The organism is Neobacillus sp. SRL179, assembly GCF_984799095.1.
Genome location: NZ_OZ481792.1, coordinates 1,330,413 through 1,387,790, shown reverse-complemented (window position 1 = coordinate 1,387,790; position 57,378 = coordinate 1,330,413). Strand labels below are relative to the sequence as shown.

The following is a 57,378-nucleotide window of genomic DNA, read 5'->3' as shown; positions in this document are numbered from 1 at the left end:
TGAGTTTCAAGTAGTATATAGTTTTTTCGATAATAACTAAAATTATGACTGATTTAATTTACTTACATGTGGATAAAAAAAAAACTGCCAGATATACTAGCAGTTTTGCCTATTACTTGGATGTTTTTTTACCACAGCCACAGCCTTTTTTCTTTTTAGTGGTTGTTGTTTTCATGGTTTGCGATGTTTGCTTTGCTTGTTTTTTATTATTCATCTCTCTCCCTCCTTTTAGATCTGTTCCCTCTGTTACTTGTAGAATATGTGCCAATAATGAATCTTGTCTCAGCTAAACCATTAATTTTGTATAAAATGCTGCACAAATAATTCTAATAAAGAAGCAAAGCCTGCTACAGCGAGTATAAGAATTAATGGAGTAAAAATAAATAAATTTAGGTAGGCTAGCATGACTATACAGGCAGAAGCCCAAATCCCTGTGCACCAATAACAGCTTAGAAGTTCCCCGATAAATTTCTTTATCCCCGTTTGCTTCGGAATATAATATATCTCCGTTTCTCCCACTTCATTTATTTCGTTAATTTCCTCAAAAAAGGGTTCGCGGATAAATTCAGTTATCTTGTCAAACACCAATAATCTTGTCAGTCTAAAGCTCGCTAAAGATAATATCATCAAGTTTAAAAAGGTGATTTCCATAGACTAATATCCTTTCTACAGCCAAATAGATAATTGACCAGCCTAATTTTTCCAAACAAGGCGTTTGTCCGTTACCCAAAATAGGTCTGTGAAATATGTTAGTAATGTAAGATATATCACGGATTAAGGAGGAAAAATAATGGGTTGTGGAAAAAATCATAATGAATTTGGCAGTGAAAACTGTGTATGTGAAGTAGTTCGTGCGATTAAGGATATTCAAGACAACGCTGTAGTAGAAGCAGAAGAATGTACTGAATGTACCAGTTGTTTTACTGAACCATTAGGAGCGATGGTGTCACCAACAAGGAGAGATCCAGTTGATACACGTGTATTTGTTTTAAGCACAGCTGATGGAACTCCCTTTCATGCGTTCTTAACAGATGAGTGTGATGCTTGTGTATCGATCTATTTCCGCGTTGAGGATGTTTTTGATAACTGCTGCGCGACACTTCGAGTGTTAGTGCCAGGACACCGCGATCACGATGGGCATTTCGCGCCAATCAACCTGGTCTCAGGCGGAGACAAATGTTGTATTGACCTTAAAAAGGTTTGCAAAGTTGACAGATTCCGCGCAAGCAGAGACTGTATCACCGTTGACTTAAGCTGCTTCTGTGCAGTGCAATGTATTGCAGACGTGAACCTTGGACTTTGTAACTAAGAAAAGCATGGCTGCATCCTAAGACATTTTGAATGACCAGCCAGCCGTAAATTCGGCTGGCTTTTTTATTCGGTAAGAAAGGATAAACTTTAACATTGAGAAACGTCCAGTCCCAGTGCTTTAACAGCTAGTGTCCTTTGCTCTCCGCCATTCACCTTTTTATTCCAATCATCAAGATGTTTTTGAGTTCATGAAGAGGAATGGTTTTATTGGTTTGATCGTAAAGTTTAATGGTGATTTGTTGGTCATCGTATTCAGATAAATACCCTTGGTAATTGTTTTGATCAGTATAAAAGACACACGGTACTGGCGGGAGAACTTTTGGAAAATTGATTAAGTAATCTAAACGCTCTTGTATGTCCATTTCTTTAAAGGGTTTTACTCGATTCATTGCAGTACGCTTTTTTTCTTGCTGGTGACCTGATTGTTTGCTTTTTAGCTTTTCTTGTTTAATCTCCGCCTGTTCAGGAAACATATCCTGTTTATTAACCGCCTTTTCAGGTAGGAGTCCAATTTCCTCACCTAAACCCTTAATTGCTTCGGTTATTTGTTCAAGCTCCAATTCATCTTCAAGGGGTTCTTGTTTTGGCCGGTCCGTAAATACCTCCTGCATATTTTTATTTAAAGGAGTTCTTACAAATGGCTGATGGATAAAAAGCAGCGGCCCCTGACCCTTCTTGGTCACATCGGCACCTCCTCATAACGTAATCTCCATAGTATATATATGCAAAATGCCTATCCTCGTTCATAGCAATTAACAAGGGGTATAAAAAAAGCCTGCTTTTGCAGGCTTTTTGGTGGTTTTAAAGAATATGGTATCCAGAATCAACATGAATGTTTTCACCGGTAATACCACGAGAAAGGTCACTGAATAAGAATACGGCAGTATCCCCTACTTCCTCTGGAGTAGTGGTTCTACGTAATGGGGCTTTTTCTTCAATTTCATTTAAAATCGAATTAAATTCTCCTATTGCTTTAGCTGATAAGGTGCGGATAGGTCCTGCTGAAATAGAATTGACACGAATACCATATTTTCCTAAGTCAGCTGCTAAATAACGGACGCTCGCATCCAAGGAAGCTTTTGCAACACCCATAACGTTATAGTTTGGAATGGCGCGTTCTCCCCCTAAGTAGGTTAAGGTTACAATACTGCCGCCTTCTGACATCAGACCGCGAGCCTCTTTCGCAATCGCGGTTAGCGAGAAGGAACTGATATTTTGTGCCAGCAAAAATCCATCTCTTGATGTATTCACAAATTCACCTTTTAACTCCTCTGTTTTTGCAAAAGCGATGCAATGTGCTAACCCATGAATGGTTCCAACTGTCTGCTTAATTTCTGCAAAGCAATTGGCAATCGCTTCATCACTAGTTACATCACAGGGAAGTACAAGCGTTCCGTCTGCTTCTAAGGAATTAGCTAATTCACGGACACTGCTTTCTAATCGTTCACCTGCATACGTAAAAATTAATCTCGCTCCTGCATTGTGCAATGACCGGGCTATTCCCCAAGCAATACTTCGTTTATTGGCTACGCCCATGACAACATATGTTTTTCCAGCTAATGAAAGATTCATTTTAAGTAGATCCTCCTAGTATAATTACAAGTTATTAGTACTTGGTACTAATATTACACTAATTTGTCACAAATGAAAAGATATTCTGTTTCGAGAGAATTAACACGTTTCACAATATTCCAGTTCTCTCTTTAATTCATCGACATACTCTTTAGAGCCTGTTACAATCAGACGATCATCTAACTGTAACTCCGTATCACCATGGGGTACAATCGAATCTTTACCTCTAAAAATTCGAACAAAAATGACATCACCCGTAAACGGAAATCTCCGAAGTGGCATTTCATCAAATTGCCTGTTCTTCATAACAATTTCATATAGACCAGTGTCTTGATTTGTTAAAATGTTTATAACTGTAGGTGATTCAATTAATGACCGCAGTAATGTCTTCGTCGACAACAAAGAAGAAAATACTTCTACATCCTGCTCGCGAAGTCCTTGTTCTAATTCAGTACTTTCAATTCGAGCAATAACCCTTGAAACATTATTCTCTTTGGCAGTTTTTGACAAGGTTGCATTTAATTTTTCATCACCCGTTAAAAGGACAACCAGGTCAGATTGATATATGTTCGTTTTTGCCAAGGTCTCAATTGAATAATCAGGGATTTCAATAATCTCAAAAAGTGAATCAGCAATTTGCTTATCTGATTTTTCCATAACCGTGTGATATAAAATAGGGTCATAATGGTCAGACTTTAACTCCCTGGATAAAGAAAGACTAACTTGATTCGCCCCTACAAATGCAACACTGACTTTTCTATTCTCTGCTGCTTCTTTTGGAAATAACTTTTTAAACACGATTGGAGTAAAAATCGAAGTTATGACGGCAACCAATATTAATGTACCACTCATTTGTGGTGTGATAATTTCCAGCCTTTCACCAATCGTAGCTGCAGCTATTACAAGCGATAGTGTTGACGTGAGTAAGAATCCAGAAGAAATGACTGTTTTTGTATCATACCAAAGTTTTAACAGGTAAACTGGAACAAGCTTTGAAAGTAAGAGCCCGATTAATAAGAGCGGAATCAACAGCAAAAGCTTCTTTTCACTAAATAATGACCAAACGTCTAGGTTTACTCCGACCATTACGAAAAAAATTGGTATTAAAAATCCGTAGCCAAATGAGTCAAGTTTATGAATCAGTTCCTGGTTGGGAGACAAAAGCGATACTAAAACTCCCGCTAAGAAGGCGCCGAGGATGTTTTCAGCCCCCACGGTTTCGGATAGACCGACTAATACAATAATAAGCGTAAAGACGGCTCTCGTCCCAATTTGGACTGTTCCAGTTGACAAGGTCTCGATAATGGTTCGATTTTTAAACCTTTTACCAACAAAATAAAGAACAATGCCGGCTGCAAACAGAATTAAAAGTAACCAAGTACTCCCATGTCCCTTCTCATTAAGTGATACAAATACAGCTAGTAAAATCATTGTTACTAAATCAGCAATAACAGCAATGAGAAGAATAATTTGGCCAATGGCTGTTTTCATAAGGTGTGCTTCTTTTAATGTTGGCACGACGACGCCTAAAGATATTGTTGAAATAATCAAGGTCATTAAAAAGGCATTCTCAATAAACCCTGCAAATACAAATAAGAACGAAAGACCAAGAGAGAAAATAAATATTCCAATAAAAATCAACGATGCTACGGCAAACGTATTTGGTTCTTTTTTACCATTTGGTAGTATGTCCCTCTTGTTCCTTCCAGTAAACGCGGAAAAGTCTATTTCCAGCCCGCTCAAGAACATGAGAAAAATGAATCCGAGTGTTGACAGAGTGGACAACCACACATCTTCATGAACAACATTAAAGCCACTTTTTCCAATAATCAAACCCATGATTATTTCAGCGACAACAACAGGGATAAAATTCAATTTAAATCTATGAAGAATAATGGGTGTTAAAAATGCCATCGTCACCACAATAAGCAGTGAAATGACTGATATATGCTGTTCCATTTTTCAGCCGCCTTTCTAAACCTAGTGTTTCATAGTTGATAAAATTCATCTTATTAACAAAAAATAAAGCAAACAGGAGGTGCATCTAGTGAAAATAGATATTATTGGTGATATACACGGATGTTTTAGTGAATTTAAACTTCTTACCGAAATGCTTGGCTACCAATGGGAGAATGGCCTGCCTATTCATCCTGAAAACAGAATGCTGGGTTTTGTAGGCGACTTAACTGATCGGGGACCTGCCTCGTTAAAGGTGATTGAGATTGTTTGGCAGCTCGTGATTAAAGACAAGATGGCCTATTATACCCCCGGAAATCATTGCAATAAATTATACCGCTACTTCCTTGGGAATAAGGTGCAAGTTACTCATGGCCTTGAAACAACTGTGGCTGAATATGAATCATTATATAAAAAAGATCAAGCGGCCATTCGTAAAAAATTTATCCAGCTTTATGAATATGCTCCTCTTTATTTAGTATTAGATAAGCAAAAGCTAATTATCGCGCATGCTGGAATTAAAGAGGAATATATCGGGCAAACACATGGAAAAGTTAAGGAATTTGTTCTTTACGGGGATATCACCGGTAAAAAGAACCCTGACGGCACACCAGTCAGAAGAGATTGGGCGAAAACCTATAAGGGCGAAGCCTGTATTGTTTATGGACATACTCCTGTAAAAGAACCACGTATTGTTAACAATACATATAACATTGATACGGGTGCAGTCTTTGGCGGTAAGCTCACTGCATTAAGATACCCAGAAATAGAACTAATTTCTGTTCCCTCTACTATGCCATATATAGAGGAAAAATTTAAACAATTTGACTGAAAACATCTATTTTAGTTTTTTAATTACCCCTAACCCCATCTGTGTATCGGTAAGTGTTACAATTGAACAAATAAGGCTGACCCTAAACATACGGGTCAGCCTTTAATATTTCCTTTAGATCCCGAGGTAATGGCGCAGTAAAGGTCATTTCCTCTCTTAGGAAGGGGTGGATAAATGTAATTTGTTTACAATGAAGAGCCTGTCTGTGGATTAACGAAGTATCTCCTCCGTATAGATCGTCTCCTAACAATGGATGTCCCAAATAGGACATATGGACTCTAATCTGATGGGTCCGGCCCGTTTCGAGCCGCAGCTCAAGATGAGTAAATCCATTATGCCATTTAATCACATGATAATGGGTACAAGCATATTGTCCATCATCCCTGACTTCCCTTTCAATAATACTATCAGTTTTCCGTCCAATTGGTTGGACAATGGTTCCGCTATTCGGTTTAAGTGAGCCCCCTGCAAAGGCTTCATATGTCCTTTTGACCTGCCCATTTTGCTGCCTTTTACTAAAAAGGTGATGAGTGTGACGTTGTTTGGCAATCAACACTAATCCTGATGTATCACGGTCAAGTCGCGTAACAATATGAGAGGTAGCTTGAAGACCAGCCTGCTGATAATAACCAACAAGGGCATTAGCGAGGCTGCCAGCCGGGTGTTCACGAGATGGAATCGTATTCATGCCAGCAGGCTTATTTATAACAAGAAGAAACTCGTCTTCATATAAAATGGTTAACGGAACATTTTCACCAGTCACCCCTTCACTAGGTATCTCTGGTGGAAAAATAACCGTTAATACATCACCCGTTTGCAATTTATATCTTACATTTACTTCTTCCTGATTTACTAGAATGCTTCCCCCTTTAAACTTTATATCTGTAAGTGCTGTATGGGAGATTTCTTCTTTTTTTAAAAACTCTTTTATTAGTTCACCACTAGTATCTTCGTTAATAACCCAGTTTAATTGAAAACGGGAATCCATTCAAAGTTCCTCCATTTAATCTGAAATAAACGAATCATGGACTCTTTTCCAAAACGGAAATGGGCGGAACCGAGCAAAACGGATTTTTTCTTCAGGTACCCTAAATTGGATTGATTTAACATCTTTATGCAGCAGTGTTAAATGATCGATGGTTACCTGAAAATCAGAGCGGTTAACAGGTTTTAACATACAGGTATGATGTGCCGGAAGGATAAGCGGTGAGCCCACCGTTCTAAATACCTTGTTATTAATCGATGCCATTTCTGCTACTTGAATAGCTGAAATAGACGGATGAATAATCGCACCGCCAAGCGCTTTATTGTAGGCAGTACTGCCAGAAGGAGTAGAAACGCACAAACCATCACCACGAAAACGTTCAAATTGCTGTCCACGAATTTCCACATCCATGACAAGTGTGCCCTCAACACTTTTTACAGTCGATTCATTTAGTGCTAAATACCGAGATTCCTTTCCGGCATGTGAGTAACGAATAATGACCTCTAGCAAAGGATATTCCACCACTTGGTATGGGGTTTTAGCTATCGCAATCACTAGCTTTTCAATTTCATCAGGAATCCAGTCGGCATAGAACCCAAGATGCCCTGTATGAATCCCGACGAAAGCCGTTTTACTTAAACGGCTGCTATAACGATGAAAGGCATACAGCAGTGTCCCATCGCCTCCAATAGAAACAACAATATCCGGTTGTTCTTCATCATAAATAAGATCAAAATCAAGTAAATAAGTTCGCATTTTATGCATCAAAATATTGGATTTTTGATCTCCCTTTGAGGTAATCGCAAATTTCATTTTTTTACTCCTTGAATAAATTGACTTAACCTAGAGCATTTATCCCATCAGCCTTTTTCTTCTTGCTTCAATTCTTTCTTTCTTGTAAAAAAGGCCTGAGCTTCCTGAATTTCACCACGGATTAATGACATTTCCTCGTCAAGCCGAAACGCAGCCTCTGCAGCTCGTTGGAGCCTCATTTGAATATCTTTTGGAAAAACACCTTTATATTTATAATTGAGCGAATGTTCAATCGTCGCCCAAAAATTCATTGCCAATGTTCTGATTTGAATTTCGGCTAGAATTTTCTTTTCACCGTGTATGGTTTGAACAGGATAGCGTATAACCACATGGTAGGAGCGGTAACCACTTGTCTTTTTATGAGAAATATAATCTCTTTCCTCTACAATTTCTAAATCATTGCGGTTTCTTAATAAATTGACAACGGTATGAATATCATCAACAAATTGACACATGATCCGCATTCCTGCGATATCTTGCATTTCTTCTTCCAATTTCTCAAGCGGAATCCCCTTTTGATTAGCTTTATCTAGAATACTTGCGATTGGTTTTACCCGTCCTGTAACGAATTCAACCGGAGAATGAGTAGAATCTAGTTCAAACTGCCCTCTCAAACCCTTTAGCTTAACTTTAAGCTCTGATATAGCCTGTTTATATGGGGCTAAAAATTGATCCCAATGTTTCATGATTCCACCTCAATGACAAACAATAATGTTAGAAAATCGCTTCTACTTTTGTAACCATCTCACTGCCATAGTTACTATTACCCTTAATATTACTAATGATATACTCTAATTCGTCTTGAAAATTTACTAACTCGATTTGTTCATCCTTAAATAAAACGAACACAGGAAGTTTTTGCTCTATTGCAGTCCTTAAAAAAGACCAGATTTTTTCTGGGAAACTAATATATGTATAATCATCCTGATCTTCCATCAAATAAATAAAAGAGCATTGGTCAGAATCTACAAGAATTTGTTCGCCTGGGACTAACCCATGAATAGATTCATTTGTTTCTAATAAAAGCCTCTTCTCTTCTATGACTGCTTTACCTATAGATATTTTTTTCTTCATTCTTTTACCTCCATCTTTCACCACCTTATTTTAGCATATTTCCTCTATCCTCCCAAGGATGAAGATAAAATGCTGCGAGAAAACTAAGATGACTTTACATCAATAAAAATATATAGGTATTATTAAAATATCAAACGGTGAGAAAGGATGTTTACTTTTGTCACAAAATATTGAAATCGAATTTAAGAATATGATTACCAAGGAAGAATATAAAAGGCTTATAGCGGCATTTAACATTGCTAATGAACAAATCTTTACACAAGAAAACTTTTATTTTGATACCCCGGATTTTGCATTAAAAAATTTAGGGTCAGCGTTACGCATTCGTAAAAAAGACAAAACGTATGAGATGACTCTAAAACAACCTGCTGATATAGGGCTTCTTGAGACCAATCAAACCATTAATGCAGACGATACCTCCGCAGCTCTGGACAATTCTGGGCTTCCCTATGGAAAAGTTCAACAATGTATAGAAGAAAAAAATATCCCATTTTCTAAGTTGAAGTATTTGGGATCACTGAAAACGAATCGTGTTGAATTTGAATACATGAATGGTTTACTCGTTCTTGACCATAGTACATATTTAAATACAGAGGATTATGAAGTAGAATATGAAGTCAAAGACTATCAAGAGGGACAGGAAATATTTAGAACTTTCCTTTCTCAATTTAATATACCGGAAAGGAAAACTAAAAATAAAATACACCGTTTGTATAGTCAACTAAAGAAGAAGTAACACCCTCTTTATTCTTATACTAAGTTGGTAACTTTTCCTTCCGTCAATTTCATTTTTTTTAACTAAATTAACGGACCATTGTACACATTAAAATAAGGTCTAAATTAAAAAAAAGCTCATTTTCAAAGCAATTCATTTGAGATATGAAATAGGCATTGTTAAAATATGAATACAAAAGATATTTAAGGAGTTGTCAACATGATTGAAAACAAGATTACACCTTATGATTCAATTGGTGAAGAAACGTTACACCGTCTTGTCGACACTTTTTATGGACTTGTTGCACAACATCCTGACCTTGCTCCCATATTTCCAAATGAATTAACAGAAACTGCACGGAAACAAAAACAATTTTTGACACAATTTTTAGGTGGTCCACCTAAGTATACTATGGAGCATGGCCATCCAATGTTGCGGGCACGTCATTTGCCATTCCCAGTTACTCCGGTCCGTGCAAAAGCGTGGTTATCTTGTATGCAACAAGCAATGGATAAAATTGAATTTCACGGTCCACTAAGGGATGAACTTTTTAGCCGACTGCATTTCACGGCTCAACATATGATTAATACGCCAGACGAAGGCGAGATCTCAGGTGAAAATTTGTGAGTAATCCAAAAGCACCTAGTTCAAAGAAACGTTGCAGAGGCAGTGACAAAAAACCGCTGGAAATATATATGTTCATTGACCCTTTATGTCCAGAATGTTGGGCACTCGAGCCGATTCTAAAAAAACTACAAATTGAGTACGGCCAATATTTTGCTATTAAGCATGTATTAAGTGGACGGTTGGCCGATTTAAATACGAGTAAGAAAAAGAATTACGAAAATATCGCTCAAGTTTGGGAAAAGACAGCAAGCAGGTCAGGAATGTCTTGCGACGGCAGCCTTTGGCTAGAGAATCCAGTCGATAATCCCTATATCGTTTCAATTGCCCTAAAAGCAGCTGAATTACAAGGGAGAAGAGCAGGTCTTCGTTTTTTTCGGCGGATTCAAGAAATGTTGTTTTTAGAAAAGCAAAATACATCTAACCTTGAAGTATTAAAGGAATGTGCACAAAGTTCTGGTTTGGACGTAGAAGAATTCATGAAGGATATTCACTCAGATAGCGCGGCTAAAGCATTCCAATGTGATTTAAAAATCACCTCTGAAATGGATGTTTATGAAATTCCAACTCTGGTGTTTTTTAATGAAAATGCTAACGATGAAGGAATCAAAATAACTGGTTCTTATCCATATGAGATTTACGTCCAAATTTTAGAAGAAATGCTTTCCGAAAAGCCGATTAAATCTTCCCCACCGCCACTGGAAACATTTATGAAGTTTTTTAAGTTTGTTGCCTCGAAGGAAATTGCTGTAGTTTATAATATGTCGATTTCGCAAATTGAACGAGAAATGAAAAAGTTGCTGTTAAAACAAATAGTAGAACAAATTCCCGCCAAATACGGCACGTTTTGGAGATATATTGAAGAGTAGACAAATGTCAGCCTAGATGGTCGCAGACATTTGTCTTTTTAATTTGAAGGCAATGTTACCGCTATTATAGTTTAATTTTTGAAAAACGAAAATGCCTTGCAGCTGACTGCAAGGCATTTTTCTATTAATACGAACAAAGGGGATGGGAGAAATTTTTCACGGTTCAAACAAAGGGGTATATGTTTGTTGTGATCAACTTCACGCATTTAATATACCATGTATATAAGTCGTATGACAATGAGTATGTGTCTTCTTTCACATAATTGTCAAAAAGTCATATATTCACGAATTGGACAATAGACATAATAGTAAGTATCCCAAAGAAGGTGAAATTCTACTGTGGGTAAATTTCCGTTTATAATGATGATTCTTTTCATAGTAATTGCCTTTTTTCTTAATTTGCTTGCCTTACTAAAGATTTTCCCTATTTTACTCAGTGCACCGATTCTATTTATTTCTATCTTTATCTTTGTCTTATATCTTAACGATCGCAAGCGATTCAGAGGGTTTTAAATAATACCGCTATATTAAATCGAATGATTGGTTTAATTGAAAAGGGATGCCAGCTCATTAATAGCCGACATCCCTTTTTCTTTATGACAAAAGCTGTTCCAATTCATTTAGTTTTTCTTCAAATACTTTGCAGGCATCTTTAATTGGATCTGCACTTGTCATATCAACACCGGCCTTTTTCAAGACCTCAATCGGATAGTCTGAGCTTCCTGCACTAAGGAATTCTCCAATATAGCGCTTCACCGCCGGCTCGCCTTCCTCTAGAATTTGCTTGCTTAATGCTGTGGCAGCACTAAAGCCAGTTGCATATTGGTATACATAATAATTGTAATAAAAATGTGGAATTCTAGCCCACTCTAAACCAATTTCTTCATCAATCACAATATCCTCTTCACCGAAATACTTCTTATTTAGTTCATAGTAAGCTTCTGTTAATGCATCAGCCGTTAACGCTTCATTATTTTGTATCTTTTGATGAATGAGATGTTCAAACTCAGCGAACATCGTTTGACGGAATACAGTACCCCTAAAGCCTTCCAAATAATGATTTAACAAATAAATACGTTTTTGTTCGTCATCGATTGTTTTCAATAAATAATCATTAAGTAATGCCTCATTGCATGTTGAGGCTACTTCAGCAACAAAAATTGAATAATTGCCATATGGATACGGCTGCGATTTGCGTGTATAGTAACTATGCACGGAGTGCCCAAATTCATGGGCTAGGGTAAATAGATTATTTACATTGTCCTGCCAATTCATCAGGATATAGGGATGTGTTCCATATGCACCGGAAGAATAAGCACCGCTGCGTTTCCCCTTATTTTCATGAACGTCGACCCAGCGATTATCAAAGCCTTCCTTCAAAATATTAGTATACTCCTCACCCAATGGAGCTAAGCCTTTGATAACCAAATCTTTTGCTTCCTCGTACTTGATTTCCATTTTCACATCTTTTACAAGCGGTGTATATAGGTCATACATATGAAGCTCATCAAGCCCTAATACTTTTTTCCGCAGCTTCACATAACGATGTAATAAATGAAGGTTATCATTTACGGTATTTACCAAATTATCGTAAACACTTTCAGGAATGTTGTTCGCAGATAATGCTGCGTGTCTAGCGGAATCGTATTTCCTAATTCTCGCATAAAAATTATCCTTTTTCACATTACCGCTGAGGGTACTTGCGAATGTGTTTTTAAATGAACCATATGTTTTATAAACGGCTTTGAAAGCATCACGTCTAACACGTTGGTCGCCACTTTCTAAGAAGCGTGTATAACGCCCATGAGTAACTTCAACTTCTTCGCCATTTTCATCTTTTATAGTTGGAAATTCCAGATCCGCATTATTCAGCATTCCAAATGTATTGCTAGAAGCATCCATAACCTCGCTTGCTTCCGCTAATAATGCTTCTTGTTCTGCATCTAGCACATGCGGTCGCTGTTCATTTATTTCTTCGAGAGCATGTTCATAAAGTTTTAAATCTGACTTTTCATTTAGAAAACTTGTCACTTTACTTTCATCAATGGAGAGAATTTCCGGAACAATAAAAGCTAATTGACTAGCAGCTTGAGAATAAAGATTTTTCATCCTGTCATCTAAACCCTGATAAAAGGAATTCGTTGTATCTTGGTCATAGCGCATATGGGAGTATGTATAAAGCTTACCAATCCGTTCTAATAGTTGATCTTGGAATTGAAGAGCTTTATAAAGCGTTTCTGCATCTTCTCCTAATTTCCCCTCAAATGCCTTTATTCCAGGGATTAGCTTTTTAATCTCTTGAAACTCCTTTTCCCATTCTTGATCATTCGCAAAAATATCTTCCAATTTCCATGTATCTTCTACTGCAATTTCACTTCTTGCAGGCAGCTGCTTGATTGCAGTTTCATTAGCCATAATTTCATCCTCCATTCTAATTTTTAAATACTAAAAAAGAATCTACCTTAACTATATTCTCCTCATTTTACTAATTTCCTTTAAAAAAGCATAAGAAATGACACTATCACTATAAGTATACCCATTTGAACTTTTTCATTTCGCAGCTCCCAAACAATTTATCCTTGTCTATCCAAACCGTCTAATTTACTGTTATCTCATAAAGTTTAACTATTTAAAATAAAGCATTTATTTTTTTGATAAAACTGTTTTCTCATTTCCTCCCGTGCACTATTAGATTTAGGGATGGTTATTTTCTTTTGTAATTGGTACACACTCTCATCCATTTGCTTTAAAATTCCTAGGTACTCTAATAATTGCATGTATTCGATTATGGGAATAATAGGATGTAAGTGGTCTAATTGTGGTAAATTACGTATAATTATATGTTTCCTGCATTTTCGATTATTAAAATGATGATTTACTTCGGTTAGATTTATTAAGTCATTGGGGTTTTTATCCCCTAAAACATCAAGATAGAAATAAGTTTGCCAAATGACAGCAGGTGTTTCTATAAGGATAGAATGGGAAACAGGAAGGCCGATTTCTGGAGGTAATAAGAAAAGATTTAATCCTTGGGAATAGATTTCCTGAAAAAATGAATGATGTCCTGGTTGTGGATGAATGGACCAATTTAGAATAACCCTTTCGATCTCAGTATTCCAGCTTAGCAGGGTAAAGGCAGCTGTTTTCTCTGGGTCCAACAAGGCCGCTAGCTCAATTTTTTGAAGTGGATAATAGGAATGATTTGCAAAGGCATTTTTGATTGAGAATGAAGTAATAGCATCTACTAACTGAAAAAGTTGTTTTTCGGGGCTATACGCGGGTAGGTAAAGCTTTCCAGACTCTGAACTTCGTATAAATAAATATTGAAAATTCGATAATGAGATACGGCCATTCCCCTTTTGATGTATGTGCTTCCCAGACATAATCCACAATGGGATATAATTGTTCTTTAGATAGGTTTTTGTTCTTTTACGAAAAACATCCTCGGGTAATGTTGAGCATTGATACTCTAAAGCATATTTCTTTCCGCTATACTTGAACATTATATCAGGACGTTGTTGAATCTCCCGATCGTAGTACTCTAAAACAGCAGGGATTTTTTGTCCTACTAGCCATTGGAAAAGCTGCCGTTTTCCATCCATGTGTTCAAGCGTTTCATTCTCATAAACATCACGGCAATTGCTCCCCGGTTTATGTGCAAAATGAAAGATTCTTTGACTTCCCAGTTTTAACAAAACCTTTTCTCCGCAAACTGGACAAAAAAATTCTTCTTTTTTACGCAGGGTTAATAGCGTTTCTTTTTTGTAATCATATCCAAGGCAAATTTGTATACCCGTCTTTGTTTGTGCAGTTAACAATTTACACTCCTCCTCCTTTCTTACCTATATAATTCGCCCTATTTCAAAAAAGTCCTTGTAAATAAAAAGAAAACTCGACTTTTTTCGACGAGTTTTCTTTTTTTCTTTTTAAAGAAGCGGGGAAAGTAATCTTGCTGTAGATTCAAGTATCCTAAAACCAATATGTCTCTTTTGGAAGATTTCTAATTCAAGCTGCCTGGCAAATTTTAAATCATTAGTATATTCCTCAACAAGCTTTTGTGTACTTTTAGTTCGAAATAAAAATGCATTGACTTCAAAATTTAAATGAAAACTCCTCATATCCATATTGGAGGTCCCAATGGATGCTAGTTCTTCATCTACGATTACAATTTTACTATGCATAAAACCACGTTCATATTCATATACCTTCACACCTGCTTCGAGAAGTTCTGGAAAATATGATCTCGATGCGTGAAAGACAATTCGCTTATCGGGACGGTTAGGAACAAGGAGCCTTACATCAATCCCGCTAAGTGCAGCAATTTTAATGGCCGAAAAAATATCTTCATCTGGAATAAAGTACGGAGAAGCAATCCAAACTGATTTTTCTGCTGAAGCAATCATCGAGAAAAAAATATTCTTAATAACGCTCCATTCGTTATCCGGTCCTCCGGCAATTAGCTGAACTCCGCCATGCCTCTTTTCATCTATTTGGGGTGATAAATATTCAGCTGTCAAAAAGCTATGATTAGTCATATAATACCAATCTTGTAAAAAAATCAGTTGAAGGGTACGGACGGCTTCACCCTTTAGCATTAAGTGTGTATCACGCCAATAACCAATATCTTTATTTCTTCCTAGATATTCATCACCAATGTTAAGGCCACCAACAAAACCAATTGTCCCATCTATCACAATTATCTTTCGGTGGTTTCGAAAATTAAATTTATTATTTAAAAAGGGCAATTTTACTGGACCGAATGGAACAGTCTCAATGCCAGCATTTCTTAATTCATGAATATATTTCTTTGATAATTGCCAGGAGCCAACCGCATCGAACAAGAATCGAATTTTAACTCCTTCATTAGCTTTTCTTATTAAGATCTCTTTAATCTCGTTTCCAATATGGTCATGGCGTACAATATAATATTCAAGGTGAATATGATGTCTCGCACGCTTTAATTGTTCAATAATGTGCTGAAAGGTTTCATTTCCATTGGTTAAGATCCTGGTTGACGTATCAAAAGAAATTGGACTATTCCCCAATTTTTGAGCGAGATTAAACAATTTCCCTTGATGTTCTCTCATTAAGCTAAGCTTCTCTTCACTTCTTGGGTCATCTTCCCCCTCAACAGTTAAAAAGGCTTGTTTATCTAGGAAATATTTTTTACGGAACATCTTCTCTTTTCGATAATTCCGTCCAAATAATAAGTAAAAAATAAAGCCAACTAGTGGAAAGCTGCCAAGCACCACTAGCCATGTAATTGTTTGTGTAGGGTGACGATTTTCAAGAAATATAACAAATCCGATAAAAATGACAGACAATGTAATTAAAACGCTTAAGAATCCAAAAATGCCACTTTCCAACCGATCCTTAAATAAATAAAATACTCCTGATAACACTGCTAAAAATAGGATGACCCTTACCGTGTTTTTCAGCGTACTCACCTGCCAAAAATTTCATTTTAAAGAAATGATAAAGAAAACTCGCAGATTGGCGAGCCGTTAAGCGGCTCATGAGGCGTATTTGCACTTATGTATGATTGGAAATTTACACTTTCCTATCATGCTAAAAATACCGATTTCAATAATGAAATCGGTATTTTATTTAGTTAAAGTATTTACGTAACTCTTTAAAAACATCTTTAGAGATAATTTCTTTCCCATATTCTTGGATTCGATGAATGGTTAATTGGGTTTCATACCCGTATTCCAGTAAAATACTGAGAATGTCATCTATCTCGTCTTCTTCAAATACTTCTTCCGGAAATTCTGTATATAAGTAATATTTTCCTTCAAAATGAAAGAGCTTTGTTACTAATACATCTAAACCATTTCGTTTAGACAAACTCAATACATCCTCAAAATCCTTAAAGGCTAGAAGGAATTCTAATGTTTCTTCCTCAAGGAGCATGTCATCTTCATCAGTTAGATGGGGATGAAAATGTTGGTCTAAAAGTTCTTCTATTTTATCATCAACAGGTATATCTTTTATTTTATCATTCGGAATAGGGAGCTCAAACTTCTGTCCGTCTTTTGAAAGCTGCGCTTTCGTGACAAGAATTTCTAAACCTTTATCAAGTGCTTGGACTTGAATCCAAAGTGGTCCTTCAATGGCAAAATCTTCCTCACCATGAACCTCATCCATCATTTCCCAAAAAAGCTCTTCACTGCGTTCCCGATTGTACCATATTTCCTCACGATCAAAACCTCTTTCTTCAATATCGCCATAGGAAATGTAGAATTTAACGGTATTTTCATTTATGCGTTCAATCTCCATCATAACCTCTCCCTTCCATTTTCCATATTGAAGGGACTAAATACCCCCAAGCAGATAATACAACTAACAATAACTAAAAAGGTAATTACTCTAGTACTTTTATTTTATGATAAAAGTACTCATAAGGGAAATAAAAAAGGCTAAATTACAAAAAACCATGATAATGCCTATCTTTGGACTTAATAAAGATATTCTTTTTATTGTACCAAAATGAATCCAAAACGACAAATTTTCTGATATAGAAAAAAAGACCTCCATTTGCGAAGGTCTTATTGTTTAGTTTACCATGCGCTGCGCTTCACGCAATTGAAATGTTCTAACTCTCCTTGGTAAGAAGCGCCGAATTTCATCTTCATTATAGCCTACCTGTAAACGTTTTTCATCAATGATGATTGGACGTCGCAACAGGCCGGGATTATCCTTAATTAATTTAAATAAATCTTGTAATGGCATTGCATCTAAGTTTACATCTAATTTTTGAAATGTTTTAGATCTTGTTGAAATAATTTCATCAGTACCATCTTCTGTCATACGAAGAATTTCTTTAATTTCCTCCATTGTTAAGGGTTCAGAGAAAATATTTCTTTCTGTGTATGGAATTTCATGTTCTTCTAGCCATGATTTAGCTTTTCTACATGATGTACAACTTGGTGAAGTGTATAGTGTTACCATCCTTCTTCACACTCCTCTTTTATTTACAAACCGTTTAAACCAAAAACCTCTATAGTAAGATAAGCATTTTTAAAGTGGATAATAATCATTACTAATTAAAATTATTATAAATAAGTAATTTATATCATAAATTATACACCACTGCCTTAAAAAAAGGTATAAGTTTTTTAAAAATTCTTGAACGCTGTTATATAATATGCTTACAATTCGTCTATTATATTAGACGAATAATAATCTTAAAAGTTTCATAAATTTTTGGCTTTTTTATCAACAAAAAGAAAGTAATTCTTTGTTTACTCCTAAAATGTTCGTTCTTAACGTAATTCCTTTTGTGGGTAGAAAAAGGATTATTTGCATTGCCTTCTAACATTGTTCATTTTACAGGTATTAGCTTAACAAATTATTAATTTTAATTCTCAATAAAGTCTCCGAAATGAAAACGTATACATCCTTAAATTAGATGAAGAGGGTTTATTTTTTTTTTCTCTTTAAATATGCTGCTAGTTCTTTTAAAATATAGATGAGGGAATATATTATTCAACATCACGATTTTCTAATAATGGAGGGGTCTTATAAATGGGTGCTTACATAATTGATTTAACTATTGTAGCAATACTGATTATCGGTATTACTGCTATAATGGGCGTCATATCCAACACCATAGGAGAAAAAGTCTTTGGCGGTAAACGTAGAACAGAATTTGTAGATGAAAGTGCTAAATATCGGACAGGATGGAAATCAGTTGGTGGAAATAAATAAATTTAACCTATTATAAAAAATCTAGACAGTAAAAAAACGATCTCAATATAATCGAGATCGTTTTTTTTTATTGTTTAGATTGAGCCTTATATTGCTTAAACTCTTTCTCAGAGCAGAGGACGAAATGCCCTGGGGTAACTTCTCTAAACTCAATTAATTCATTATCATCATAATTATGACTAGCAGGGTCATAGGATTTACGTCTGCGTGTCCGTTCACTTATTGGATCTGGAGCTGGAATTGCGGATAGAAGTGATTGGGTATAGGGATGTAACGGGTTTTTATATAACTCATCCGCAGGTGCAAGTTCCACCATTTTACCAAAGTACATAACACCAATACGATCACTAATATATTTTACCATTGATAAATCATGGGCAATGAAAAGATAGGTTAGCTCTTTTTCTTTTTGCAATTGTTTCATTAGGTTAACAACTTGGGCTTGGATCGAAACATCCAATGCTGAGATCGGTTCATCCGCAATAATAAATTCAGGTTGAACTGCAAGTGCACGAGCAATTCCAATCCTCTGGCGCTGTCCACCACTAAACTCATGTGGGTAACGATTTGCATGTTCTCTATTTAACCCAACTGTTTCCAAAAGTTCATAAACTTGTTCCATACGTTCTTGCTTGTTCTTTGCTAAACCGTGTATATCAATTCCCTCGGCAATAACATCAGCAATTTTTAATCTAGGATTTAAAGATGCATATGGATCTTGGAAAATCATTTGCATTTTACGATTAAAATCTTTTAATTGCTTTTTTGATTTCTTTCCATGAACATTAACGCCGTCATATATTACTTCTCCGCCTGTGGCATCATATAAACGAATAATGGTTCTTCCAGTTGTAGATTTACCACAGCCAGACTCACCTACGAGCCCCATAACTTCCCCTTTATAAATATCAAAGGAAACATTATCAACGGCTTTTACTTCATTAGGCTTTCCAGTGTTAAAATACTGTTTTAGATTTTTAATCTCAAGTAATTTCTTTCTTTCTGCCATTTACTTTCCCTCCTTTTTACCAGGGAACTTATCTTTTTCCAGACGAGCAGAACCACTTGCTGTGCCATTGTATTGATTTTGCCGTCTCTTCACAGCCTCCGGCGGCTCAACTTTAGGCGCATCTGGATGTAATAACCACGTAGCAGCATAATGTGTATCCGATACTTTAAAGAATGGAGGCTCTTGCTCCAAATCAATTTTCAATACAAATGGGTTACGTGGTGCAAATGCATCGCCCTTTGGTGGATCCAATAAATCCGGGGGAGTACCTGGGATAGAGAATAACTCTTCATCTTCAGTATCCATATCTGGCATTGAACTAATTAATCCCCATGTATATGGATGCTGCGGATTATAGAAAATTTCGTCGGCAGTTCCAATTTCAACAATTTTACCGCCATACATAACAGCAACCCGGTCAGCAACATTGGCTACAACACCAAGGTCATGGGTAATAAAAATAATTGATGTATCAATTTTCTTCTGCAGATCCTTCATCAATTCAAGTATTTGTGCTTGAATGGTAACATCAAGTGCTGTGGTTGGCTCATCTGCAATTAGAATTTTGGGATTACAAGCCAAAGCAATTGCTATGACAACCCGCTGTCTCATCCCACCTGAAAATTGATGTGGATATTGGTCAACCCGAAGTTCGGGTTTAGGAATACCCACAAGCTTTAACAAATCAACAGCTCTTTCCCTTGCAGCATGTCGACTCATATTTTGATGTTTTATTAGCGGCTCCATAATTTGGTTGCCAATTTTCATCGTTGGGTTCAAAGAGGTCATAGGATCCTGGAAAATCATTGAAATATCTTTTCCGCGAATTTTTTGCATTTCTTTATCTTTAAGCTTTGTTAAATCCTTTCCTTCAAAAAGAATTTCTCCGCTTTTAATTTCGGAATTATGTTCAGGGAGCAGCCGCATAATTGATTTGGTAGTAACAGATTTCCCCGAACCTGATTCACCAACAATTGCCAGCGTTTCTCCATTATATAAGTCAAAACTTACGCCGCGTATTGCTTGTACTTCCCCCGAAAATGTATGAAAGGAAATGTTTAAATCCTTTACTTGTAATATTTTATCCATCTATATCCACCTGCCTTCTAATCACGCATTTTTGGATCCAATGCATCGCGTAATCCGTCTGCAACAAGGTTAAAACATACCATAATAACAGCAATCATTATGGATGGAATAATCATCTGATACGGAAAAGCAATCATTGATTTAAATCCGGAATTTACTAGTGTACCTAAAGAAGCATGAGGTTCTTGTAATCCTAATCCGATAAAACTCAGAAAAGCTTCAAAGAAAATAGCATTAGGGATAGAAAACATCGTATTTATAATAATGACACCAAACATATTTGGAATCATATGTTTAAAAATAATAGAGGAATTGGAAGCCCCTAGAGTTTTCGCTGCTAAAACAAATTCTTGACCTTTGAATTTTAATACTTGTGCTCGAACAACCCTTGCCATACTAGTCCAGCCAGTGATAGTCAAGGCAATAATTATTGGAATAATACCTGGCTTTAACACGAGTATCATCAAAACTACTACAATCAAGTTAGGAATACCCACTATTACTTCAATAATACGCTGCATGACACTATCAGTACGTCCGCCCAGATAACCTGATATAGCACCATAAGCAACACCAATGAGCATGTCAACTAACGCTGCCATAAAGGCAATAAATAAAGAGACTTGTGTTCCTTTCCACACACGTGCAAATTGATCACGGCCTAAATTATCAGTTCCGAACCAATAGTAGGCATCAACCTTCCGCACTTCATATGCGTTATATTCTGTACCGTCTCTTCTTTGCAAGGTACCATCAAATGGCAGCCAATGCACATTCTCCAAACCTTGAATACGCGGAGGCAGGTTATTATGTTTAGTAGTTTGCGTGTCATAGTCATAAGGAGTAATCAGTGGACCAACAAATGACATAATGATCATAATTACTAAGATGACTAAACTAACTACAGCCCCTTTGTTTTTGCGCACACGCAGCCATGAATCCTGCCAAAAGTTTAAGCTTGGTTTAGAAATTTTTTCACTATTTGATGGATCAATGTGGGCAGGTGCAAACATATCCTTTGAGATTGTTACGTCTTTGTTGCTCATTTAGATCCTCCCCCCGATACACGAATACGTGGGTCGATGATTCCATACAGAATATCAACTATCAAAATAACGACTACAAATAATACTGCAAATAAAATGTTTGTTCCCATTATAACTGGGTAATCATTCATGTTAATTGATTTAACAAACTGTTCCCCTAGTCCAGGAATTCCAAAGATTTGCTCAATAACTAGTGATCCTGTCATTAAACCAACTGCTAAGGGTCCCAAAACTGTAACAACAGGAATTAATGCATTTCGAAGCGCATGTTTGATACTAATTTGCCAGCGGCTTGCACCCTTAGCACGAGCTAATGTAATATAATCTGCCCCTAATACCTCAATCATTTCAGTACGCATAAATCGCGCTGCAATAGAAATTGGGAACATGGCCAAGGCGATCGTAGGAAGAATTGTATATTCTGGTCCTTTCCATAACATAACCGGCAGCCATCCTAATTTGACAGAAATGTAATACTGCATTAATCCTGCAAAGATGAAGGATGGTACTGATTTACCAAGTACAGCAATAAAAGTAGAGCCATAATCAATCCATGTATTTTGCTTTAAGGCTGCAATAACCCCAAGGAAAATACCTAATATGGTACCAACAACCATAGCTTGGAAACCTAACTGTGCTGATGGTCCAATTCGGTTAGCAATAAGTTCAGTTACAGGAGTATTATCGAATTGAAAGGAGATTCCAAGGTCACCTTTTACCAAATTCACCATATAATTATAATATTGAACAGGCACGGGTTGGTTTAAGCCGTATTTGTCCAGTAATATATTTCGCTGAACTTCCGTAAGCTTTTCGAAGTTATTAAATGGGCTGCCTGGAATGAGCTTCATGAGGAAAAAAGTAAGTGTTGATACAATAAAAAGGGTAACAATCATATAACCCACACGTTTTAAGATATATTTTGCCATGCCTACACCTCCTAATTAGTTAAATATTCGACATTTTACGACAATTCCGATACAGGTAAAAAGAGAGTATATCTGTTAAATATACTCTCTTTCTATTTGATTAGATATAGTTACTATTTTGTGATTTTAATCCACTGGTAACTATAGTCAGGACCGAATGCGTGGTGTGCAAAGCCTTTAACTTTTGGATTGATCAAGATATTTACAGAACGTTGGTAAAGTGGTGCAATGGCTGCATCATCTTCTAATAGGATCTTTTCTGCATCTTGAAGAGCTTTCCAACGGTCTTGTGGTTTAGCAACAAGATCTTCGTTAGCTGCTTTGATTAACTTATCAAATTCAGGGTTTCCATAACTCATATGGTTTTGTCCGCCGCCTGTAACCCAAAGATCCATGTAAGTCATAGGGTCAGCGTAGTCAGGTCCCCAACCGCCCATTAACAAATCATAATCTTCAGCATCTTCACGAGCAATACGAATTTTGAAAGGAACAGCTTCGATTGTAATCTTTAGTCCAGGTAGGTTTTTCTCTAATTGGTCTTTAATGAAAGCATCAGTAACTTTTGAAGTTTCTGTATCTTGACCAACATAAGTAAAGTTTACCTCTTTAAGTCCAGTTTCTGCAAGTCCTTTTTCCCAAAGCTTTTTAGCTTCCTCTTTATTAGACTTTAGGTAAGTTCCAGCAGTTTCGCGGAAATCTTTACCATCAAGGAATGAGAAGCCTTTTGGTACTAGGTAATCAGCAGCAACTGAGCCGTTTGCTAATACGTCTTCAACTAAAGCTTTTTTGTCTACAGATAGAGCAATTGCTTTACGGATATTAACATTCTTTAACGCTGGGTTCTTTTCGTTCATCTTTAACCACCAAATAGATGGCTCTTGGTAACGAAGTAAATCATCTGCACCTTCAAATTGAGAAAGGATTGCAGCTTGTGCTAATTTAGGTGTAATATCAGCTTCGCCTGCAGTGTATGCATTTGCAGAAGCTTGTGGATCTTTTGATACGTTGAAATTAATCTTTTCTAGAGTAGTATCTTTTGCATTCCAGTAATCCGCATTCTTTTCTAATACCCACTCAGTAGCTGTTGGGCCATCCCATTTAGTCATTTTAAATGGACCATTGTATAGTAGGTGTCCAGCATCTTTCGCATAATCTGCGCCTTGTGCTTCAACATACTTTTGGTTTTGCGGGTAGAATAATGGGAATGTTAAATATGATTCGATATATGGAAGTGCTCTTACAAGCGTAATTTCCAATGTATTATCATCTTTAGCTTTAATTCCTAGAGTTTTTAAATCTTCAGGTGTTACCTTGTCAGCCTTTGCTACTATTTCACTAGCACCAGCGATTTTACCTTCCATGAAGTAAGCACCATATGGAGCAGCTACTTTTGGATCGATAGCACGTTGCCATGCATAAACGAAATCATTAGCAGTGACTGGGTCACCATTAGACCATTTAACGTCTTTTTTCAATTTGATTGTTAAAACTGATTTGTCTTCATTATATGTTGGCATGCCGTCAGCTACACCAGGGATTACTTTTTGGTCTGCGTCTAAGCGGTATAGACCTTCATTTGTAGCGTTTAATGTTGTAAAGCTTAAAGTATCTTGTCCCATAACGCTGTCCATTGTTGGGATTTCAGCAGATTCAAGAACGTTTAATTCTTGTTTATCAGCTAACGCTTCAGTGCCAGCATTATTTTTGCCTTCAGTTTTACTTGTTTCCTTCTTATCACCGCCGCCAGAACATGCTGCAAGGAACATGCTTAGAACTAGTGATAATGCTAAAAGTAGAGAAAGTTTTGATTTCTTCACTAGTAGACCTCCCTTTTCTATTATTCTGAAAAATTACTACATTCTCTATTATACATATTTTCAACAAATTGTACATTACTTTTTAAAAATTAATTTACAGTTTCGATACATTCTTTACCGTATCATTACAAATTGCTATGGTATAATTTAAACTTATATAAAAATTTTTATATAATAAACATGTCTTATTCCCTTTATAAATCAATGTTTAGGAGGTTAATCTATGAAAGATCATTTAAAGAAAAATCTAATTATTCTAATTCTAACACAAGTAGTTATTTTTCTTATTTCTATTATTTACCACAGAGAAATTTCTTTGGTCCATTATATCAATATATCTTTCTTTATTACTGGAGCCTTACTTCTATCTGCATTACTGCTATACACGATTCATAGCGGTTTTTATGACACCATCTCTCGCTCTTTTAATTACTTCTTCTCTAGACCTGTAGGAAAAGAAAAGAGAAATTTCGAGGATATACCACGATTATCAGATATGGTAACAATCAACGAAAAACCTCTTCTCTTGCACGGAATGGTGAATGGTCTTCTTATGGCAGCTGCCCTAATCGCTTATTATCTGTGACACACTTGAAATTAAATATTGAATTCCATTATAATGTGAATAGTCGAATTAAATTGTAAAGCCTTGATAAAGAGTAGTACGTATTTACCTTCGTTTTAGAGAGTTTGTGGCTGGTGAAAACAAACACGAACAAGTACGGAATGGACTTTGGAGCTTCTATCCGACCCTTTATTCTCTGAATAAAATGTAGGCCTAGACGTTTACCTTGCGTTAAAAGGGAACCATCTCACTATAAAGGTAATTTGGACTGAGTGACTCTGATTGAGTAATTTAGGGTGGTACCGCGAACCATTCGTCCCTATGTTTTTTTGGGATGGATGGTTTTTTTATATATCTTTAGGAGGAAAAGAAAATGAAAACAATTTTTTCAGGCATTCAACCAAGTGGAACCATAACACTGGGAAACTATATTGGGGCGATGAAACAATTTGTTGAGATGCAAAATGAATACAATTGCTTCTTTTGTATTGTTGATCAACATGCGATTACTGTTCCACAAGACCCATTGACACTTAGGAAAAATATCCGGAGCTTAGCAGCATTATATTTAGCTGTTGGAATTGATCCTGAGAAGGCAACCTTATTCATTCAATCAGAAGTGCCTGCACATGCACAGGCAGGATGGTTAATGCAATGTATTTCCTATATCGGAGAACTTGAAAGAATGACACAATTTAAGGACAAATCTGCTGGAAAAGAAGCGGTTTCTGCAAGTTTGTTAACCTATCCGCCCCTTATGGCTGCTGATATCTTATTGTATAATACAGACCTTGTTCCAGTTGGTGAGGATCAAAAACAACATATGGAGTTAACACGCGACTTAGCTGAAAGATTTAATAAAAAATATAATGACATTCTTACTATTCCAGAAATTAGCATCCCGAAAGTGGGTGCCCGAATTATGTCTTTACAAGAACCAACAAAAAAAATGAGCAAATCTGATTCAAACAAAAAAGCATTCATTACGCCACTTGATGAACCAAATCAAATCGTAAAAAAAATAAAAAGTGCTGTCACTGATTCAGAAGGAATTGTTAAATTTGATACAGTAAATAAACCTGGAGTTTCGAACTTGTTATCGATTTATTCCATACTTGGCGGAAAATCAATTGAAGAGCTCGAAAAAATGTATGCTGGGAAAGGATATGGAGATTTTAAGGGAGATTTAGCAAATGTAGTGGTAGATTTTCTTAAACCAATCCAAGAAAAGTATTACAACTTGTTAGAATCAAGCGAACTAGATGACATTTTGGATCGTGGTGCAGAAAAAGCTAACCTAGTTGCCAGCAAAACATTAAAGAAAATGGAAAATGCAATAGGACTTGGCCGCAAAAAACGGTAAATTAAAGAACCTGACCCAAAATGGGTCAGGTTCTTAATTTACTTTTGGACCATGCTCCATTTCCCAAAGCTTTTCAAAAAATGGCTGTCCTTTAATTAAATTCTCACAGAATGATTCATGCCGCTTTGACCAACCATACTTTGTTTCTTCAAATAATTGCTCCCAGGCATCTTCAAAATTCATTTCTTGGATGGTTGAATACTGCTCTGGACACCACTCAGTATACCAATACCTAACTTCGGCTTCATTATTCGATGAAAGCAATTGGTCAAGCGCCATAAATAATAGTTGTTTTAATTGACGTTCTTTTCTTGTTAAACCTCTCATTAAATCTGGCTCTGGTGAGAGAATATGGAAATCCTTAGTTTTCTGCTGTTCGTAAAAATGGTATTGTTTTGCATCTTGTTGACTGATCATTTCATAAACAAGCTGTTCTTGTCTTGGTATTAACCTGCTTTTTCGAATTGGAATATTATAGCCTATCGTATCAACGGCTAAAATACCAACTCCATCTGTTACCACAAAGCAATAATCCAGCTGAATTCTTTCATGATTTTTTCTTAAATAGGCTTTTTGATAAATATCATCAAGAAGCTGTTGAGGAAGCTCTGATAAATCATTCTCAATATAGTTAAAAAGGAGCGGTTCAACTTTTATTAGTGGAGCTTGATCTAACAACTCCACACCGTCATCCTTCCTCCATTCATGAAAGTGGCATACATTATAGCCATTTTCTTCACCTTCGAACCAATTAACCCAAACATCATGAAGATACAACATTGTCCAACCCCTCACTTCAAGAAAACTGTTTGTCAATCAGTATGGGCAGACCTTAGTTAAATTATTCCTTTATATATACTTTGCTCCAGTTTCCTATCTTTAGCGCTTTGCTCCCAAATAGTTATCTTTGTTTTCCCTTACACACTTTTTTCAGATACCACTATTTTATCTTAGAATGAAGCTGCAAAAAAAAATCTACCATTATATTATGGTAGATTTTTATCGTTTGGATTTTGGATTAAATGCGTCTTTTAATCCTTCTCCAATAAAGTTAATAGATAAAATAGTAATGGTAATAATTAAAGCTGGCGGTACCCAAATCCAAAGTTTAAATTGGAGTACATCCGGTTCATTTGCTGAATTTAACATATTCCCCCAGCTTGGGATTTCTTGGGGAACACCAAACCCTAAAAAGCTTAAACCTGTCTCAGCTACAATCATTGTCGCAAATGTAATTGTTGCTTGAACGATAATTGTTGATAAAATGTTAGGCAATAAATGTTTTACGATAATTTTAGCAGGCGAACAACCTATTGAGATTGCAGCAGTAATATATTCATTTTCTTTTTCAGCAAGTATTTTACTGCGGACAATCCGGGCAATGCCACCCCAGCTTAGTATACTAATCGTTCCTATTAAAACCCATAACCCATTTACTTTTCCAAAAAGGATGGCATTGAGAACGATAACAAATACAAGAAAAGGAAAGTTTAAAATAAAATCTGTAAATCTCATTAAAATACTATCGACTGCACCGCCAAAATATCCAGAAATGGAGCCGATTATGGTTCCAAGTAAAATAACAAATAACGTACAGCTTAATCCGACTAACAAGGAAATTCGTCCACCGTATAACAACCTAGTAAACACGTCACGCCCTGCCTTATCAGTTCCCAGCCAATGATCGCTTGATGGCTCTAATGACATTTGACCAATATTAATTCTTGTAACATCTGAGGTCGTTATATATGGAGCCAAGAATGAAATGATTGCAACTATTAATAAAAAGATGAAGCTTATAACAGCCAGTTTATTTTTTACGAATTTTTTTCGGGCTATTGCCCATGGAGATAAACTTTTTTTTGGGGGCGCTGGTTTAATATTGGAATCCTTTTGCGTAACAATTTCCATCTTTTCTCCCCCCCTAATCTAGCCTAATTCTTGGATCTACAACACCATATAGAACATCAGCAACAAGGTTTCCAATTAATGTTAAAAACGAGAATAACATTGTCAACGTCATTAATACAGGATAATCTCTAGTACCAACAGATTGTAAGAAGAGTTGTCCTAGACCTGGATAAGTAAAAATCGTTTCAGTAATGATGGCACCACTAATAATGGCAACTAAATCAAAGCCTAAAAAGGTAATGAGCGGGATAATAGAATTTCTTAAAATATGAACATTATATATCTTTCTTTCTGGTGTACCTTTTGCGCGAGCTGTCCTCACAAAATCCTTACGGCTATTTTCGATAATATCATTTCGTAAAAACTGCGTATAACTTGCCGTACTTAATAGTCCAAGAACTACAGCAGGTAAGAAGACATGATGAATACGGCTTATCCAATAATCGAGTGTTCCTTCTGTTACACCTATATCAACCGAACCATTTGAAGGAAACCACCCTAATTTAAAAGAAAAAAAGAAGATTGCAAATACCCCAGCAATAAAAGATGGGATCGATAATCCTAAATAATTTAATCCTCCGATTAAATTATCACCCAGTGTATAGGGTTTTCTACCAGAGTATACACCCATTATAAAGGCAAGAATGTAGGTGATTAATATAGAAGATAATCCTAGTAACAATGTGTTAGGAATACGTTCTGCAATAACATCGGCTGCTTCAATTTTAAATCGTGTCGATTTGCCAAAGTCCCCTTGCACGAAGTTACCAATCCAGCGTGCATATTGTTGTGGTAATGGATCGTTATAGCCTAATTTCTCACGCATGTCCGCAATATATTGCGGATCAGTATTTCTCGGATCAATTTCACCGCTGAGGGAATCGCCCGGCATTAGTTTAGCCAAGGAAAAAACAACGATGGAAATGAGGAATAACATTGGAATCATGCCCAAAATTCTTCGAAACGCGTATTTAAGCATGTGTATTCTCCTTGTCTGTAACTATGTTTAACCATAGTAGATTATGTAACTCAAGCTTGTTCAAATGGGAGTAGAGAAAGAATTTCAAGAGCTTTTTTCTCTATCCCACCTGAACCGCCTTGAGCTGTTAAAAATTTTTAGCCATTAGCTAAAACTTATGCATGTTAGTCTCTGTGATTATTGTTTGATCCACCATTCATTTGGACGGTTCATACCAGATACGTCAAATTTAACATCTTGAACACGCTTGCTGACAGCCATTGTTTCTTCTAGTTCAGCAATTGGTAACACTGGCAGTTCCTTCATAAATAGTTTTTGCCATTGAACATAAAGGTCCTTACGTTTGTCGTTATCTGTTCCAACAATACTCAAGTCAAGTGCTTGATCAAGTAATTTATCACTATCAGCATTTACCCAGCGAGGGTAGTTCCAAAGTGCTTTAGAACCCCAAAGTGGAGTTGGATCCGGATCTGAACCAGTAGACCAACCGCCGAAGAATACTTCAATCGATTTATCTGCTTTTTCTAACATATCGTAATAAAGATTTACATCAGTCATGGTTAATTTTGATTTTAAACCGACTTCTTCCCAATATTGAGTTAATGCTTTTGCACGAGATTCAAATGTTGGATTTGAAGTAGCATAATGACTAAAGTTTACAACAAATTCCTTGCCTTGTGGGTCTTCACGGAAACCATCGCCATTAACATCTTTATATCCGGCTTCGTCTAACAATTCTTTTGCTTTTTTAGGATCATATTTGTATTGTTCTAATTCTTTATTATCTGCTGCAATCCAGTGGTTTGTTGGAATTGGACGGTTTACTGGTTTACCAACTCCAAAGAAGAATGCCTTAACCCACTCTTCACGGTTGATGGCATAATACATTGCTTCACGAAGTTTCTTTTCTTGATACTTCGTTTCATTCATAACGTTTTTCTCGCCATCCCATGTTCCTAAACGGAATCCAACATAATAGTAGCTTACGCCTGGGTATGTGACAGCATTTACATTGTCAAGTGCCTTTACTTGGTCAATAATACTTGGGTGGAATGAGGTCATATCAAGTGTGCCATTTTTCAGTTCGCCTACAGAAAGTGATGGATCGATTACTTTTACGACTACTTTCTCGATATGCGGCTTTCCGCCAAAGTAATCATCGAAGCGTTCCATTTCAACAGATTCACCCGGTACAACTTTTGTTACCTTAAATGGACCTAATCCTACTGGCTTGGTACGCACTTGTTCGGAACTCATCATGTCTTTTACAGCCATGCCTTTAAATTCTGTACGATTCATTGGATATGTCCAAAGGTTATCCAAGTTGTTTACACGTGCCTTATCAAAAGTGATTTGGATGTGGTAATCATCCACTACTTTGATACCAGAAATTTCTGTTGCTTTTCCATCATGGTAATCTTGTGCCCCAACAATATTTCTTACGTTATCAAAACGCGGGCCTTCATAATCTTTATCAGCCACAACTTTTAAGGCGAATTCCCAGTCTTTTACTGATAATTCATCACCGTTGTGCCATTTAACTCCTTTTTTAATTTCAAAGTCAAATACCTTATTGTCTTCTGTTTTCCAAGAAGCAATATGTGGCTGCGCTTTCAATTGAGCATCATAATCAATTAAGTTTTCATCAAAGAAATCAATTACATATTGGTCTGTAGCATTCCCATAAAATGAATAGTTAAATTTACCCTCAGGAGCTGAATCAAGCGCATAAACTAATGTTCCGCCATCCTGTGGCTTTCCAGCTGATTCCCCACTCTTAGTGCCTTTCTCTTCTTTAGTACCTGCTTTTTCTCCGCCACTGCAGGCTGCTAAGAATGCCGACAAAACAAGCATTAAGGCAGCTAACATAAGCATACTTCGTTTCTTCATTTGTTTCCCCCCTAATTTTTTTACATTTTTTTGTTAATAAAGGTGGCAAGCTACTTGATGAGCAGGCTTCACCTCCTTTAATACAGGCTTCGTTTTAGCACATTCCTCCATTGCCAGTGGACAACGTGGATGGAATGGACATCCCGATGGTGGATTAATTGGACTCGGTACATCTCCTTTTAAAATAATTCTCTCTTTCTTGATCCTTGGATCTGGGGATGGTATAGCTGAGATTAGAGCCTGCGTATAGGGGTGGAGCGGTTCTTCATACAGGTCGTCCTTATCGGAAATTTCAACCATATTGCCCAAGTACATAACTCCAATTCGATCGCTCATATGTTTAACAACACTTAAATCATGAGCAATAAATAAAAAGGTTAGGTCAAATTCTTCTTGCAAATCTTTTAATAGATTTAACACCTGTGATTGTACCGAAACGTCCAGTGCAGAAACTGGTTCATCAGCGATGATTAATTTAGGCCTTAATGCAAGTGAACGTGCTATTCCAATCCGTTGTCTTTGGCCTCCGGAAAATTCATGCGCATATTTGTAATAAGCTTCTGGGGGTAATCCAACTTTATCTAATAAATCCATTACTTCTTCTTTTAACTCTTTCTTTGTCCTTTTATTAAAATTATAGATTGGTTCCGCTATGATATCTCCTACCATTTGCATGGGATTTAATGAAGCATATGGATCCTGGAAGACCATTTGCATATCTTTTCGAATTTCACGAAGTGATTTACCTGAAACTTTAGTAATATCTTTTCCGTCAAATAAGATATGACCTTCTGTTGGCTTGAGTAATCTTAAAATAGTTCGACCTGCAGTGGACTTGCCACATCCAGATTCACCAACTAATCCTAGCGTTTCCCCTCTCTTAATGGTAAAAGAGATATTATCAACGGCTTTAACATTTCCGATTGTTCGTTTGAGGAATCCACCCTTAACGGGGTAATAGGTTTTAAGGTTATGAATTTCTAAAAGATTTTCAGATTGAGAGGAAGGTATTTGATTATTTTTATGTACTGAAACGGTACTCATTACCTCACCCCTTCTTTTGGTCTACTAGTGTCAAAAAGCAAACAGGCAACTTCATGGCCAACTTCCACATCTGATAGTAAAGGGGTAATAGTAGTACATTCAGGCATAGCCTTTGGGCAGCGATTAGCAAATCGACAGCCAACTTTTGGCATATTGGTGAGCGATGGCACAATTCCTTGGATTGAGCTTAACCGTTCTTCTTTCTGGTCCATTTTGGGAATAGCCCCCAGAAGTAAGGTGGTGTATGGATGCTTAGGGTTATGAAATAACGTATCCACATCGGTACGTTCAACAATCTTTCCAGCATACATGACGATTACCTCATCACACATTTCTGCTACTACACCTAAATCATGCGTAATCAAAATGACCGACATATCATTTACGGCCTGAATCTCCTTTAAGAGTTCTAAAATTTGTGCTTGTACCGTTACATCCAGTGCAGTGGTCGGCTCATCTGCAATGAGTAATTTCGGCTGGCAGGCAATCGCAATGGCGATCATCACTCTTTGCCTCATCCCACCTGATAATTGGTGTGGATATTCATCTACTAGTTTTTCAGGACGGGAGATACCAACACTATGTAATAAAGCGATGGCCTTTTGCCGCGCCTCATTTTTGGATATTTTTAAATGATTAAATAGCACTTCCTGCAGTTGATAACCGATTGTAAAAACAGGATTTAGTGAGGTCATTGGCTCTTGGAAAATCATCGAAATATCTTTTCCGCGAATTTTATTAATTTGAGAATCTGACATTTTCTCTATATTTATGCCATTAAAAATAATTTCTCCCGACTTTACTTTTCCACTTCCTTTTGGAAGCAGCTGCATAACGGATAGACTCATCACGGATTTTCCACAACCAGATTCTCCTACCACTCCCACTATTTGTCGTGGCTTTACTTGAAATGAGACATTATCCACGGCATTATAATCAATTCCCTCAATATCAAAGGCTGTCTCTAAATTTTTAACCTCAAGCAACGGTGCTTCTTTAAGTAATGATTTAGTCGAGCTCATATCACACCTTCTTACTTTATTTGAATTATTTGTAATTAATTATATTTACATAAAATTCTATGACAGAATTATTACAATTGCAAGACTTTTTGGTTAATTATCACTCTTCTTTTTATTCAAAATAAAAAAGCCGAATTTAGTAGGCTTTTTTAGGATGTTTTTATTTTATCTTGAATAAACTTAGCAGAAGGAATGGTAAAAGAATGTTTTGTAGAATAATTATTTTTCTCATAATATTCCTTAATAATATTATATCCGACTGCATACCCTAACAATCTTGGAATTCCTCTTCCACCATATAAAAGATCATCATGATCTCTCTCGTTTTTCTTCTTATTTAGCCGATTTTTTATAAATTTATCCCAAAACAGTAAGAGTTCCTTTTCTGAATACATATGGCACCAGTTTGCTAAATATTCCTTTCCGCAATGTTTTAACACCGCATATTCTGCCAGACCCTCTATAATGAGAGAGTCAAGTAACGAATAATCTTCTAATATTTTATCAGACATGTTCATTCTACAGACATGGTGATATTCATGAACCAAAAGTGCTTCAACTTCTTTCATATCCTCATAATTTGAGAGGAATAGAAACATTTTGTCTGGGAAGGACACTCCTGCTTTACTGTTTTTCTCTCTTTTAAAGAAACTTCCTGTTTGGGCGACTGGAAAGAGGAAAACGGGTATATCAGGGCCGTTCCATTTATTTTTATAGTCTGTAAATAAGCGTCCTACTCGATTCCATATATTATGGTCAAGCATTTGATTAAGATAATCTCTAGTGAACTTTGACGGTCGATACATTCCAAAATTTTTTAACTGATTATATACTTCATTTGCACTTTCTCCATTAAAATAAGGACGGAGTTTTTCACACATGACAATTGGCCTGTCAAAATCCTTTTGTAACCATTGATCTGTCCGCATCATTCCCATTGCTTCACCCCATTATTAATGAAAGTCCCCCTCTTGGTCATTTTATGAAACTTTGGTGAAGGGGTTCATTCATTCTTGGGATACAGGTTAAAATAAATAACCCGGCCAAACTTCCGTCTGGCCGGGTTGATTATTATAAATACTTTTTAAATACTAGTGTAGCATTGTGTCCACCAAAACCTAGCGAGTTACTCATTACGGCTTTGATTTCTTGTTCCCTTGCTACATTGACAACATAATCTAGATCACATTCAGGGTCTGGTGTTTCATAATTGATGGTTGGCGGAAGCATATTATCTCTGATTGCCAAAACACTAAAGATTGCTTCAATACCACCAGCAGCACCAAGAAGATGTCCTGTCATCGACTTGGTAGAACTTATTGCAAGTTTGTATGCATGCTCTCCAAATACTTCTTTGACAGCCAGAGTTTCATACTTGTCATTATATTCAGTACTAGTACCATGTGCGTTAACATAGTCGATATCCTCAGGCTTTAAACCGCCATCGTTGATAGCCATTTTCATTGCCCGGGCACCGCCTTCTCCACCTGGTGCAGGGGCTGTAATATGGTACGCATCACCTGTTGCACCGTACCCAACAATTTCAGCATAAATTTTAGCTCCTCTGGCAAGGGCATGCTCCAATTCTTCTAATACAACAATGCCTGCACCCTCACCAATCACAAATCCATCACGATTCTTATCAAAAGGTCTGCTTGCTGTTTTGGGATCTGGATTTGTTGAAAGAGCGGTATTTGCACAGAAACCTGCTACCGACATTTTTGTAATCGGTGCTTCCGCTCCACCTGTTACCATTACATCAGCATCACCGCGCTGGATTACTTTAAATGCATCCCCGATCGAATTTGTCCCTGTTGCACATGCCGTAACCGTACAAGAATTGAAACCTCTTGCACCTAATATGATGGAAACCTGACCTGCTGCCATATCAGGAATCAACATGGGAACAAAGAATGGGCTAACCCGTTTGTATCCTCTTTTTTGAAAAATCTCAAATTGTTGTTCGAACGTTTCCATTCCCCCAATACCTGACCCAATCCAGACACCCACACGATGAGAATTTTCCTCATTAATCGTTAAATTGGCATCTTGAGCGGCCATGATAGCAGCGGCAACTGCAAATTGTGTAAAACGATCCATTTTCCGGGCATCTTTTTTATCAAGATACGCCTCTGGATTAAAGTCCTTTACTTCACCCGCAACCTTAGCAGGATATTCGTCAGCATTTACCCTTGTCATTGGCCCAATGCCTGATTTCCCTTCTAAAATTCCTTTCCACGTGGTCACAACATCGTTTCCAAGCGGTGTAACTGCACCTACACCGGTCACTACAACCCTGCGCTTTTCCATGTAAACATCTCCTTTTCTCTGTCATTAAATTTCTCTATAAAATGGGACTAAGCGTTGTGTTTACTTCCCCCAACGAATCGCAATGGCTCCCCATGTAAGTCCGCCGCCAAAACCGACCATTACAATAAGGTCATCATCTTTAATTCTGCCTTCTTCCAAGTCCTCTACAATCGAGATTGGAATCGATGCAGCAGAAGTATTCCCATATTTGTTAATCGTTTTCGACATCTTTTCAACAGGTAATTCTAGTCTTTGTCTTGACGCTTCCATGATTCGGATATTCGCTTGATGTGGAATTAGGAAGTCAACATCATCCTTGGTTAAACCTGCTTTTTCAAGTACATTTATACAGCTTTCTCCCATTTGCCTTACTGCAAATTTGAATACTTCTCGTCCGTTCATAATAATGTATTCATCTTGGTAAAGGTGCTTTGCACCAGTACCATCCGCACCAAGTTCAAAGGATAGGATACCTCTATCTCCAGATACTGGCCCAATTATAGTGGCCCCAGCACCATCCCCAAACAATACAGCAGTATTACGATCAGTCCAATCCGTTATTTTTGAAAGCTTTTCTACCCCAACAACTAATACGTACTTATATACATTTGTCTCAATAAATTGTTTTGCCGTTACAATCCCGTACATAAACCCAGCACATGCAGCACTAACGTCCATTGCCGCCGCTTTTGTTGCCCCTAATCTTTCTTGAATTCTACACGCAACCGATGGGAATGGTGAGTCAGGAGTAACAGTTGCCACTAAGATAAGATCAATCTCTTCTGGTGTTATCCCGGCATCTTGAATCGCTTTTTGGGCAGCAAAAAAGGCCATATCTGATGTATTTACATCATCTGCCGCTATTCTTCTTTCTTCAATCCCTGTCATGGTACGAATCCATTCATCAGATGTATTCATTATCTTTTCTAAATCGTGATTCGTGACAATTTTTTCTGGTAAATACCTGCCTATTCCAACAATACCAGCTCTCATGGTCCCATCTCCTTTATTGTTTGTAAGTCGATATATTTTAGGATTATTATCAATTATTATGACTTGGTACTAATTTTAACAAATATCCCCTATAATAAGCAACAGTTTCTTCCTGTTCTTATTCCGCTAATGTACTTTCCTTTTAATTTATCAATCATATGCTAATTTTAAAGATACTTTGATTGGAAGGAGCTGTTATATGATGACAGATCATCACGAGCAGAATAAGGAGGAACAACCGAAGCAAAACAATCAAGACAGGTTCAACACATTGATGTTTGGTCCTAGGAACGAGTCTAGTCAACAGGTTCAACATGAACAAACAGAAAATCAGTCCACAATAGATTATGTGGAACTCATGACGAATATTGACACTCTTATGGAATCTGTCCGCGGTTTTAAACCGTTATTTCAAAAGATCCCATCTCTTATTGAACAATTTTTAAAAAAGAAATAAGCTGCCACAATTTGCGGCAGCTTTTCATGCTTATTTAACATTAAGTGCATCCTCTTTGCCTAATTCATAGGCTTCTTGCATTACTTTTGTAAATAAATTCATAAATGGCTGAATTAGTTCCATTGATAATTCAACCCCAGCTTGATCTAATTGTTCTTTTGCTTCTGGTAAGTATTTCATTGCTATTTGCATAAATTGTAGTGTTTTATCTTGATTTTCCATATGTACCCCTCTTATATACGTTTATTTTGGTATTATAACGTGGATTCTCATGGGTTGCAAACCTTAAGAGTGGTTAGAATACAAGTGATCCACTTGGTCAATTTGTTTTTTAAAAGAGTCTGCAATTGGGGTAACTTTTTTTATTGGTATTCGAACAATTTGCGAATCAATTTGGACAGGTTCTGAACGAGTAATCGTGATTTTCTCATCTATTTTAAGATAGGAGGCACATTCATTCCAATAATTCTTTTTCCCACTTTCAAGCATGTAACTCTGTGTCTTCCCATTTTTTGTTGTTTCCAATCTTTCCAAGATTGTTTCAACAGCATCTTGAATATAAAGTACATCGTTTTTCCATTCTCTTTCGTTATTTATAAGTTCTATCTTTAGCATTTTTGAAAGAATCGCCTGTTGAAATATAAATGAATCTGGCTGCCAAGGACCATAAATAGCAGGTAAATAAAATAACTGTATGTTATTCCCCCACCCATTAACACGTTCTAGAATAGCAGCAATTGTCTCATCTTGCTTTGATGTCAGCATTTGCATTGGCAAGATTAATACTATATCGAGTTTGTTCAGACTGTTTTCTATAATGGGATAGAACTGCTTGGTAACCTTTTCATTTTTTAAAATGGATTCTTTGTTAAGCATATATAAATCGTAAATAGATAAAACAAGCGTTCCTTTGTGTACGTCTTGTTCTCGTGTATTTTCCCACTCAGTTAAGGTTAGTTCGCTAAAATTAGCATTCCTGCCTACTTCAAGTCTTTTTTCTTCAAGGAAGCAGTCCTGTTCCATCCCATCAACATGAATACCAATGACTTCAATTCCCTTATTCAGCAGTGCTTTGGATGTATGAAAACTTAAAAAATTGTAAATTCCAAAAATAATAGCCTTGTCCATTAATTCTTCCTCCCCAAACTATCCTTTTAAAATCCTATGCGTTTTACAAAGGAATTATTTCATTTTGGGGAGGTAAGATATTTAAAGGACTGTTTCATGACTATTGAAAAACTTTATAATCATTTTTCCAAGCTGTTGCTTTTTTTCAGGAAGGATATAGGTTGGATTAATTTCTAGTGTGTTAAAGAATTGTTGATAGTGTTTTGATTGGGAATAGGCTTTCCCACCAGAAAGAACCTGAATGATTTTAACTGGACAACTGAATTCTGTGCTTTCCAAATCGTCTATACTCAATATTGTGCTTTCTATTAAAGTTGGATTAACGTTATGTGCCGCTGATAATTCTCTTATTAACTTTTTATAAAAAAATTTGTGTTCCTTTTCTTGTTCAAGATGGTGTTTTAACGAAAGGATCGGATTAAGCAGGATGACCGACCTAATACTCCCTTTCATTTTCTCCATTAATCTTATTGCCACTAGTGCACCCATACCCTCGGCCAGAATATGAATTTTATTATTAAGAATTTCACTGCGTATTACATGCTGATATAATCTTTGAGCAAGCTCGATTGCACTATCGCTCCCCCAATTTCGCCCATAAAGATTTGAGGAAAAAATGGTGTACCCTTTTTCTTTGAGTTGATTGATAATAGCTTGTTTCCCTTCATTTTGTGTCCAAAAGCTTTTGCTTTCATCCACAAAATGTCTTTCATCTCCGATAATTAAAATCCCAAATCCTGTAGGCTTTTCGGGGTAATGAATAATATTCCATTGGGTATCCATCTGAAAATTACGATTCTCCATTGATAAATCTCCTTTTACATATTTCCTCAAAATATTGTATGCCGCTTTAGAAGAGTTGAAAGGGGGTTTGCCCATTTTTTAAGAAACTCGCAGGCAAAATCAGAAAATTTATTTTATATGTATTTTTTTGAACGCATATGGTACTATAAAATTGACGTAAAATAGGTAAGAGGTGAAAAGTAGTGCGTTTCTTTTGGACTTTTTTCTGGTCGTTTCTTTTAGTGCAAATGCTTTCATATGTAGTTAGTTCCATGTCAGGTGTATCCTTTGACTTTGTCTCCGGTGCTATAGTTTCCCTTGGAGTAACTGTGTTGATTTTCATTGCTAGCGCAGTCATTCCTAATGAACCCGTTAGTAAACACTAATAATAATTAAAAAAGGCCATCCCAGGTGGACGGCCTTTTTTCATTTTATTTAATTTGTCTTTAAAGTAACTTCTCCATCTTCAATCGTTATTTCCACTGTCGACTGATCATGGACCCTCCCCGCTATTATCTCACGAGCGAGTTTGGTTTCAATCTGTCTTTGTATATATCGCTTTAATGGTCTTGCCCCATATATTGGGTCAAATCCATTTATAGCAATAAATTTTTTAGCCTCCTCACTAATCGATATATCAATTTGTTGCTCTTTTAACCTATTCTTTAATTCCTTCATCATTTTAACAACAATATTTTTTATTTCATCTAAAGATAACGGTTTAAAGAGGATGGTTTCGTCAATGCGATTTAAAAATTCGGGACGAAAGTGACTTTTTAATTGGCTCATTACTTTTGCTCTTGTTGAATCTGAAATTTCTATTTCATTTTCATTTCGTTCTAATAAGAAGTTTGACCCAATGTTGGACGTCATGATAATTACAGTATTTTTAAAGTCTACAACCCGTCCTTGGGAATCTGTTAACCTTCCGTCATCCAATGCTTGTAATAAAATATTAAAAACTTCTGGATGGGCCTTTTCAATTTCATCCATTAATATGACGGAATAGGGTCTTCTTCTGACAGCTTCTGTTAATTGACCTCCTTCTTCATAGCCAACATAGCCTGGAGGTGCACCAATTAAACGGGAGACAGAGTGCTTCTCCATATATTCTGACATATCAATACGAACAATATGGTCTTCACTGTCAAATAAAGATTCTGCTAAGGTCTTGGCTAGTTCTGTTTTCCCAACACCCGTTGGTCCTAAAAACAAAAATGATCCGATTGGGCGATTTGGGTCTTTGATTCCTGCACGAGCTCGCAGCACTGCATCAGCGACTAAGCTAACTGCCTCGTTTTGCCCAATCACTCTTTCATGCAAAATGGATTCCAATCTTAACAGTTTTTCCCTTTCCCCTTCAACTAATTTAGAAAGTGGTATTCCTGTCCATCTCGAGACAATATTGGAAATTTCCTCTCCCGTTACTTCCTCTCTAAGCAGCCGCTCACCTTTTATGGTACGGTCTTCTAACTCTTTAAGTTCTTTTTCAGCTAACGGGATCCTGCCATGCCGGAGTTCTGCCGCACGGTTTAAATCATATTGATCCTCCGCCTGTTGAAGTTCACGGCGAAGCTTTTCAAGCAGTTCACGTTTTTCTTGCAAATTTTGTATATCTTGCTTTTCTTTTAGCCAATTGGCTTTCATACTATCGGCATGTTCTTTTAAATCTGCTAGTTCTTTCAATAACGCTTCCAGTCTTAATTTACTGCCTTCATCATTCTCTTTTCGTAATGCTGCCTCTTCAATTTCAAGCTGCATGACTCTGCGTGTCACTTCATCAAGTTCCGTTGGCATCGAGTCAATTTCCGTTCTGATCATCGCACATGCTTCATCAACTAAATCAATCGCCTTATCAGGTAAAAAACGATCTGTAATGTAACGATCTGACAATGTAGCTGCTGCTACAAGCGCTTGATCGTGAATTTTTACACCATGGAAAACCTCAAATCTTTCCTTTAATCCTCTTAAGATAGAAATGGTATCTTCAACAGCGGGTTCTTGGACAAGTACTTGTTGGAATCTCCGTTCTAACGCTGGATCTTTTTCAATATATTTTCGATGTTCATCTAGTGTGGTTGCTCCGATACAATGAAGCTCCCCGCGTGCTAGCATTGGCTTTAACATATTCCCTGCATCCATAGCCCCTTCAGTCTTTCCTGCTCCAACAATCGTATGGATTTCATCAATAAATAGCAATATTTGCCCTTCACTTTTTTTAATTTCGTTTAAAACCGCCTTCAGTCTTTCTTCAAATTCCCCTCTAAATTTTGCCCCGGCAATTAAGGCACTCATATCAAGTGAAAAAATAGTTTTATCCTTTAATCCTTCTGGGACATCTTTTCTAACAATTCTTTGCGCTAATCCTTCCACAATCGCTGTTTTCCCTACCCCTGGTTCACCAATTAGGACTGGATTATTCTTTGTTTTTCTAGACAGGATCCGAATGACATTACGAATTTCTGTATCCCTGCCGATAACTGGATCCATTTTCCCCGCTTTTACTTCGGCCACTAGATCTCTGCCATATTTTTTAAGTGCATCATAACCTGCTTCAGGATTTTGTGAAGTCACTCTCTGATTCCCCCTAATATCTTTAATAGCATTTACTATCGCTTCTGGAGTTTTCCCTAAAGACTTTATTATCTTTTTCATTACAGAATCATCAGCATATGCTGCCGCTAACAGAAAATGTTCTACTGAAATGTATTCATCGGAAAACTTTGAGGCAAACTCATCTGCACTTACTAGTAATTTTTGCAGCTTAGCGGTAATATACAATTTCCCCTGTTCAACACCACTCCCGGTAACCTGTGGTTTTTTCGCTAAGGATTCCAACAAGCTTTTACGAACATTATCAGTCGGCAAGGCTGCTCTTTCTAATATGGCTGCTATTAGGCTGTCGTCTTGATTCATCAGTGATAGTAATAAATGAGGTTCATCTATTTCTTGATGATTTTCCTTCATTGCTAAATCTTGCGCATTCATTATGCCTTGCTGTAAACGCTCTGTCATTCGATTTAGGTCCATTCCTCATTCCTCCTTTGACCATTCCTGACCTTTATATTTATTATAAAACAATTACTATGTTTAAGTAAAATTTTGGACAGAAGAAAAGCCATCTGAAATAGATGACTTTTGTTGATCCTATTTTGTTTTAGGTAAGTATGTCCAAACCCGATCATCATTTGATGTTTCAGGAAAAGGATCCCCTGCTTTTAGCTTTATTTTCTTCGGATTAATGATATTGCTTCCAGTTTCACCCACTTCAATGTAAATGCCATTATTGGGTGCTTTTTTCCCTGATCTAAACTGATGACTTTGTCCCATGTTATCCCTCCTTCTCTTCTACATCTTTATTATTTCCTTTTTGTGTTTGACCATTATAGGAATTTCTTTCAAATTCGCCATAAGACGACATTATTTCCCAAGAAATATAAAAAGTTGTGAAAATCTATTACAGCGTACACGCAGCAGCATCTCTTAGTAGAAAGATTTACATATGTTTTTTGACGATTGTATGAACTTATTGCACTTTTATTGCTAATTATTCTTCGTTAACAATATAATTATAGTAATATCTTGTAAATTTAGCTTTGACTTGCATATTGTTTCAATATTAATTTACGTACCATCAAAGGTGGTTAGGAGTATGCTGTCAGTAAAAGAAGTACCTGTTACATTGTCTCACCTTTTTGATACTGTTCACCATATAAGAAAGATTAAAAAAGGAACTTTTCTTTTCCAGGAAGGTTCACAGGCGGATGAATTATATATCGTTCAAAGTGGTATCCTTCAAATTAGTAAAATAATTCCTGACGGTAGAGAACTTACCCTTAGAATGTGTTCAAAAGGTGATTTTGTAGGTGAATTAAATTTATTTTCCCCATCTACGCGGTATTTATTAAGTGCACGGGTTGTCGAGAATGGTGAAGTAGCTGTCATCATGAAGGATGTTCTAGAGGAAAAACTTTCACAAGATCTTCCTCTTTCGTTTGAAATGATTAAGTGGATGAGTCTGCAATATCGTAAAACACAAACTAAATTTCGTGATTTAGTACTTCATGGAAAAAAAGGAGCCCTGTATTCAACCTTAATTCGCATAAGTAACAGTTACGGAATTAAGACAAATAAAGGGATTATGGTGGAATTGCCCCTAACGAATCAAGAATTGGCTAATTTCTGTGGAACGTCACGTGAGGTAGTGAATCGGTTACTTAGTGATTTAAGAAAAGCCGGAATCATTTCTATCGATAAAGGGAACATTACCATCCATGATTTAGATTATTTAAAAAGGGAAATTGATTGTGAAGAATGCCCAGTTGAAATTTGTAAGGTTGACTAGGTGATCCCCTTTCAACTGTATAAAGCTAAAAAAATCGGTCGATGACGACCGATTTTTTTACTTTAGGAGGATGATTTGTGCTGCAACAAGTAGGAAAAAGAATACCGAGTTGATGATTTCATAAATACCTATTTGTTTTGGAGTTAATTTTTTTCCATAAAAAAGAATGGCTCGAAGTAAACTAGGAATTAAAGCTATTCCAACAACCCAATTCCCACTAACAAACCATGCCGCTACAAGAAGGAAATGGTAGGACCATGAAATCCATTTGAAATGTTTATTTTTCTTTTCTCTAATCATTGATTTCACATAAAAAGTACAACCTATGAAGAATAAGATTGACGTTAAAAAGGGAAATAGGACGGATTCCAGTGTGATAGATTTTTGTCCTAAGTAACTACTTGCTAAACCCGCAATGGAAAAAGCAATAATTGCACTGATATCATTCATAAAAGCACGATCTTGATTTTTAGTGGTAAAATACGCATTTAAAGTAAAAAACGGAATCATTAGAAAACCAAAAGCCATGATGGATGGACTCTTGAACAAAGGAAATAATAACAAACCTAAAGCTGGAACCATATAAATAACCGTCCATTTTACATAAAACGGAATCTTTTTCTTTTTAAATAATAGGAGCATTGGATAAGTAGCTAAATACAAGAAGATCCAACCTATAAAAAATGGAATATGCTGCCATAAAAATCCACCCTCCAGGGCACCAAGCCAAAAGGGGATGATGAGCATTGCCCATGCACCATGTTGTTTCGGTAAAAATAATTTCATCTCATTCACTCCTTTATCCTTTACCATTACTATAGAAGAGGAAAAGAAGTTAATAAGTGAAGTCCATCACATTTAAAACACAAAAAAAAGGCCTCAGCCTTCTTTTTGTGTCAATTTCACTACAGTTTGAATGGGAATACAAACAATATAATCATCTACTGGGAAACTGTATCTTCTCTAGATTCGATTATCCAATGAGTAACCGTCGTATTTCCAATTCAAAACTGTTACAACTTTATATTTAACAAACATACTAACCCCTATCATTATTATATCGAGGATTTTTGCTGATTGTTGTGATAAAATTAACATATTTGACAAATTTATTAACTTTTTTTAACTATTTTATGAACACACTTTTGGATAAATTCAGCTGCCCAATCAATTGCTGTATCATCCTCAATAAAAAAGGTTGGGTGTGAACACTGATCCTTAAACCTTTCTTTTAAATCTTCCTTCCAGTAAATGATAGCCTGGACATTTTCCAACGAATTCATTAACGGAATGTCCTCTTTATCTCTAATTAATAACAGCTTAGAATAATTTTTCTGCTTATATCCTTCAATGATAATAACATCGGGCTGGAAATACGTGAGCAGATCTATCTGATCATTAAGACTTAAGGTGCAGTTCTCCGCATGAAGAATCAGCCTTCCTTCTCCTTCAACTATAGAAGCAATTGCACCAGAGGTTAGATGTTTGGCAGAATCCTTTTGCATCATCACGTCAGGTTTTCCCCCATGTCCATGATGTTTAATAGTAACCGCTCTTAATCCAAGAGATGTTAACTTCTCAAGCAATTTTGAGGTAATCGTTGTTTTTCCACTATTTTGATACCCCACCACCTGAAAAATAACCGGCTTCACCAAGGCCACTCACTGCCCATTTGATCTTCGAGGAGCAAAACATCCACCTCTGTACCTGATGTAAAGCCCCTGGTCCCTCCTGGAAGGATCATTAATGAATTAGCACCAGCTAAGCTCATGATAATATTGGACTTATCTAGACCGCTCGGTGTTACTTTAAGTCTGCCCTCATCAATAAAAGTGTTGCTACGGACAAATCTTGTAAAGGGATTAGCTTTTGGAAAATCTGTCTCCAACAACGCTTTTTCTTTCCTTAAATGAGGCCTTTCTGTAAATAACAACCTTCGAATGATTGGCCGGGCAAATAATTCAAAGCCAACATAACAAGCAGAGGGATTACCTGATAATCCAAACAGGATTTTGCCATGATAGACGGCAACTGTTGTTACACTGCCAGGACGCATCGCTACTTTATTGAATAGAACTTGTGCACCAAGTTTTTCATAAATAGCAGGCAGGTAATCATAGTCTCCAACCGATACTCCGCCAGTTGTAATGAGCATGTCAACTTTTGTTAAGGCCGTCTTCACAGCTTCATAACATGTATCAAACTCATCAGGCAGTTTACCAAAATATTGTACAACTCCCCCAGCTCTCTCAATTTGAGCTGCAATCATATGAGAATTACTGTTGCGAATTTTCCCTGGAACTAACTGTTCTTCCACTTCTAGTAACTCTGTGCCCGTTGCAAATAGTCCGACAAGCGGCTTTTTGGCAACCGGAACTACCTTATAGCCAAAGGTAGCCAACATCGCTTGAATACCTGGATTGACCAATGTTCCTTTTTTCACAAGAATTTCACCTTGTTTTGCATCTTCTCCAATAAAGGAAACATTATCGCCCTTATTTATCTTTCTTTTAACTGACATATATGGGATTCCATCTTTTTCGTAATCCTGGGCCACTTCAAACATAACGACCGCATCGGTCCCTTCAGGCATCATTGCACCTGTCATGATTCGAACGGCTTGATTATGCCCGACAATCTTCTTGGAAACCATTCCTGCACCTAGGTGGTCAACCACTTCCAATTCGATTGGATTTGATGGGGAAGCGTTCTGCGTATCAACAGATCTCACAGCAAATCCATCATATGGTGCTCTATCAAAATGTGGGACATCACTAGTGGCAATAATATCTTCTGATAAAAATCGTCCAAAACTATCATTAATAGAAACTTTTTCAGTGTTCCCTTGTAATTGATGGTCCATTATATGTTGGACTGCCTCCCCAATGGGAATGGGTCTTCTTCTTTCTAACAAAAAAATCAGCTCCTGCCTAAAAACGGGTAAAATTAATATGTAGTAAATCTAAAATGCTACTATTTATTATAATTCTATAGGTTCCTTTCTAACATATCAAATGTCACAAATTAGAGGAATACTATAAAATCATAGTCCATGTGTGATGCAGGTCACCCTATTTTAATTTGTTTTCCATTATGCTTAAGTCAGAAATTAATTACCTTACCTTTCAAGGAGGATATTATGATGACTTTTTCAATTACCGCAAATTCATTAGTTAAAGATATTGTTAACGAACTACCAAAGACAAGTGATGTATTTAAAAAGAACCGCATTGATTTCTGTTGTGGAGGTAATATATCTTTAGCTGCTGCAGTAGATCAAAACGGTTTAAACTTAGACACTTTAGTAGAAGAATTAAATGTAGTATTTGACCAATATGAGAACACTGAAAGAGATGTAGCCGTTTGGACGAATTCTGATTCTCATACGATTATTGAACATGTTATTACTAATTATCATCGTGTATCCGAGGAAGAATTAGCATTACTTAGCCCCTATGTTACAAAAGTTTCACGTGTCCATGGTGACAATCATCCCGAGTTATTAAAAGTGAATGCACTCTTTTATGAATTCAAAAAAGAATTACTAGAACATATGGCAAAAGAGGAAGCGTCTGTATTCCCATTAATTAAGCAACTTGCTGATGGGACTGTAGAAAATCGTGAAGAAGCCATTGCATACATTGTCGAATTAGAAAAAGAGCATGACCATGCTGGTGAGATTTTAAGACAAATCCGTGAAGTGACAGCAGATTTTGCTCTTCCAGTCGATGCTTGTGGAACCTATCGTTTAGTTTATGCACGCTTAGAAGCTTTAGAAGGCTTAACCTTTATGCATGTGCATCTTGAAAATAATATATTATTCCCACGATACATCGATTAATAAAAAAAGCCCGCTTCCTTAAGCGGGCTGTCAGGCTGTCGATAAACCTTCGGTGGCCTTTTATTTTGTTCGTAATCTTTAACGGTTTACTGCGTTAATTTATTATAATAATTTTATTAATACATAGATTTTCAACATGTCTGTTGATTGGAGCGGAAGGTGCGAAGACTCCTGCGGGAGTACGTGGCTGGGGAGACCCCGCAGGAGCGAAGCGACGAGGAGGCTCCCCGGCACGCCCGCGGAAAGCGAAGCACCTGGAGCGGAAATCAACAGGCCCCTTAGCAGGAACGATCTTAAATATTCAAATAAATATAGTTTTTTGATTCAAATAAGATAAAAAATGACAGCCCGCTATCTCAAGCGGGCTGTTCTTTTAACCACCTATATAAGACATTTCTATTTTTTTACGATTTTTATATGTTTCGGCCGTTCTTTCATCTGAATATCTGTCATCGCGTCCATTCCAAATCGCTGTAACTCGTTCGGCGATTTGCTCATCAGTTGCTCCATTCCGCATGAAATTTCGAATATCATGTCCGTTTCCATTAAATAAACAAGTGAAAATTTGCCCATTAGCTGACAGTCGTGAACGGGTGCAGCTAGAACAGAAAGATTCAGAAACAGAAGTAATGAATCCAACATTCACATTAGTGTCTTTATATCGGTACAGTTTTGCTACTTCACCGTAATAGGCAGGATCGACGGGTTCCATCTCAAATTGCTCTTTCAGTAAATAATAAATTTGTTTCTTTGTCACGACATCGTCCATTTTCCAGCCGTTTGTCGCGCCCACGTCCATGAATTCAATATAGCGTAATTCTAATTCATGCTCTTTGCAATACTGTGCCATGGGAATAATTTCTGTATCATTTAAACCTTTTTTTACGACCATATTAATTTTGACGCCAAGACCAGCCTTCTTTGCTGCCTCAATTCCTTCTAAAACAGGTCCCGTGCCGACTCCTCGACCATTAATTTCTCCAAACAATTTATCATTCAGGGTATCAAGGCTAACATTTACTCGTTTCAATCCAGCTTCTTTTAAAGACTTTGCTAGTTTCGGCAGCAAGACACCATTCGTAGTTAATCCAAGATCCATTAGTCCCTCAATGGCTGAAAGCTTCTGCACAAGAAGCGGCAAATCCTTCCGAAGCAGTGGTTCTCCTCCAGTTAAGCGGATTTTTTCAACCCCAAGGCTGACAAATATCTTTCCTAGACGTTCAATTTCTTCATAGGAAAGCAGGGCACTTCTTGGCAAAAATTCAAAGTCTGGTCCAAATTTGTCTGCAGGCATACAATACTGACAACGAAAATTACATCGGTCAATAACTGAAATTCTTAAATCATGTAAAGGTCTATTTAATTTATCTTTAATAATAGTTTTTTCCATTATATCAACTCCACTTTTTTAAAAAGAAGCCATTTGATACTAATTGTAACAGGGATTCTTCTAAAAGGCTGTTACTTTATTCACTATTAATATACTTTTTATATATTTCTCATCTTAACAGATGTTTAATAAAGAAAAAACTTAAGATTTCAGTAAAAGTTTTCAACAGATAAGATTAGACAATTATACTGGTTTTTATTTTCCTCACAGGTTTTCACTATATTGTCATTGTTTACTTCGGTTTTTCCACTTGTCTTACGTTAAACTAATAATAACGAAACCGAATAAAGAATTAACTGCTCGTTTATATATATATGACCTAGAGGTGAATGTAATGTTAACTACGATAAAACCCACTCATTCCATTGAAATAAAAGAGTTGCTTCATTTTGCAGATAGAAAATTTAGAAGTGAAAGAGGAAGCTATTTATTTCAAGAAGGAATGGTTGCTGAGGAGCTGTACATTATAATTTCTGGTAAAATTCAAATTAGTAAAATTACGTCAGACGGCCGTGAACTTTCATTAAGAATTTGCAGTGCTAATGATATTTGTGGTGAATTGACGCTTTTTACAAATGACCCGAGATATTTATTTAGTGCAAGAGTACTTGAGGAGGGTGAAATTGTAGCAATTAACAAAGATTTACTTGAGAGTGAGATTTTCCAAAATAGCAAGCTAGCGTTTGAGTTTATGAAATGGATGAGTGATCACTTTCGAAAAACACAAACAAAATTTCGTGATCTTGTATTAAATGGAAAACGCGGCGCCCTCTTCTCTACACTTATTCGGATGTCCAATAGTTATGGAATTCAGAAAGACGGTGAAATCCTCATTGATTTGCCCTTAACCAATCAAGAACTAGCAAACTTTTGCGGGACTTCCCGCGAAAGTACTAATCGCATCCTAAGTGATTTAAAGAAAGATCATATTATTTCTGTTAAAAAAGGAAAAATTTCAATATTAGATTTGCAATATTTAAAAGACGAAATTGGCTGCGAAAATTGTTCAGCTGTTTACTGTAATATTGAATAGAGAAAAATCTCTCCCTTATTGCAAAGGCTGTCTCTCCATTAGAGGCAGCCTTTGCATTTTTTCACTTATTTTTGCTCTTGTTTTTCTCTTAGTGCTTTAGGAATGTACACACAAAATGGCTCACTTTCAAGGTAATCACCTGTCATCGCGTAAGCTCTTGACCTTGAACCACCGCACACATAGCGAAATTCACACACACCGCATTTACCTTTAAATTCGTCTGGATTTCGTAACGCCTTAAAAATAGGGGATTCACGATAGATTTCCGCTAGTGGTGTTTCACGAACGTTCCCTGCTTTTACAGGTAATAATCCACTTGGGTACACATCCCCTATATGGGAAATAAACACAAAGCCATTTCCATCATTCACACCTTTAGGAGCACGTCCAAGACCATCAATGGATCCCGTTAATCCTTTCTCTGTTAAGGCATTTAAATAATCTATTTCATCGCTCTGTGCCTTTGCTTCTCGCATCTTTTGCTGAATGACCACTCGGCGATAATGCATAGCTTCAGTTGTTTTAATATCAAACGAAACGCGTTTACTTAGGTCATAAAGCCATCTAAGAACCTTTTCATGTTCTACTGGTGAAATCATATCTGTGACCTGTCCCCTTCCTGTTGGAACAAGGAAAAAGACACTCCATAGTACACAATTTAGATCTTCTACCATCTTTGCCATTTCATCAAGGTATTCATAATTATACCTGGAAATAACAGTGTTAATTTGAATCGGAATTTCAAGTTCATGGAGATATTTGATTCGTTCCATTGTTAAATCAAAAGACCCCGCTGTTCCCCGGAAATGGTCATGTATCTCCGCTGTAGGTCCGTCAATACTAAATGCCCAGCGTGAAAGTCCAACTTCTTTAGCCTTTTGAATCGCTTCTTTGGTTACATTAGGGGTTGCACTTGGTGTCATCGACACCCTTACACCCTTTTCTACAGCATATTTGGCAATTTCAAAAATATCAGCCCTCATTAAGGGGTCGCCGCCTGTAAATACAAGAATAGGATTATTCATATTATATATTTGATCAATTAAATGTTTGCCTTCTTCAAATGATAACTCACGCGGATCTCGTGTGTATTGTGCATCTGCACGGCAATGAAGACACTTTAATTGGCACGCACGTGTTAGTTCCCATATAACAATAAACGGATCTTTATTAAAATCCCGGTTAAAAGACAATCGAAACGCCTCCCAATTCGACTATTCCAATCTAAACAGCCTTAATAATTTGTATTATAAAGGTGTTTATATTGAAAAAAAGTGAACTATCTCACAAACCGGAAGGAATATATGTCTAATTTATGTCATAAAAAAACAGCAGAAAAAATCTGCTGTTTTCTTAGAAATTGTTTATTCTGTATTAAATCCAATTAGCGGATTCCTAGAGCAATCTTTGCATAACGTGACATCATATCTTTATTCCAAGGTGGATTCCAGACGATATTCACATCGGTATCATTAACTTCGGGTATATCTGCTAAAGCACGCTTTACTTGATCAACAATTGTCCCAGCAAGTGGGCAGCCCATTGCTGTCAAAGTCATTGTAATGAAGACTACACCTTCATCATTCATATCAACATCATAGACTAAACCTAAATTAACAATATCTACTCCGAGTTCAGGGTCAATGACTAGTTCAAGTGCACCCATAATATTATCTTTTAATTCCTCATTCATGTATAAACCACTCCTTTTATTTTATGTTAATGTTAACATCCATACTTTCTATATATCTTTTGGTCCGTACTGAAAATTTGCAATACTTTATTTTGGGGTGAGACCAAAAGAACTATTCTCCTAAATCTATAAAAAGTATATAGTTTTTTATATCTTATGGTGTGAATTTTTTTACAGTTTAGATATAAAATTGTTAACATAGTAATAATAGAATTAAAAAATTTCCACAAGGTTATAAAAGTAGTGTAACATGTAGACAATTTTTTTCCTAAGGCAACGCATTTTTTTAGAAAATTTATAATAAGAAGGAGTCCGTATGACTGAGAAACATTTAATTGCATTAGATTTAGATGGTACATTATTAAACGATAATAAAACTATATCACCCAAAAATAAAGAAATTATTCAAAAAGCCAAAGCAGCAGGTCATATTGTCATGATCGCAACAGGAAGACCTTTTCGTTCCAGCGAAATGTATTACCAAGAATTGAATTTAGACACACCCATTGTCAACTTTAATGGAGCTTTTACCCACCATCCTCGCAATCATAGCTGGGGATTTTATCATGAACCACTGGATGTTAAGGTAGCAAAAGACATTGTAGAAGCATGCAGAAGTTTTCAGTTCCATAACATTATTGCGGAAGTCATGGATGACGTTTACTTCCACTATCATGATGAAAAGTTGTTGGATATATTTAGTTTTGGTAATCCAAGAATTACCACAGGCGATTTAGCTAATTACCTAACAGATTCACCAACCAGTATGCTTATTCATACAGAAGAAAATCAACTGCAAAAGATTCGTGACCATTTATCAGAAATTCATGCCGAAGTCATTGAACAGCGGAGCTGGGCTGCTCCATGGCATGTAATAGAAATTATTAAAGTTGGACTTAATAAAGCGGTTGGGTTGAAAAAGGCTGCTGATTATTACAATATCCCTGCCGAAAGAATTGTGGCATTTGGAGATGAAGACAATGATCTCGAAATGCTTGAATATGCAGGCCATGGAATTGCGATGGGAAATGCAATTGAGCAGGTCAAAAATATAGCTAAAGATGTCACACTAAGTAATGAAGAAGATGGTGTTGGTGAATATTTGGCTGATTTGTTAAATTTAAAATAAGCACTCCATTTCGCCACTGTTTACCTAATGAATCCACTAAGTTTGGTACATACTATTTATTGAGGCAGCGTTGCTGTTTCAATAAGAGCTATGAGCATATTGGAGGGATTCGAATGGGTAAACGAAACAAATCAAAACGCTTTGTCCAGCATGGTGTAGATACGGTTAGCAAACATGCTGCACGTATCCCCTATCACATGACCTACGCTGAAGCGGAAGCTCAGAAGATGGCCAATGTGCAAGAGTCCTCGCTTGGAGGAATATAACATGGGAAACCAATTATTCCAAGAAGCCAGACGATTTGTTGAAATGGCGAAATCTGCCGACCCTGCTGAAAAAGAATCTGCGGTTGCAAAGGCAAAAAACTCATTAAGTTCGGCTTTTGCCAACTCAACTGCAGCAGAGCAGTCCCAGCTCCAACAAATGCAACAAGAGCTTGATCAAATTCAATAATCAAGGAAAAGCGGAAACACCATAAATCACGGGTTTCCGCTTTTCTCATGGTGCCTGACACCCTTATCAATCTGGCTGTAGTGTTATCCTTATTCCTTCCGAAAAAAGCCATAGACCCCTGTTGTTTGCATTATGTTGGTAAAGGCATTAGGGTCTACTTCCTTAATAATTCTTTCTAAATCATAAAGTTCATAACGCGTAATGACGATCATTAACATATCTCTTGTCTCGTTCGAAAACGCCCCTTTGGCCGGTATCATGGTAATTCCCCTAACTAAGGATGCATGAATAGCCTTTTTTAATTCATCTGCCTTTTTTGTAATAATCATGGCAGTAAGTTTTGCATGTCTTGTATGAATCGCATCAATGACTCTTGTCGAGGTGTATAGCGTAACTAGCGTATAAAGTGCTTTTTCCCAGCCAAACAGAAAGCCTGCTGTTACAATGATAATTCCATTTAATACAAACATATACGGTCCAACCGGCTTATCCTTCAATCTTGATAAAACCATTGCAATGATATCGACACCGCCTGTAGAAGCACCATATTTCAACGTAATTCCCACACCTATTGCTTGAATGACACCGCCAAAAACAGCATTTAATAAAATATCATGTGACACATTTATGATAGGAATCATCGTCAGGAATAATGATGAAAGAACCACACTTAAGAAACTATACACGGTAAAAGACTTACCGACCTTTGTCCAGCCAAGAATGGCGACTGGAATATTTAATAATAGTAATAATAGGCCCATGGATGCATGGATTGGTGTATAATCACTAAGTACCTTTGAAAGTAATTGGGCAACTCCTGTAAAACCGCTGGAATAAACATTTGCTGGGATTAAAAATAAGTTCATACCGAGTGCATTTAGTAATGCACCAATACTGACAATGATTACTTTTTTAATTTGAAGCCATAGCAATGGAACTCCTCCTTTTCATTTAGATGTAATGACTAATTCTTAATACTCCATTTACATAATTGTAATTTAGAGTGGAAACCGATAAACTGAAAATAAATATATATGATGTGAAAGCAGGTGAACTTCATGCCGGTAAAAATACTCGCTGACAGCGCATGCGATTTACCAAAAAGTTTCTATGAAGAAAATAATGTTGTGCTATTCCCCCTGAAGGTTCAACTAAACGACCAAGAATATGAAGATGTTAAAACTATTAATCCTAGAACTGTTTATGATGCCATTCGGACAGGAGTTATTCCAAAAACATCACAGGTTTCTCCCCTTTTATTTGAGGAAATCTTTACTGAAATGGCTGAAAAAAATGAAGAAGGCATTTACATTGCCTTTTCATCAGAATTATCCGGTACATATTCAACCGCTGTTATGATTCTTGACCAAGTAAAGGAAAAATATCCTAACTTCCAATTAACAATCGTAGATACGAAATGTGCTTCGCTTGGGGTCGGTCTGATTGTACAGGAGGCTGCAAGGCTTGCAGCCAATGATGTCCCAAAGGAAAAAATATTAGAAGATGTTCTGTTTAGAAGCCAGCATATGGAGCATATTTTTACGGTCGAAGACTTAGATTACCTAGCAAAAGGCGGCAGAGTTTCCAAGGCTTCTGCATTTTTAGGCGGATTATTAAATATTAAACCGATTCTCAATATGGAAGACGGAAAACTGGTACCGATTGAAAAGATTAGAGGAAAAAAGAAAGTCTTCCGTCGGATCATGGAAATTATGAACGAACGGGGCTCTCAAATGGATGGGCAGATAATTGGAATCAGTCATGCGGATAATGAAGAAACCGCCATAGAGGTAAAAGCAATGATTGAGGAAGAATTTCATCCCCAAGAGGTGTATATTTCGTCCATTGGCTCAGCCATTGGCTCCCACACCGGTCCAGGTACTATTTCCATATTCTTTTTAAATCAATTGCCATCGAATATGTAATTCAGGTCGTGAACATGAAAAAAAATGAGCTGGGGCTACACCCCGCTCATTTTTTACTTATGGTCCGTTTTCTTAGAATATTGATTTTTCCCAGCTTGACGGTTTTTTTCACGCATCATGTTTTTTTCATGTCTAAAGGCATTATTGTCTTGGGCTTTTTTATCATTATCTGAGGTATGTGGCATATGCATACTCCTTTCAAAATTCCTTGCAATCCTTATTGTCTGTCATTAAGAATTAGAGTATGTACCACATTTTTTAATCTTTTTTTGCATAGGTCCAGCTTCCTTCTTGATACGCCTTTCCCTCTTTTAATAGCTTACCCAATGCCCGCTTAAACGCACCTTTACTGAGACCAAAGCGCTCTTGAATCTCCTCAGGCATACTTTTATCACTATACGGCATTGCACCATTTCTGCTCATCAAATATTCGTAAACTTTCGCTGCATCCAAGTCCTGGGATTCTTCTTTCCGGGCGAGCAATGAAACATTAATCGTTCCATCCTCTTTGACGTCAATGATACGTCCTTCAACCTTCTCACCCAATCGTGGCTCCTCTTGACGCTGGGATTCGTGAATAAATCCTTTAAACCCTTCAATGGTGTAAATCCAGCTGCCGACTTTCGCAGTTCGGTAAATATGCCCTTGTACATTTTTATTAAAATCTTTCCTTGTGGCACTAACTGAAATGGATTGGATCACCTGATCACTAGCCAGTCTCGCGTAAAGCAGGTAATTTCGGTTCAACCTTAATGTTACATAAACTAAATCTCCCGCCTGAGGCCAGACTGATTTATGGGCGGGGAGATCATCGGCACCCAATAAAATATCTTTAGGCAGACCAATGTTCAAAAAGACACCTATTTTCGGATTGGTATCTGTTACTTTGACCCAGGCATAGCTGCCCACTGAAACTTCTGGAATCATCATCGAGGCAGAGATTCTCCCTTGGGAATCAACAAATAAAAAAACCTCAACTTCTTCTTCCTCAACAAGTTCTCGCTTTGCTTGATTTTTATGAAGCAATACATCCTCATTACCATCTGTTAAAAAATAACCAAACTCAGCTATACGGGCCACGGTTAGAGTGGTTGATTGACCAATTAATTCATTTAAAGACATAATATAACTCCTTTTCTTTTTTTTCGGAGATTTTTACCTTGCAGTTGTTCGAACTGCTATATTTTACTATAATGTAGCCATAAAGTGAAACTTCAATCAGGGGTACCTCTTCTGATTGTTAGTTGAACCAATCGGTATATTACTGGAGGGTATGCAAATATGTCCAAAGATAGCTCATTTGATATTGTGTCCAAAGTGGAATTTTCTGAGGTGTCCAATGCTATTTCACAAACGATGAAAGAAATTGGCACTCGTTATGACTTTAAGGGCAGTAAAAGCGAAGTATCACTAGATAAAGAAGAACTTGTCCTCGTTTCTGATGATGAATATAAACTGGATCAATTAAAGGATGTCTTGTTTAGTAAATTAATCAAAAGAGGGGTACCGGTTAAAAACCTTGATTATGGGAAAATTGAAAAAGCATCTGGCGGCACAGTTCGCCAAAAAGCAAAGCTTGTTCAAGGAATTGATAAAGAAAATGCTAAAAAGATTAACACTATTATTAAAAACAGTGGCGTTAAGGTAAAAACTCAGGTCCAAGATGATCAAGTACGCGTAAGCGGTAAGAACCGTGATGACTTGCAAAAAATTATTTCATTAATTCGGGAAGCCGATCTTAGTATCGATGTGCAATTTATCAATTATCGATAATAGGACTATAAATTAGTTGTGTTTAGCTAAAGTTGAATCGGGATAAACAAAAGGCATAAGGAGTCATTCTTATGCCTTTTTATTTTAATGATAATTTGACTTTTTTTATCTAAAACTAACAATGATTATCGTCTTGGAGGGAATGCAAATGAGCAGTCAAAATCAACAAAAAAACACCTTTACACCCCAGCACCAAAACCATCAGCCCGGAGTCGAAGGAGAGATGAATCCTCGCCCTATTTCAGTTGATCCACATTTTAAACCTGGCGGAAAGTTATCAGGAAAGACCGCCATTATTACGGGGGGTGACAGTGGAATCGGAAAATCGGTTGCTATTTATTTTGCCAAGGAAGGGGCAGATGTCGCCATTGTATACTTAGAAGAACATCAAGATGCAGAGGAAACAAAGCAGCTGATTGAAGCTGAGGGGCGCCGCTGTCTTCTATTTTCAGGTGATATCGGAGATGAGAATTTTTGCTCTGAGGTCATTTCTAAAACTATTGAGCAATTTAATAAGCTTGATATTCTCGTCAACAATGCAGGAGAACAGCATCCACAGCAAAGTCTGCTTGACATTACATCTGCACAATTGGAAAAGACGTTCCGGACAAATATTTTTTCTTACTTTTATATGACAAAAAAGGCGCTGCCTCATTTACAAAAGGGTGCTTCGATTATTAATACTGCTTCGATTACTGCTTATGAAGGAAATGAACAATTAATTGATTATTCAGCTACTAAAGGGGCAATTGTTTCCTTTACCCGTGCATTGGCCAATTCACTTGCTAAACAGGGAATACGAGTTAACGGAGTAGCGCCTGGGCCGATTTGGACTCCACTCATCCCCTCAACATTTACAGCAGAACAAGTAGCATCTTTTGGATCCACAACACCAATGGGCCGCGCGGGTCAGCCTTATGAGCTGGCGCCAAGTTACGTTTACCTGGCCTCAGATGACTCATCATTTGTTAGTGGACAAATTCTTCACGTTAATGGAGGA

61 protein-coding genes and 1 other annotated feature (1 of these 62 cut by a window edge) are annotated in these 57,378 nt (G+C 36.8%); of the genes, 20 read left to right on the top strand and 41 right to left on the bottom strand.

Going from position 1 to position 57,378, the window contains the following annotated elements:
• Window positions 1-294 precede the first annotated feature (294 nt).
• On the bottom strand, window positions 295-651 hold the full coding sequence (locus tag AC4E8C_RS06825; protein ID WP_490211309.1) for a DUF1360 domain-containing protein: 357 nt from the start codon (window positions 649-651) through the stop codon (window positions 295-297).
• 139 nt (window positions 652-790) lie between these two features.
• On the opposite strand from AC4E8C_RS06825, the gene AC4E8C_RS06820 reads away from it, so the two are divergent.
• Window positions 791-1,309 (top strand): CotY/CotZ family spore coat protein, encoded by a 519-nt coding sequence (locus AC4E8C_RS06820; RefSeq protein WP_490211307.1) that lies wholly within the window; start codon window positions 791-793, stop codon window positions 1,307-1,309.
• Between the two features lie 151 nt (window positions 1,310-1,460).
• Here the strand turns inward: AC4E8C_RS06820 and AC4E8C_RS06815 are convergent, their stop codons facing one another.
• The 3 genes from AC4E8C_RS06815 to AC4E8C_RS06805 all read right to left on the bottom strand — a co-directional run bounded on the left by AC4E8C_RS06815 (window position 1,461) and on the right by AC4E8C_RS06805 (window position 4,842).
• Window positions 1,461-1,994: a CotO family spore coat protein gene (locus AC4E8C_RS06815; protein WP_490211306.1), complete on the bottom strand. Its 534-nt coding sequence runs from the start codon at window positions 1,992-1,994 to the stop codon at window positions 1,461-1,463.
• Between the two features lie 118 nt (window positions 1,995-2,112).
• Window positions 2,113-2,883 carry an enoyl-ACP reductase FabI gene (gene fabI, locus AC4E8C_RS06810; RefSeq protein ID WP_490211305.1) on the bottom strand — a complete coding sequence of 257 codons (771 nt, stop codon included), beginning with the start codon at window positions 2,881-2,883 and terminating at the stop codon, window positions 2,113-2,115.
• A gap of 99 nt (window positions 2,884-2,982) precedes the next feature.
• Window positions 2,983-4,842 (bottom strand): monovalent cation:proton antiporter family protein, encoded by a 1,860-nt coding sequence (locus AC4E8C_RS06805; protein ID WP_490211303.1) that lies wholly within the window; start codon window positions 4,840-4,842, stop codon window positions 2,983-2,985.
• An 88-nt stretch (window positions 4,843-4,930) separates the two neighbouring features.
• On the opposite strand from AC4E8C_RS06805, the gene prpE reads away from it, so the two are divergent.
• A complete protein-coding gene (gene prpE, locus AC4E8C_RS06800) occupies window positions 4,931-5,671 on the top strand; it encodes a bis(5'-nucleosyl)-tetraphosphatase PrpE (protein ID WP_490211301.1) in 741 nt (246 codons plus the stop codon).
• An 82-nt stretch (window positions 5,672-5,753) separates the two neighbouring features.
• On the opposite strand, the gene AC4E8C_RS06795 is transcribed toward prpE, so the two are convergent.
• Genes AC4E8C_RS06795 through AC4E8C_RS06780 form a run of 4 tightly spaced genes read right to left on the bottom strand, consistent with a single transcriptional unit; the run spans window position 5,754 to window position 8,543 of the window.
• Window positions 5,754-6,659: an RluA family pseudouridine synthase gene (locus AC4E8C_RS06795; RefSeq protein ID WP_490211299.1), complete on the bottom strand. Its 906-nt coding sequence runs from the start codon at window positions 6,657-6,659 to the stop codon at window positions 5,754-5,756.
• Window positions 6,660-6,674: 15 nt separating this feature from the next.
• Entirely contained in the window at window positions 6,675-7,469 is a 795-nt protein-coding gene (locus AC4E8C_RS06790; protein ID WP_490211298.1) for an NAD kinase, read from the bottom strand.
• A gap of 47 nt (window positions 7,470-7,516) precedes the next feature.
• Window positions 7,517-8,155 (bottom strand): GTP diphosphokinase, encoded by a 639-nt coding sequence (gene yjbM, locus AC4E8C_RS06785; protein WP_490211296.1) that lies wholly within the window; start codon window positions 8,153-8,155, stop codon window positions 7,517-7,519.
• A 28-nt stretch (window positions 8,156-8,183) separates the two neighbouring features.
• Window positions 8,184-8,543 carry a UPF0738 family protein gene (locus AC4E8C_RS06780; protein ID WP_490211295.1) on the bottom strand — a complete coding sequence of 120 codons (360 nt, stop codon included), beginning with the start codon at window positions 8,541-8,543 and terminating at the stop codon, window positions 8,184-8,186.
• Window positions 8,544-8,700: 157 nt separating this feature from the next.
• On the opposite strand from AC4E8C_RS06780, the gene AC4E8C_RS06775 reads away from it, so the two are divergent.
• The 4 genes from AC4E8C_RS06775 to AC4E8C_RS06760 all read left to right on the top strand — a co-directional run bounded on the left by AC4E8C_RS06775 (window position 8,701) and on the right by AC4E8C_RS06760 (window position 11,264).
• On the top strand, window positions 8,701-9,279 hold the full coding sequence (locus tag AC4E8C_RS06775; protein WP_490211293.1) for a CYTH domain-containing protein: 579 nt from the start codon (window positions 8,701-8,703) through the stop codon (window positions 9,277-9,279).
• Between the two features lie 198 nt (window positions 9,280-9,477).
• Window positions 9,478-9,885 carry a globin domain-containing protein gene (locus AC4E8C_RS06770; protein WP_490211291.1) on the top strand — a complete coding sequence of 136 codons (408 nt, stop codon included), beginning with the start codon at window positions 9,478-9,480 and terminating at the stop codon, window positions 9,883-9,885.
• The gene (locus tag AC4E8C_RS06765) at window positions 9,882-10,751 is read left to right on the top strand and encodes a ClpXP adapter SpxH family protein (protein ID WP_490211290.1); all 870 of its coding nucleotides are present in this window, start codon (window positions 9,882-9,884) and stop codon (window positions 10,749-10,751) included. Before AC4E8C_RS06770 ends, AC4E8C_RS06765 begins: the two co-directional genes overlap by 4 nt.
• Before the next feature lie 360 nt (window positions 10,752-11,111).
• Window positions 11,112-11,264 (top strand): hypothetical protein, encoded by a 153-nt coding sequence (locus tag AC4E8C_RS06760; RefSeq protein ID WP_490212490.1) that lies wholly within the window; start codon window positions 11,112-11,114, stop codon window positions 11,262-11,264.
• 81 nt (window positions 11,265-11,345) lie between these two features.
• Here AC4E8C_RS06760 and pepF read toward each other — a convergent pair whose 3' ends face one another.
• The 5 genes from pepF to spxA all read right to left on the bottom strand — a co-directional run bounded on the left by pepF (window position 11,346) and on the right by spxA (window position 17,702).
• Window positions 11,346-13,166 carry an oligoendopeptidase F gene (gene pepF / locus AC4E8C_RS06755; protein WP_490211288.1) on the bottom strand — a complete coding sequence of 607 codons (1,821 nt, stop codon included), beginning with the start codon at window positions 13,164-13,166 and terminating at the stop codon, window positions 11,346-11,348.
• A gap of 206 nt (window positions 13,167-13,372) precedes the next feature.
• Complete coding sequence (locus AC4E8C_RS06750; RefSeq protein ID WP_490211286.1) at window positions 13,373-14,569, bottom strand: competence protein CoiA; 1,197 nt, start codon at window positions 14,567-14,569, stop codon at window positions 13,373-13,375.
• Window positions 14,570-14,677: 108 nt separating this feature from the next.
• Entirely contained in the window at window positions 14,678-16,189 is a 1,512-nt protein-coding gene (gene cls / locus AC4E8C_RS06745) for a cardiolipin synthase (protein WP_490212489.1), read from the bottom strand.
• 169 nt (window positions 16,190-16,358) lie between these two features.
• Window positions 16,359-17,030, bottom strand: a complete 672-nt coding sequence (gene mecA, locus AC4E8C_RS06740) for an adaptor protein MecA (protein ID WP_490212488.1) — start codon at window positions 17,028-17,030, stop codon at window positions 16,359-16,361.
• Between the two features lie 276 nt (window positions 17,031-17,306).
• Complete coding sequence (spxA, locus tag AC4E8C_RS06735; RefSeq protein ID WP_490211285.1) at window positions 17,307-17,702, bottom strand: transcriptional regulator SpxA; 396 nt, start codon at window positions 17,700-17,702, stop codon at window positions 17,307-17,309.
• 576 nt (window positions 17,703-18,278) lie between these two features.
• Here spxA and AC4E8C_RS06730 point away from each other — a divergent pair.
• A complete protein-coding gene (locus tag AC4E8C_RS06730; RefSeq protein WP_490211283.1) occupies window positions 18,279-18,461 on the top strand; it encodes a hypothetical protein in 183 nt (60 codons plus the stop codon).
• Window positions 18,462-18,528: 67 nt separating this feature from the next.
• Here the strand turns inward: AC4E8C_RS06730 and AC4E8C_RS06725 are convergent, their stop codons facing one another.
• The 5 genes from AC4E8C_RS06725 to AC4E8C_RS06705 all read right to left on the bottom strand — a co-directional run bounded on the left by AC4E8C_RS06725 (window position 18,529) and on the right by AC4E8C_RS06705 (window position 24,351).
• On the bottom strand, window positions 18,529-19,470 hold the full coding sequence (locus AC4E8C_RS06725; RefSeq protein WP_490211282.1) for an ABC transporter ATP-binding protein: 942 nt from the start codon (window positions 19,468-19,470) through the stop codon (window positions 18,529-18,531).
• Window positions 19,471-20,559, bottom strand: coding sequence for an ABC transporter ATP-binding protein (locus AC4E8C_RS06720; protein WP_490211280.1), 1,089 nt, complete (start codon window positions 20,557-20,559; stop codon window positions 19,471-19,473).
• 17 nt (window positions 20,560-20,576) lie between these two features.
• Complete coding sequence (gene opp3C, locus AC4E8C_RS06715; RefSeq protein WP_490211278.1) at window positions 20,577-21,605, bottom strand: oligopeptide ABC transporter permease; 1,029 nt, start codon at window positions 21,603-21,605, stop codon at window positions 20,577-20,579.
• A complete protein-coding gene (gene opp3b, locus AC4E8C_RS06710; RefSeq protein ID WP_490211276.1) occupies window positions 21,602-22,534 on the bottom strand; it encodes an oligopeptide ABC transporter permease in 933 nt (310 codons plus the stop codon). The genes opp3C and opp3b overlap by 4 nt, the downstream gene beginning before the upstream one ends.
• Window positions 22,535-22,647: 113 nt before the next feature.
• On the bottom strand, window positions 22,648-24,351 hold the full coding sequence (locus AC4E8C_RS06705) for a peptide ABC transporter substrate-binding protein (protein ID WP_490211275.1): 1,704 nt from the start codon (window positions 24,349-24,351) through the stop codon (window positions 22,648-22,650).
• 223 nt (window positions 24,352-24,574) lie between these two features.
• Here AC4E8C_RS06705 and AC4E8C_RS06700 point away from each other — a divergent pair, with 223 nt between their 5' ends.
• On the top strand, window positions 24,575-24,937 hold the full coding sequence (locus AC4E8C_RS06700) for a hypothetical protein (RefSeq protein ID WP_490211273.1): 363 nt from the start codon (window positions 24,575-24,577) through the stop codon (window positions 24,935-24,937).
• A 54-nt stretch (window positions 24,938-24,991) separates the two neighbouring features.
• Window positions 24,992-25,240 (top strand) — a binding site (T-box leader).
• A 49-nt stretch (window positions 25,241-25,289) separates the two neighbouring features.
• A complete protein-coding gene (gene trpS, locus AC4E8C_RS06695; protein WP_490211271.1) occupies window positions 25,290-26,279 on the top strand; it encodes a tryptophan--tRNA ligase in 990 nt (329 codons plus the stop codon).
• A 33-nt stretch (window positions 26,280-26,312) separates the two neighbouring features.
• Here trpS and AC4E8C_RS06690 read toward each other — a convergent pair whose 3' ends face one another.
• The 9 genes from AC4E8C_RS06690 to AC4E8C_RS06650 form a co-directional block, all read right to left on the bottom strand.
• A complete protein-coding gene (locus tag AC4E8C_RS06690) occupies window positions 26,313-27,059 on the bottom strand; it encodes a YjbA family protein (protein WP_490211269.1) in 747 nt (248 codons plus the stop codon).
• A 219-nt stretch (window positions 27,060-27,278) separates the two neighbouring features.
• Complete coding sequence (gene opp4C / locus AC4E8C_RS06685; RefSeq protein ID WP_490211267.1) at window positions 27,279-28,190, bottom strand: oligopeptide ABC transporter permease; 912 nt, start codon at window positions 28,188-28,190, stop codon at window positions 27,279-27,281.
• Between the two features lie 13 nt (window positions 28,191-28,203).
• Entirely contained in the window at window positions 28,204-29,169 is a 966-nt protein-coding gene (opp4B, locus tag AC4E8C_RS06680) for an oligopeptide ABC transporter permease (RefSeq protein WP_490211266.1), read from the bottom strand.
• Window positions 29,170-29,346: 177 nt separating this feature from the next.
• The gene (gene opp4A, locus AC4E8C_RS06675) at window positions 29,347-31,059 is read right to left on the bottom strand and encodes an oligopeptide ABC transporter substrate-binding protein (protein WP_490211264.1); all 1,713 of its coding nucleotides are present in this window, start codon (window positions 31,057-31,059) and stop codon (window positions 29,347-29,349) included.
• Between the two features lie 33 nt (window positions 31,060-31,092).
• On the bottom strand, window positions 31,093-32,103 hold the full coding sequence (locus tag AC4E8C_RS06670) for an ABC transporter ATP-binding protein (protein WP_490211262.1): 1,011 nt from the start codon (window positions 32,101-32,103) through the stop codon (window positions 31,093-31,095).
• The gene (locus AC4E8C_RS06665) at window positions 32,103-33,125 is read right to left on the bottom strand and encodes an ABC transporter ATP-binding protein (protein WP_490211260.1); all 1,023 of its coding nucleotides are present in this window, start codon (window positions 33,123-33,125) and stop codon (window positions 32,103-32,105) included. Before AC4E8C_RS06665 ends, AC4E8C_RS06670 begins: the two co-directional genes overlap by 1 nt.
• A gap of 149 nt (window positions 33,126-33,274) precedes the next feature.
• Window positions 33,275-34,063 carry a DUF2268 domain-containing putative Zn-dependent protease gene (locus AC4E8C_RS06660; protein ID WP_490211258.1) on the bottom strand — a complete coding sequence of 263 codons (789 nt, stop codon included), beginning with the start codon at window positions 34,061-34,063 and terminating at the stop codon, window positions 33,275-33,277.
• 133 nt (window positions 34,064-34,196) lie between these two features.
• Window positions 34,197-35,435, bottom strand: a complete 1,239-nt coding sequence (gene fabF / locus AC4E8C_RS06655) for a beta-ketoacyl-ACP synthase II (protein WP_490211257.1) — start codon at window positions 35,433-35,435, stop codon at window positions 34,197-34,199.
• Between the two features lie 60 nt (window positions 35,436-35,495).
• Complete coding sequence (locus tag AC4E8C_RS06650; RefSeq protein ID WP_490211255.1) at window positions 35,496-36,428, bottom strand: beta-ketoacyl-ACP synthase III; 933 nt, start codon at window positions 36,426-36,428, stop codon at window positions 35,496-35,498.
• Window positions 36,429-36,627: 199 nt separating this feature from the next.
• On the opposite strand from AC4E8C_RS06650, the gene AC4E8C_RS06645 reads away from it, so the two are divergent.
• Window positions 36,628-36,885 (top strand): hypothetical protein, encoded by a 258-nt coding sequence (locus AC4E8C_RS06645; protein WP_490211253.1) that lies wholly within the window; start codon window positions 36,628-36,630, stop codon window positions 36,883-36,885.
• A 30-nt stretch (window positions 36,886-36,915) separates the two neighbouring features.
• Here AC4E8C_RS06645 and AC4E8C_RS06640 read toward each other — a convergent pair whose 3' ends face one another.
• The 3 genes from AC4E8C_RS06640 to AC4E8C_RS06630 form a co-directional block, all read right to left on the bottom strand.
• Window positions 36,916-37,107 (bottom strand): ComZ family protein, encoded by a 192-nt coding sequence (locus AC4E8C_RS06640; RefSeq protein WP_490211252.1) that lies wholly within the window; start codon window positions 37,105-37,107, stop codon window positions 36,916-36,918.
• Window positions 37,108-37,170: 63 nt separating this feature from the next.
• Entirely contained in the window at window positions 37,171-38,013 is an 843-nt protein-coding gene (locus AC4E8C_RS06635; protein WP_490211250.1) for a hypothetical protein, read from the bottom strand.
• Window positions 38,014-38,094: 81 nt separating this feature from the next.
• Window positions 38,095-38,817: an alpha/beta fold hydrolase gene (locus AC4E8C_RS06630; RefSeq protein ID WP_490211249.1), complete on the bottom strand. Its 723-nt coding sequence runs from the start codon at window positions 38,815-38,817 to the stop codon at window positions 38,095-38,097.
• Between the two features lie 182 nt (window positions 38,818-38,999).
• Between AC4E8C_RS06630 and AC4E8C_RS06625 the strand changes: the two genes are divergently transcribed.
• Complete coding sequence (locus tag AC4E8C_RS06625) at window positions 39,000-39,182, top strand: YjzD family protein (protein WP_490211248.1); 183 nt, start codon at window positions 39,000-39,002, stop codon at window positions 39,180-39,182.
• A gap of 49 nt (window positions 39,183-39,231) precedes the next feature.
• Here AC4E8C_RS06625 and clpB read toward each other — a convergent pair whose 3' ends face one another.
• Entirely contained in the window at window positions 39,232-41,826 is a 2,595-nt protein-coding gene (gene clpB / locus AC4E8C_RS06620) for an ATP-dependent chaperone ClpB (RefSeq protein ID WP_490211246.1), read from the bottom strand.
• Between the two features lie 117 nt (window positions 41,827-41,943).
• A complete protein-coding gene (locus AC4E8C_RS06615) occupies window positions 41,944-42,126 on the bottom strand; it encodes a YjzC family protein (RefSeq protein ID WP_490211245.1) in 183 nt (60 codons plus the stop codon).
• 322 nt (window positions 42,127-42,448) lie between these two features.
• On the opposite strand from AC4E8C_RS06615, the gene AC4E8C_RS06610 reads away from it, so the two are divergent.
• Entirely contained in the window at window positions 42,449-43,141 is a 693-nt protein-coding gene (locus tag AC4E8C_RS06610; RefSeq protein ID WP_490211244.1) for a Crp/Fnr family transcriptional regulator, read from the top strand.
• A 57-nt stretch (window positions 43,142-43,198) separates the two neighbouring features.
• Here AC4E8C_RS06610 and AC4E8C_RS06605 read toward each other — a convergent pair whose 3' ends face one another.
• The 3 genes from AC4E8C_RS06605 to AC4E8C_RS06595 form a co-directional block, all read right to left on the bottom strand.
• A complete protein-coding gene (locus tag AC4E8C_RS06605; protein WP_490211242.1) occupies window positions 43,199-43,927 on the bottom strand; it encodes a YwiC-like family protein in 729 nt (242 codons plus the stop codon).
• A 326-nt stretch (window positions 43,928-44,253) separates the two neighbouring features.
• Window positions 44,254-44,793, bottom strand: coding sequence for a molybdopterin-guanine dinucleotide biosynthesis protein B (mobB, locus tag AC4E8C_RS06600; protein WP_490211241.1), 540 nt, complete (start codon window positions 44,791-44,793; stop codon window positions 44,254-44,256).
• The gene (locus AC4E8C_RS06595) at window positions 44,790-46,055 is read right to left on the bottom strand and encodes a molybdopterin molybdotransferase MoeA (RefSeq protein WP_490211239.1); all 1,266 of its coding nucleotides are present in this window, start codon (window positions 46,053-46,055) and stop codon (window positions 44,790-44,792) included. Before AC4E8C_RS06595 ends, mobB begins: the two co-directional genes overlap by 4 nt.
• Window positions 46,056-46,280: 225 nt before the next feature.
• On the opposite strand from AC4E8C_RS06595, the gene ric reads away from it, so the two are divergent.
• Window positions 46,281-46,982 carry an iron-sulfur cluster repair di-iron protein gene (ric, locus tag AC4E8C_RS06590; RefSeq protein ID WP_490211238.1) on the top strand — a complete coding sequence of 234 codons (702 nt, stop codon included), beginning with the start codon at window positions 46,281-46,283 and terminating at the stop codon, window positions 46,980-46,982.
• A 373-nt stretch (window positions 46,983-47,355) separates the two neighbouring features.
• On the opposite strand, the gene moaA is transcribed toward ric, so the two are convergent.
• Window positions 47,356-48,372 (bottom strand): GTP 3',8-cyclase MoaA, encoded by a 1,017-nt coding sequence (gene moaA, locus AC4E8C_RS06585; RefSeq protein WP_490211236.1) that lies wholly within the window; start codon window positions 48,370-48,372, stop codon window positions 47,356-47,358.
• 334 nt (window positions 48,373-48,706) lie between these two features.
• On the opposite strand from moaA, the gene AC4E8C_RS06580 reads away from it, so the two are divergent.
• Window positions 48,707-49,405 (top strand): Crp/Fnr family transcriptional regulator, encoded by a 699-nt coding sequence (locus AC4E8C_RS06580; protein WP_490211234.1) that lies wholly within the window; start codon window positions 48,707-48,709, stop codon window positions 49,403-49,405.
• Between the two features lie 65 nt (window positions 49,406-49,470).
• Here the strand turns inward: AC4E8C_RS06580 and AC4E8C_RS06575 are convergent, their stop codons facing one another.
• Window positions 49,471-50,598, bottom strand: a complete 1,128-nt coding sequence (locus tag AC4E8C_RS06575) for a TIGR04053 family radical SAM/SPASM domain-containing protein (protein ID WP_490211233.1) — start codon at window positions 50,596-50,598, stop codon at window positions 49,471-49,473.
• Between the two features lie 191 nt (window positions 50,599-50,789).
• Window positions 50,790-51,098, bottom strand: a complete 309-nt coding sequence (locus AC4E8C_RS06570) for a metal-sulfur cluster assembly factor (protein ID WP_490211231.1) — start codon at window positions 51,096-51,098, stop codon at window positions 50,790-50,792.
• Between the two features lie 316 nt (window positions 51,099-51,414).
• On the opposite strand from AC4E8C_RS06570, the gene AC4E8C_RS06565 reads away from it, so the two are divergent.
• From AC4E8C_RS06565 to AC4E8C_RS06555, 3 genes are all read left to right on the top strand, one after another.
• Window positions 51,415-52,227, top strand: a complete 813-nt coding sequence (locus AC4E8C_RS06565; protein ID WP_490211229.1) for a Cof-type HAD-IIB family hydrolase — start codon at window positions 51,415-51,417, stop codon at window positions 52,225-52,227.
• A gap of 113 nt (window positions 52,228-52,340) precedes the next feature.
• Window positions 52,341-52,493 carry a hypothetical protein gene (locus AC4E8C_RS06560; RefSeq protein ID WP_490211228.1) on the top strand — a complete coding sequence of 51 codons (153 nt, stop codon included), beginning with the start codon at window positions 52,341-52,343 and terminating at the stop codon, window positions 52,491-52,493.
• 1 nt (window position 52,494) lies between these two features.
• Window positions 52,495-52,680, top strand: a complete 186-nt coding sequence (locus AC4E8C_RS06555) for a DUF3813 domain-containing protein (RefSeq protein WP_490211226.1) — start codon at window positions 52,495-52,497, stop codon at window positions 52,678-52,680.
• Between the two features lie 89 nt (window positions 52,681-52,769).
• On the opposite strand, the gene AC4E8C_RS06550 is transcribed toward AC4E8C_RS06555, so the two are convergent.
• Window positions 52,770-53,612 carry a YitT family protein gene (locus AC4E8C_RS06550; protein WP_490211224.1) on the bottom strand — a complete coding sequence of 281 codons (843 nt, stop codon included), beginning with the start codon at window positions 53,610-53,612 and terminating at the stop codon, window positions 52,770-52,772.
• 126 nt (window positions 53,613-53,738) lie between these two features.
• On the opposite strand from AC4E8C_RS06550, the gene AC4E8C_RS06545 reads away from it, so the two are divergent.
• Window positions 53,739-54,605, top strand: a complete 867-nt coding sequence (locus AC4E8C_RS06545) for a DegV family protein (RefSeq protein ID WP_490211222.1) — start codon at window positions 53,739-53,741, stop codon at window positions 54,603-54,605.
• A 53-nt stretch (window positions 54,606-54,658) separates the two neighbouring features.
• On the opposite strand, the gene AC4E8C_RS06540 is transcribed toward AC4E8C_RS06545, so the two are convergent.
• Together AC4E8C_RS06540 and AC4E8C_RS06535 are read right to left on the bottom strand one after the other, a co-directional pair.
• Complete coding sequence (locus AC4E8C_RS06540) at window positions 54,659-54,790, bottom strand: DUF3941 domain-containing protein (protein ID WP_081954514.1); 132 nt, start codon at window positions 54,788-54,790, stop codon at window positions 54,659-54,661.
• A gap of 73 nt (window positions 54,791-54,863) precedes the next feature.
• Complete coding sequence (locus tag AC4E8C_RS06535; RefSeq protein WP_490211220.1) at window positions 54,864-55,727, bottom strand: CvfB family protein; 864 nt, start codon at window positions 55,725-55,727, stop codon at window positions 54,864-54,866.
• 159 nt (window positions 55,728-55,886) lie between these two features.
• Between AC4E8C_RS06535 and AC4E8C_RS06530 the strand changes: the two genes are divergently transcribed.
• Together AC4E8C_RS06530 and AC4E8C_RS06525 are read left to right on the top strand one after the other, a co-directional pair.
• Window positions 55,887-56,378, top strand: a complete 492-nt coding sequence (locus AC4E8C_RS06530; RefSeq protein WP_490211218.1) for a YajQ family cyclic di-GMP-binding protein — start codon at window positions 55,887-55,889, stop codon at window positions 56,376-56,378.
• Window positions 56,379-56,526: 148 nt separating this feature from the next.
• On the top strand, window positions 56,527-57,378 hold the 5' portion of the coding sequence (locus tag AC4E8C_RS06525; protein ID WP_490211216.1) for an SDR family oxidoreductase. Its footprint extends 18 nt past the window's final position; only the first 852 of its 870 coding nucleotides appear in the window; it begins with the start codon at window positions 56,527-56,529; the stop codon falls past the right edge of the window.

What these genes read in the sequence shown, in the direction of transcription:
- AC4E8C_RS06825 (WP_490211309.1), bottom strand. Translation starts at nt 651, where the DNA reads ATGGAAATCACCTTTTTAAACTTGATGATATTATCTTTAGCGAGCTTT.
- AC4E8C_RS06820 (WP_490211307.1), top strand. Translation starts at nt 791, where the DNA reads ATGGGTTGTGGAAAAAATCATAATGAATTTGGCAGTGAAAACTGTGTA.
- fabI (WP_490211305.1), bottom strand. Translation starts at nt 2,883, where the DNA reads ATGAATCTTTCATTAGCTGGAAAAACATATGTTGTCATGGGCGTAGCC.
- AC4E8C_RS06805 (WP_490211303.1), bottom strand. Translation starts at nt 4,842, where the DNA reads ATGGAACAGCATATATCAGTCATTTCACTGCTTATTGTGGTGACGATG.
- AC4E8C_RS06795 (WP_490211299.1), bottom strand. Translation starts at nt 6,659, where the DNA reads ATGGATTCCCGTTTTCAATTAAACTGGGTTATTAACGAAGATACTAGT.
- AC4E8C_RS06790 (WP_490211298.1), bottom strand. Translation starts at nt 7,469, where the DNA reads ATGAAATTTGCGATTACCTCAAAGGGAGATCAAAAATCCAATATTTTG.
- yjbM (WP_490211296.1), bottom strand. Translation starts at nt 8,155, where the DNA reads ATGAAACATTGGGATCAATTTTTAGCCCCATATAAACAGGCTATATCA.
- AC4E8C_RS06780 (WP_490211295.1), bottom strand. Translation starts at nt 8,543, where the DNA reads ATGAAGAAAAAAATATCTATAGGTAAAGCAGTCATAGAAGAGAAGAGG.
- AC4E8C_RS06770 (WP_490211291.1), top strand. Translation starts at nt 9,478, where the DNA reads ATGATTGAAAACAAGATTACACCTTATGATTCAATTGGTGAAGAAACG.
- AC4E8C_RS06760 (WP_490212490.1), top strand. Translation starts at nt 11,112, where the DNA reads ATGATGATTCTTTTCATAGTAATTGCCTTTTTTCTTAATTTGCTTGCC.
- pepF (WP_490211288.1), bottom strand. Translation starts at nt 13,166, where the DNA reads ATGGCTAATGAAACTGCAATCAAGCAGCTGCCTGCAAGAAGTGAAATT.
- mecA (WP_490212488.1), bottom strand. Translation starts at nt 17,030, where the DNA reads ATGGAGATTGAACGCATAAATGAAAATACCGTTAAATTCTACATTTCC.
- spxA (WP_490211285.1), bottom strand. Translation starts at nt 17,702, where the DNA reads ATGGTAACACTATACACTTCACCAAGTTGTACATCATGTAGAAAAGCT.
- AC4E8C_RS06730 (WP_490211283.1), top strand. Translation starts at nt 18,279, where the DNA reads ATGGGTGCTTACATAATTGATTTAACTATTGTAGCAATACTGATTATC.
- AC4E8C_RS06725 (WP_490211282.1), bottom strand. Translation starts at nt 19,470, where the DNA reads ATGGCAGAAAGAAAGAAATTACTTGAGATTAAAAATCTAAAACAGTAT.
- AC4E8C_RS06720 (WP_490211280.1), bottom strand. Translation starts at nt 20,559, where the DNA reads ATGGATAAAATATTACAAGTAAAGGATTTAAACATTTCCTTTCATACA.
- opp3C (WP_490211278.1), bottom strand. Translation starts at nt 21,605, where the DNA reads ATGAGCAACAAAGACGTAACAATCTCAAAGGATATGTTTGCACCTGCC.
- opp3b (WP_490211276.1), bottom strand. Translation starts at nt 22,534, where the DNA reads ATGGCAAAATATATCTTAAAACGTGTGGGTTATATGATTGTTACCCTT.
- AC4E8C_RS06700 (WP_490211273.1), top strand. Translation starts at nt 24,575, where the DNA reads ATGAAAGATCATTTAAAGAAAAATCTAATTATTCTAATTCTAACACAA.
- trpS (WP_490211271.1), top strand. Translation starts at nt 25,290, where the DNA reads ATGAAAACAATTTTTTCAGGCATTCAACCAAGTGGAACCATAACACTG.
- AC4E8C_RS06690 (WP_490211269.1), bottom strand. Translation starts at nt 27,059, where the DNA reads ATGTTGTATCTTCATGATGTTTGGGTTAATTGGTTCGAAGGTGAAGAA.
- opp4C (WP_490211267.1), bottom strand. Translation starts at nt 28,190, where the DNA reads ATGGAAATTGTTACGCAAAAGGATTCCAATATTAAACCAGCGCCCCCA.
- opp4B (WP_490211266.1), bottom strand. Translation starts at nt 29,169, where the DNA reads ATGCTTAAATACGCGTTTCGAAGAATTTTGGGCATGATTCCAATGTTA.
- opp4A (WP_490211264.1), bottom strand. Translation starts at nt 31,059, where the DNA reads ATGAAGAAACGAAGTATGCTTATGTTAGCTGCCTTAATGCTTGTTTTG.
- AC4E8C_RS06670 (WP_490211262.1), bottom strand. Translation starts at nt 32,103, where the DNA reads ATGAGTACCGTTTCAGTACATAAAAATAATCAAATACCTTCCTCTCAA.
- AC4E8C_RS06665 (WP_490211260.1), bottom strand. Translation starts at nt 33,125, where the DNA reads ATGAGCTCGACTAAATCATTACTTAAAGAAGCACCGTTGCTTGAGGTT.
- AC4E8C_RS06660 (WP_490211258.1), bottom strand. Translation starts at nt 34,063, where the DNA reads ATGGGAATGATGCGGACAGATCAATGGTTACAAAAGGATTTTGACAGG.
- fabF (WP_490211257.1), bottom strand. Translation starts at nt 35,435, where the DNA reads ATGGAAAAGCGCAGGGTTGTAGTGACCGGTGTAGGTGCAGTTACACCG.
- AC4E8C_RS06650 (WP_490211255.1), bottom strand. Translation starts at nt 36,428, where the DNA reads ATGAGAGCTGGTATTGTTGGAATAGGCAGGTATTTACCAGAAAAAATT.
- AC4E8C_RS06645 (WP_490211253.1), top strand. Translation starts at nt 36,628, where the DNA reads ATGATGACAGATCATCACGAGCAGAATAAGGAGGAACAACCGAAGCAA.
- AC4E8C_RS06640 (WP_490211252.1), bottom strand. Translation starts at nt 37,107, where the DNA reads ATGGAAAATCAAGATAAAACACTACAATTTATGCAAATAGCAATGAAA.
- AC4E8C_RS06635 (WP_490211250.1), bottom strand. Translation starts at nt 38,013, where the DNA reads ATGGACAAGGCTATTATTTTTGGAATTTACAATTTTTTAAGTTTTCAT.
- AC4E8C_RS06630 (WP_490211249.1), bottom strand. Translation starts at nt 38,817, where the DNA reads ATGGAGAATCGTAATTTTCAGATGGATACCCAATGGAATATTATTCAT.
- clpB (WP_490211246.1), bottom strand. Translation starts at nt 41,826, where the DNA reads ATGGACCTAAATCGAATGACAGAGCGTTTACAGCAAGGCATAATGAAT.
- AC4E8C_RS06615 (WP_490211245.1), bottom strand. Translation starts at nt 42,126, where the DNA reads ATGGGACAAAGTCATCAGTTTAGATCAGGGAAAAAAGCACCCAATAAT.
- AC4E8C_RS06610 (WP_490211244.1), top strand. Translation starts at nt 42,449, where the DNA reads ATGCTGTCAGTAAAAGAAGTACCTGTTACATTGTCTCACCTTTTTGAT.
- AC4E8C_RS06605 (WP_490211242.1), bottom strand. Translation starts at nt 43,927, where the DNA reads ATGAAATTATTTTTACCGAAACAACATGGTGCATGGGCAATGCTCATC.
- ric (WP_490211238.1), top strand. Translation starts at nt 46,281, where the DNA reads ATGATGACTTTTTCAATTACCGCAAATTCATTAGTTAAAGATATTGTT.
- moaA (WP_490211236.1), bottom strand. Translation starts at nt 48,372, where the DNA reads ATGGAAAAAACTATTATTAAAGATAAATTAAATAGACCTTTACATGAT.
- AC4E8C_RS06580 (WP_490211234.1), top strand. Translation starts at nt 48,707, where the DNA reads ATGTTAACTACGATAAAACCCACTCATTCCATTGAAATAAAAGAGTTG.
- AC4E8C_RS06570 (WP_490211231.1), bottom strand. Translation starts at nt 51,098, where the DNA reads ATGAATGAGGAATTAAAAGATAATATTATGGGTGCACTTGAACTAGTC.
- AC4E8C_RS06565 (WP_490211229.1), top strand. Translation starts at nt 51,415, where the DNA reads ATGACTGAGAAACATTTAATTGCATTAGATTTAGATGGTACATTATTA.
- AC4E8C_RS06560 (WP_490211228.1), top strand. Translation starts at nt 52,341, where the DNA reads ATGGGTAAACGAAACAAATCAAAACGCTTTGTCCAGCATGGTGTAGAT.
- AC4E8C_RS06555 (WP_490211226.1), top strand. Translation starts at nt 52,495, where the DNA reads ATGGGAAACCAATTATTCCAAGAAGCCAGACGATTTGTTGAAATGGCG.
- AC4E8C_RS06545 (WP_490211222.1), top strand. Translation starts at nt 53,739, where the DNA reads ATGCCGGTAAAAATACTCGCTGACAGCGCATGCGATTTACCAAAAAGT.
- AC4E8C_RS06540 (WP_081954514.1), bottom strand. Translation starts at nt 54,790, where the DNA reads ATGCCACATACCTCAGATAATGATAAAAAAGCCCAAGACAATAATGCC.
- AC4E8C_RS06535 (WP_490211220.1), bottom strand. Translation starts at nt 55,727, where the DNA reads ATGTCTTTAAATGAATTAATTGGTCAATCAACCACTCTAACCGTGGCC.
- AC4E8C_RS06530 (WP_490211218.1), top strand. Translation starts at nt 55,887, where the DNA reads ATGTCCAAAGATAGCTCATTTGATATTGTGTCCAAAGTGGAATTTTCT.